We start from the raw sequence: 56,776 nt of genomic DNA on the forward strand, positions 1-56,776 counted from the left end.
GGCCGCCAGGCACGGGTCACCGCCGACTCCGACCCCGAGCTGTTCTGGGCATTGCGCGGTGGTGGCGGGGATTTCGGTATCGTCACCTCCCTCGAGTTCGACCTGGTGCCGCTGCCGCGCCTCTACGGTGGCCGGGTCATGTGGTCCGCGGACCGGACCCGCGAGGTCTTCGACCTGTTCACCGAACTCACCACCGACGCCCCCGCGGAACTGTCGGTGTGGTTGCAGCGCTATCAGATTCCCGGTGCGGCCCCGACCGTCGCTCTCGACTTCGCCTACCTCGGTGAGATGGCCGAAGGCCGCGAACTGACCGCCCGGCTCGACTCCCTGGACGGTGTCGTCGCCGATACCCGAGGCGAACTCACTCCCGCGCAGATCGGCACGATCACCGCCGAGCCCACCGACCCCAGTCCCTCGCTCTCCCGCGGCGAGCTCCTCACCGATCTCGGCGACGCGGTGGTGAAGACCCTCATCGATACCCCCGTCGCGCCGCTGCTCAACATCCAGATCCGCGCACTCGGCGGCGCGCTCGCCGAGCCACGCCCCGGCGGTGGCGCCCGCGGCCCGGTCACCGAGCCATACGCCCTCTATCTTCTCGGCCTCGGCCTGCCACACCTGATCGAGGACATTCGGTCCCGCTTCGGCGACATCATCGATGCCCTCGGCACCCACATCACCGGCAGCAAGCCCTACACCTTCCTCGCCCCGGGCGAATCCGCCACGGCGGCCTTCGATCAGCCCACCCTGACGCGACTGCAAGACATCAAACGGGCGCGCGATCCACACAATCTGCTCCGCGCCAACTTTCCGGTGCTCGGCTGACCCGGGTGGCCGCTCGCCTCCGGCCAGCGCTGAGCGCGTCGTTCGAAGCACGGCCGCGGTATACCGACCGCGATCAGGCTCCGAACGACGCGCCGCGCACTTCGGATGTCCTCGTTCAGGCCACAGGCAGGAAGACCTTTTCCATGCCCGACTGGAGGCCGGCCACGAAGTCGGCGTTGTCGTTCGAGATCGGGCCTTCGAGCTCGAAAAGGCTGTCACCGTGCAGCGGGAGGGTGTCCCAGGTCCCGGCCAGCGCGGCGGCGCGTTCCTTACCGAACAGTTCTGTGATCAACGCGATGGTGCTGGGATGGACCGTCGCGGCTCCGCCGGAGGTGAAGATCTTGTGCTCGGGCAGCACCGACCAGGCGCGCCGAGGGGCGGCGACATCGGCGCCGAGTTCCCTGAGCCGTCGCCCCAGCACCGCGGCCGCCTGGAAGGAAACACCGTCGAGGATGCCGGAACGGAACACGACGCCCACTCCGGCGCAGTTGGCCGCGACCCAGCGGCCATCGGCGTGGTGTGCGCGGATGAAGTCGAGGATCTGCGGATCGAGGGAGGCGGCACCGCCACCGATCCCGCCGGGGACGTAGATCAGGTCGTAGCGGTCGTCGGGCGAAACCTGCTCGGTCTGGATCTGGGCACCCATATGTGTGGTGACCAGACCGCCCTCGAAGCTACCCAGGGTCACGTTCAGGGTCTCGCCCTGCTGGTCCAGGTCGAACGCCAGAGCCTTGAACAGCTCCCAGGGCGCGAGCAGGTCCTGTTCGCCGACGTTGGGGAAAGCGAGGAACAGGACGTTGGTGATGTCGCTCATCGTGAACTCCTTCATTGTGTCGATCGGTTCACCCCCTACAACATGCACATGATCCATGACTATTCCACATCGATGAATATCGCGGTAAGCTCCTCGCGTCACACCGATGGAAGGAACGGGTTTGGGAACACGCTTCGAGGGGACCGTGCGAGAAAGACGCGCGCTGGACCTGTTCGTCAAACTCGTCCACGCCTCCGCGTCGGTGGAAGCACGCACCAGCGGCCCCGTCCTCGCGGCCGGACTCACCTCCAGCCAGTTCGGGGCACTCGAGACCCTCTACTTCGTGGGCCCACTGCCCGCCGGCCAGCTGGCCGACAAGCATCTCAAGAGCCCGAACAACTTCACCCTCGTCATCACCAACCTGGAGAAACGCGGGCTCGTGCGCCGGGAAAAGGCCCCCAACGACCGCCGCGTGGTCCTGATCGAACTGACCCCCGCCGGCCGGGAAATAGTCGAAGCGACCATGCCGAGCTATGTTCAAGCGATCGTCACCGACCTCGATGTTCTCACCCCGGCCGAGCAGGATCAGCTCGCCGCCCTGCTCCGCAAGCTCGGCCGCGCCGACCTCCGATGACAGATCGCGCCACCGGGTTCACCCGATTCGGGTGAGGCGCGAGACCCTGGAGCCGACGCACGATGACAGCGGCGATGTCCGATCTTCACGACCAGGAGGTTTCGGTGCGACCGAGAAACAGCGTCTACGTGATCGCGTCGATCGCGGCTGCAGTGATGATGACCGCAGCCTGCAGCACCGATGACGACGCCTCAGCCCCGCCGACCACCCCGACCATCCAGGCCAGCACCCTGCGGAGCAGCATCGCCGCAACGGCGTCCGCGGCCGTGAGCTCCGTGCGAGACAGCGCGCAACAAACGGTTCAAGATGCGATAAACAAGGTCCTGACCGCTGCCCCGATCACCTTCGACCCAGGCAGCTCCGACCTCGGCGCGACCAGCACCGCCACCCTGAAAGCAGTCGCAGCTGCCTTACAGGGCAACGACACCAGAATCGAAATCACAACCCACGCCCAGGATTCCAACGTACTCGCCGCCAAATCGCTGGCCGAAGCCCGCGGCGCAAACATCGCCGCCGAACTCGAAGCCGACGGCATCGACACAGCACGCATCACGGTGAAATCCGACGCCAACCCCTCGGACCCCGAGGTCGACGCCGACCAGGCCGAGATCACCGTCGTCGACGGGTGATGAGGCTGGCACGACCGGCGGACGATTGGTAGCTTGTGGCGAAGGGGACGCAATCCGGCACGGGCCGTTTTCGCGCCAACGTCCTTGAACCGCAAAGGAGTATCGGTGGCCGACTTCACCGGATTCGGCAATGTGGTCCTACCCGCACGGGACCTGCCCGCGAGCATCGCCGCTTGGACAGCGTTGCTGGGCCGGCAACCCGCGTTCCAGACCAAGGACTTCGCCGCGTTCTCCGGCAATGGTGTGGAGATCGGGCTGACCGCGGCTCCCTGGGTGGACCACCCGCTGGTCTTCTGGACCGTCGAGGACATCGAACTGACCCACCGCACCTTGGTCGCCGCCGGGGCCATCGCGATGACCGAAGTCGCCGACGGATCACTCGCCGAGGTCGGTAGCGCCGAGGCCGCGACCGGCGACAACATCGATCCGGCCACGGGCATCGTGGACATGCCCGGCGCCCGGCTGGCCGTGCTCAAGGCGGCCGACGGCAACCTGCTCGCCATCACCCAAGAGCTACCGATGGACTGGTCAGCCGACGAGTCCTGAGAGCGATAGGGGGCGCTCATCCGACCGCCAGGTCCGTCCGGGCAGCCTCGGCCGCGCGGCGATCGCGGTACCACGCCGCGCAGCTCAGCGCGATGCCTGCGACGGTGACCACCGCGGCCACCAGGTACACCGCGCGCAGACCGCTGCCGTCGATGACCCGTCCGCCCAGCCAGCCCGCGAAGGCGGCCGCGAGCTGATAGGCCGAGGCATTGACCGCCATGGCCAGTGTCGGCGCTGCCGCCGCTGTGCTGAGCACCCTGGCCTGCATGCCGGGGATCACCGAGAAGCCCAGCGCTCCGAGAACGAACACCAGCACCGCGATAAGCACGGGCGCGGCGCCGGCCAGCCACATGAGGGCCAGGGTGCCGGTCAGCAGGGTCTGCAATCCGATCTGCGACGGCATCAGGGCACGGTCCGACAGGCGTCCGCCGATGAGATTGCCGATTGTCGCGCCGACACCGTAGACCAGCAGCCAGCCCGCCACCGAGCCGCCGGGGAATCCGCTGACATCGGTCAGCAGCGGCGAGAAGTAGGTGAATACCATCAGCACCCCGGCATTGGCGATGGCGGTGATCGCGATAGCCAATTGCACATCGCGGCTACGGAACACGCGTAGTTCGGTCACCGCCGACCCGCCTGCGTTCTCCACCGCAGGCACCAGCCGGATCACCAGCGCCAGCCCGAGCGCACAGACTGCCGCGACCGCCGCGAAGGTGGCCCGCCAGCCGTACTGGTTCCCGATGAACGTTCCCAGCGGCGCACCCAGGATCATGGCCAGGTTCATACCGAGGACCAGCTTCGACACCGTCGAGGCCTGCTTCCCCTCCGGTGCCGTGGACACCGCGGTGACGATCGCGTTCGCGAAGAACGTCGAGGTCACCAGCGCGGTGACGACCCGGGCTGCGAACAGTGTCGCGTAGGTGGGCGCCAGTACCGAGGCCAGATTGCCCAGCACGGCGATCACCAGCAGCGTCACCATCAGGGGTTTGCGTGGATAGCGCGTAGTGAACGCGGTCAGCGTCGGCCCACCGACGATCATGCCGATCGCGTACGCGGTGACCAGCAACCCTGCGGCCGGGATGGAGACACCCAGATCGGTGGCGACATCGGGCAGGATTCCCGCGATGACGAACTCACCGGTGGTGATGCCGAAGACGCACAGTACAAGTGACGCAAGACTCAACAGAAGCCACTCTCCACACTCGAAATCCAACGCGGGTACGCCAGGAGATACCGTCGATTCTCGGCCCGTTGACCCGATTCGAAGCGCCGCCGGAACGGCGTGCGATTTATCCGGTGGTTGGTCGAACTCCGTTGCGGCGTCCGGCCTTCCGTAACAACAGCCTGCCAGTCGCGTACACCCCTCAGCAATGGAGCACCGATTGGAATCACGGTAGTTTGATAATGTGCCGATTATCGATCAGCCCGAGTTCCGCCCGACCAGCATCGATGATCCGACCGCTCATCAACTGCGACTGCTGCTCACCCTCGCCGAGGAGCTGCACTTCGGCCGCGCCGCGCGCAAGCTGTACCTGACGCAGCCCGCGCTGAGTCAGCAGATCCGATCCCTCGAGGAACGTCTCGGCGTCGCACTGTTCCATCGATCGAGCCGCCGGGTCGAACTCACAGCAGCGGGCAGCGCGGTACTGCCCGCTGCCCGGAACGTGGTGGACGCCGCCGACGAACTGCGAAATATCGCCCGCCGCATGGCGTCCGGGTCCGATCGCCTGCGCCTCGGCGTGTGCGAGAGCTTCACCGCGCTGGCATCCACTCGCGCCATCATTGCCGCCGTGCGCCAGCGGCATCCCGAGCTCGGGCCGGACGTCCGGGTACTGGATCGGTTCAGCGACCAGCTCGCGGCCCTGCGGACGGGCGAAATCGACGCCGCGTTCGCCCATTTCCCGATGCCGGAGGACCTGCACTGCGAACCGCTCACAGTCGAACCCCGGCTGGCGTGCATCGCGGGCGACGACCCGCTGGCTGACCGCTCCTCGCTACGTCTGGCGGATCTGGCCGAGCACCGGGTGATCAGCCTGGTTTCACCGACCTTCCGGGCAGGCCACGACTTCTGGTCGGTGAACCCGCGCCCGGATGGTTCCCAGGTCCGGTACGCGGCGCACCCGGGGGCAAGTTTCGAGTCGCTGCTTTCCTCCGTCTCCCTGGGCACGGCGGTCGCCTTCGTTCCGGCAGTCGCAGCCGAGCTCTATCCCCGGCCGGATCTGCGCTATCTGGATGTCGAGGATCTCACCCAGTGCACCTTCGGCATCGCCTGGCACCCAGGCAATCCGATGCAGACGAAGTCGGCCACCCTCCAGTCGGTCGTCGACGCCTTTCGGCGGAACGCCTTGTCGCGCACCCAAACTGCTGACCGCCCGCGCTGGGCGGCCTTCCGATGAACCTGAACGACCGGAGGTTCATGGGCCATCGACTCAGTGTTTCCCGTCAGGTTTTCCCTCAGGGCGCAGGTTGTACGACTCGTGCGCGATCATGATCACCAAGAGTGCCGGGTGGATCAGTAGCAACCACCACGATTGCGCCATCGCGAAGGCCAAGACCCACAAGCCGACAATCCCCCAGCTGACGAACGCGGCGCCGCTCGCGGTCGCGTAGTCGCGGCCGCCACCACGAAAGTGCCGATACCACACGACCTGCCAGCCTGCGCAGCCCACCGCCATCCACGTCAGGGAGGCAATGATCGAGAGCCATTCGCCCGCTGGACTGTCCGGCGTCGGATGCTCCCGGACGGCGATGAATACTGCGCCGCCGGCCAGGACCGCAGCCATCACCAGGAACCCGATCATCGCCTGGAGACGTCTGCGCGCCCGGAGTCTGCCGTGCTCTTCCCACCACCAGTCCACCTGTCCAGGATGAGGTTCGCGGTTCCGCACTGGCAAGACCGGCGGCGCCGAGTTGAGCTTCCGCTCGCCTGGGCCGTCTTTGCCGTTTCTGCACTCGCCTGCTCGGCTACGGCGAGTTCTGCCTCGAGTGGGTCGGGGCCCCGTGCTTCGAGGTTCGGTCGACCAGGTCGGTCCGGCCTCGGCATCAGGAGGCCGGACCGACGCGGTGCGAGGTCAGCCGATTACATCGGCGAAACGGTCGACCTGCTCCGGATCACTGCCGTAGCAGTACAGAACGACCTCATCGGCGCCGAGGTCGGCGAACTGCCGGACTACCGTCCGGATCTCCTCGGAAGTGGTGCGCAGGCCCGACACCATGTTCTCGGCCCAGCCGGTGAACTCGTAGTACGCGCCGATGGCCGCACGAGCTTCGTCGACGACGACCTGCGGACCGAGGACGGCATTGACCTGAGCGACGATCCGCGGCTCGCCCACGCGGCCGTGCTCATGCCAGGTCTTGCGGACCGAATCGAACAGACCGGCCGCCCAGTTCGGTGGGACGGCGGACAGGAATCCGTCGCCCCAACGTGCGACCCGTTCCAGCGCTTTGGGTTTGAAGCCACCGAACAGCAGCTCGGGCCCACCGGGACGGCTCGGCATGGGGCCGATGGGTCCACAGTCGGCACTGAAGTGCTCGCCGGACCAGAGCCGCTGGAGCTGGGCCAGCTGATCGTCGAGCCGGCGGCCGCGCGTACGCAGCTCGGTGCCGGTGGCCAGGTGATCGTCGGCACGGCCGCCGACGCCGAGGCCGAGCACCAGCCGACCGCCGGACATGCGATCAAGTGTCGCAACCTGTTTCGCGAGCAGCGAGGTCTCCCGCAGCGGCGCGAGCAGTACCTCGGTCTGCACCCGGATACGGCTGGTGGCACCCGCGATGACCGACAGCGCGACCAGCGGCTCGGGATTGTCGTAGACGACGCGGTCGAGCAGACCGAGGGTCGAGAACGGTCCGGCGTCGGCACGGCGAGCCCAATCGAGCAGGGTGACGGGATCGGAGATAGGCATTCCGAGTCCGATATGCATAGATTCCTCCAGGAAAATGGGTGGGCAAAATCTGCCGCCCACTCCAACGCCTGGATCATGAGGCGAGGGCTCTCACTCTGCGGCTGTACTTCCAGAGAGCACCAATCGGATTGGGGACACTATAGATTCAGGCGAGGCGATCGCGCAAACCTTCGTCCAGCCGGTCGGCAGCCATGATCAGGACAGCTTCCCGAGCAGTTCCTCGGCCACGCCCGCCGAAGAGGCCGGGTTCTGGCCGGTGACGAGGTTGCGGTCGACCACCACGTTCGGCGTCCACGGCTCGGCTTCGGCGAAGTCGGCGCCGAACGCGATGAGGCGGTCCTGCAGCAGCCATTCGGCCCGGTCGGCGAGCCCGGCCTGGACCTCTTCGGCGTTGGTGAACCCGGTGAGCCGGTAGCCGGTGAAGGCATTGACGCCATCGGATCTCGTCGCCGCCAGCAGCGCGGCGGGTGCGTGGCAGACGATCCCGAGGGGCTTGCCCGAGTCCAGGGTCGCGACGAGCAGCGCACCAGAGGTGGGGTCGACGGCGAGGTCTTGCATCGGGCCGTGGCCACCGGGGTAGAACACCGCGTCGTAATCGCCGAGCCGGGCATCCTCCAGTGCGACCGGGTTGTGCAATTCCGGGCTGGTGGCGATGACGCCGGCCCGGTGGTCGGCGGTTTCCTGACCGCCGTTGACCTCCGGCGCCAAGCTGGCCTGATCCACCGTGGGCACGACGCCCCCGGGCGTGGCGATCACGATCTCGTGACCACCCGCTTTCAGCTTCTCGAAGGGAACGACGAATTCCTCGGCCCAGTAGCCGGTGGGGTGCCGTGTTCCATCGGCCAGCGTCCAGTAGTCGACGCCGGTCATCACGAACAAGATCTTGGGCATGGTCCGCCTTTCGGGTAGGCCCTCGAAAGTAGTCTCGCCGCGCTACCGGATGCCAATAGCAATGCCGATGTCTGTTATCAGAATTTCAATGCCTCGGTGAGCAGGTGCCGCGCCACCCGGTCGACATGCCGTCGGCCAGCGGCGCCGTGCCGACGGGCCAGGAAGGCGGTGTTGATCGGTGGGTCGTCCGGTTCGAGCAACTCGACGACGCGGCCGGCCGCACGCGCGGATTCATACAGATAGCTCGGCAGCACACTGATGCCCGCGCCGGCACACACCGCCGTCAGGACCGCGCGCAGATCATCGACAACCAGTGCCGCTTCCGCATCGAGGCGAGTGCCGAAGACATGGCGCCAATAGCGTCGCAGGATCGGCAGGTCGGCGGCGTAGCTGAGCAGTGGGATGCCCGCCAACGCGGTGGGCCCGTTCTCGGCGAGCCGGGCGCGGTCGATCCGTGCGGCGACCTCCGGCGCCGCGACCAGCCCGAACGTCTCGTCGCAGAGCGCGTCGGCGATCAACGTCCGGCCACGTGGGCGCTGCGTCGAGATGACCAGGTCGAGGTGACCTGCGCGCAGGTCGGCCAGCAGATCCTCGGTCAGCCCGGTGCGCACATGCACTCTGATTCCCTCGGCGATCAGTGGAGCCAGGGCCGGCATCCCTACTACCGCGAGAAAATCGGCTGGACCACCCAGCAGAACCGGCGGTTCCGGAACGGGCGGGGCATCCGGGTGGTCCGGTGTGAATACCGCTGCCAGCGCGTCGAGCGCCCCCGAAACTCGCGCGGCCAGATCATCAGCCGCGGGTGTCGGCGCGACACCTCGCGGCAGACGTTCGAACAGTGGCCTGCCCAGGTGCCGCTCCAGTGCCTGCAATTGCTGGGTCACCGCCGGCTGGGAATACCCGGCCTGACGCGCGCCCGCGGTGATCGAACCGGCCCGATACACCGCCAGGAACGTCCGCAGCCGAGTCAGATCGAACAGGGCATCAGCGGATTTTTCGACCACTGATGAAGCCTATCGAAAAACCGATCTGACCACGTCAGCCACATCTCGCGGGCGTCAGTCGCGCGAGGATCGGCTCGCGTTCACTCCGGTCGCCAGGGCGACGACGACCGCGGACAGGGCCGCGAACACCACAGCGCCCAGCACAACGGTCGCGGCCGTCGCGGTGAACTGGTCCCACGCCCCCAGGATCAGCACCACGCCCGCGACGATGGCGATCGAGTCCGCCAGGACGACGGCCAGGACACCGGCATCGCTGCGTACCAGCCGGGGAGCGAAGCCCATCACAGCCAGGCCCTGCAGCAAGGTCACGATCCCGACCGCCAACAGCGCGCCGCCCGCAACGCCCGTGCCCACACCGGAACCCGCCATGAGAAGAACGAACGGGACGAAGGCGTAGAGGGCGCGAACTGCGCCGACCCCCCGGATCACCGGTACCGACACCCCTCCGCTCGCGTGGCGGGCGGGCGCGACAGGCGCGATACCGGTCCGAACATTGGCTACCTGGAAGGTCGTCATTTCCCTCTCCCTCTATTTTCACAACTGCGTGCAATTGCACGTACCTGTGAAAATACGCGTCCTGCACAGCGGTGTGCAAGAGGCCGGGTGCGGTTGGTGAACGGACTCACACGGAAGTGCGAAAGTGACGCCCGAGGTCAGGCGCGGGCGTGAAGTCGGCTCGTCAGCTGGACGCGTCGGCGGCGGCCGTCCGCGCGATGTCCGCCGCGAGGTCGCGATCGACACCTACCGAGATCAGGCAGGTTCGTCCGGCGACCTCGGCGGCGTCCGCCGCGACCCACTCGCCGTCGTTTCGCGCATTCAACAGGGCCAGGACCATGGCGGTGAGGACCCGCGCGACCGCCACCGGCGGAAGGTCGCCGTGGAAACTTCCGTCGGCTTGACCTCGTTCGATCAAGGTGACGACCACCCTGCGGACCGGGCCGAGCCGATCGGCCGTCCGCACGCAGGACTGCGTCTCGTCCAGGCGCAGCAACAGCCGGAATTCGTCGCCGACCGCCCACAACGCGATCGTCATGTCGGCAACGGCGCGAGCGGGCGCGCGGCGCATGTCGATGGCGTCGAGTGCGCGGTCGACCTCCTCGAAGGCCTGGTCGAGCAGGCCACCGATCAACGCCTCCCGCGTCGGGAAGTGCCCATACAACGTACGACGGACCATTCCGGCAGCGGTGGCGATGTCCTCCATGCTCGCGGCGGGATCGCGCAGCAGTTCCTCTCCCGCCACGGCGAGAATGCGCTGCCGGTTGGCCAGCGCGCGCGGTCCGAGACCGGCGACGAGAGGGGCGCTGCGAACTGTCATGTGAGTCCTTTCACTCCTCACCTTCGCATATTTGCGCAACCATGTGCGAATGCGGGTCTCTCACTCGGCTTCGATGGCAGCCACGCCTTCGGCATAGGTCGTGACCCGGAACTCGGGGAAGGCCTGCATGAATTTGTCCGAGACGAAGAGGTTGTCCACGTCGTATCGCGGCAACAGTTCCCACAATTCGCGCGCGCCCGGGTTGAAAAGCCGAGCGGCGAAGAACATCGGGCGCGTGGTGATCGAGTAGTCGATCTTGCGACCCCAGGACGTGGATGCCAGCTCGAGCAAACCCCGGTATGTCACACGGTTGTCGTCACACGGCAGATGCCAGGTCTGCCCGTAGGCCGACGGCGTGTTGCCGATCAGGGCCATGGCGCGGCTGGCATCCGGGGTCCAGATCAAGGTCCGCAGGGTGTCGTCGCGCAACGGGACCCGCGGCTTCTCACCCGCCACGACAGGATCGAACACCAACTCGTTGGTGAAGCTCTGCGTACTGCCCGGGCCGTAGAACTCCGGTGCGCGGCAGATCACCGCCTCGACCCGGCCTGCGGCCATGGCCTCGAGCAGGATGGTCGTCATCTTCGCCCGGGTGTGCGCCTTGCTCCCGGCAGGGGCGAATCGCGTCTGCTCGGTCTGCGGCTCACCGGTCATCGGATACATGTACGTGTTGTCGAAGAACACGAGCTTGACCCCGTGCTGCTCACAGGCCGCGATCGTGTTCTCCATCATCACCGGCAGCTGATCCGCCCAGAGTTTCGCATCCGGCGGCAGGCCGACGGTCAGGTACGCGATCTCGCTGCCCGCGACCGCCGAGGCGGTCTGCCCGGCATCCATGAGGTCCGCCGCGACCAGTTCATCGGTGTCGTGCAGCCGTCTGGGATTACGGCTCACCAGCCTGATGTCCTTCGTGAACCGCCGGTGGAGCTCGCGGGCGAGCTCGGTCCCGATCTGCCCGTTCGCTCCGAGAATCGTCTGCACGACAGAAAGCCCTTTCGATTGCCGGTCGTTGACAACAAGCCAACCAATGTTAGCACCATAAACATCCGGCTCACCCGCCAGAGCTACCGCCGTCACCTACTCCAGTGTGATCTCACGGTGCGATCCGGCTGCCTACTGTCGGCTGCGCCATCCGCGGCAATCGCGAAACCTCCAGCAGACAGAGATCGGAATCATGAAACCCACAGATCGTGCGGAAAGCGCGCTCTCCCACGCTGAACTGTCCCCCAGCCGGCGCCGGTTGCGCAGGTTCCGGGTCCCCGTCCTGGTTGTGGTGTCGCTCGGCGTGATCGCGGCGTTCGCCGGGATCGACCGGCTCGTCGCGCCCGTCCCCGCGCTCGCGCTGCCGGTGGGGATCGGGCTGGCCTGCGCCGGGGTGGTCGGCTACCGCAGGCTGTCCCGAATCGTCGAGTCCCGCTCGAGCGTCCCCGAACTCGCGACCGCGGGCGCGTGGCCCTGGTTGTGGCGTGGGACGCTGATGGGGTCCGGCCTGTTCACCGCGGTGATGCTGCTCATCGCCGCGTTCGGGGGCTGGCAGGGCCTGGCCTGGGGCTCGGTCGGCGGGCTCCTCGCGACCGCGGGCGCGATGGCGGCCGTTGCGGTCGCCGAGGAGATCCTGTTCCGCGGGATCGTGTTCCGCATCCTGGAGGAACGGACCGGTACCGTGGTGGCGCTGGTCGGGTCCGCGCTGCTGTTCGGCGCGGCACACCTGGTCAATGCCGACGCCACACTGCTCGGCACGCTCTCGATCGCGGTGACCGGCGGAACCCTGACCGCCGCCGCCTATGTCGCGACCCGCTCACTGTGGCTGCCGATCGGCCTGCACTTCGGCTGGAACTTCATCCAGGCCGGCGTCTTCGGTGTCACGGTGTCCGGCTCGGGCACCGCGGCCGACGGCCTGCTGCACACCACACTGTCCGGGCCGTCCCTGCTGACCGGTGGCGCATTCGGACCGGAGGCCAGCCTGTTCGCGCTGCTCGTCTGCCTGGTGCCCATCACCATCCTGCTGCGTCGGGCCGCCCGCACCGGCCAGATCCGGCGCCGCCCACGAGGGTCCCACCCGGCCGTACAGGCATCGGGGTAGCTCGGGCGCAGGACGGCTCCGGGTCAGTGGGTGGCGATCACAGCCTCTCCGAACGCTCGCACGAATTCGGCCGCCGCCGCGGGGCCGGAGCCGTCGACGTGCACCACCGCCCACGTCGCGCCACGTTTCGCGAGGTCGTCGACGGTCGTGACGGCCGCGCGCACACTGTCCCGGTCCCCGAAATCCAGGTGCGGACAGACGATCTGGATGTCGATGGCGTCGGGATCACGGCCGGCCGCCGCCAGCGCCCGGCGCAAGCTGTCGACGCCGAGCCCGAAGTCCTCCGCGTTCTCGATCGCACTGGTTCGCATGGCCGCGGCCATCTCCGCGCCGGCGATGATCGGCATCCAGCCCGCACCGTGCCGGACGACCCGGCGGCGCGCCGCGGCCCCGTTGCCGCCGATCCAGATCGGCGGGTGTGGCCGCTGCACCGGGGCTTGCAGCCACAGCGGACCTGGTGCACCGAAATCTGTTCCGGCGACGGGTGTTTCCGGATCCGACCAGATCCGCCGCACCGCGTCCAGGGCCTCGTCGAGGAGTTCGCCGCGCCGGTCGTGGTCGACACCGAGCGCGGCGAACTCGGCGCGCAGGTAGCCGGCGCCGACACCCGCGATCAACCGGCCGCCGGACACGATGTCGAGGCTGCCGAGCGCCTTCGCCGCCAGATACGGGGTGCGGAACGGCAGCACGTACAGATTCGTGAGCAACCGGATCCGGGTCGTGACACCCGCCATGTAGCTCAGCGCCGCGATCGGGTCGAGCGTGTTGTGTCCACCGTTGCGCCGCCACTTCAGCGACGGCGCCGGATGCTCGCTCAGCGCCACCGCCGAGAAGCCGGACTCCTCCGCCTGGGCGACGATGTCGCGGATCACCGCGGGCCGCAGGAACTCCTCGGAGGCCGCAGGCAATTCACTCGGATACTCGAGAACGTACTTCACCTGGCGGATTCCTTTCGCCGGGCTCACCGCGTCCGTTGCCGCACCGGGCGGCACGCCCCGGCCTGCGAACGACGACAAGAGCAACAGTGGTCAATTCGGTCTAAGTTACTGTATATCTTACAGTAGAAATTACGTGCCGCTCCGGCACCGGCGGCGACGCGAAAGAGGTGGGTGGTGGACGCTCCTGTCCAGGACGAGACGGCCGGCCCGTTGGCCGGGGTCACCGTCGTCGCGCTCGAGCAGGCGGTGTCGGCACCGATGTGCACCCGCGCACTGGCCGACCTCGGCGCCCGGGTGATCAAGGTGGAGAACCCGCGCGGCGGCGATTTCGCGCGGCACTACGACGACGTGGTGCACGGGCTCGCCGCGCATTTCGTCTGGGCCAATCGGGGCAAGGAGTCCGTGGCCCTCGATCTCAAACACCCCGACGGCACCGCGGTGCTGCACCGGCTGCTCGACCACGCCGATGTGTTCGTCTCGAACCTGGCGCCGGGAGCGACCGCGGCGCTGGGGATCTCCCCGGCGCAGCTCGCCGAGCGCCACCCCGATCTGGTGGTGCTGGAGATCGATGGGTACGGCGAGGGCGGTCCGCTGTCGCACAAACGCGCCTACGACCTGCTGATCCAGGCGGAGTCCGGGGTCTGCGCGGTCACCGGATCACCGGGAGCGCCGGCCAAACCGGGCCCGCCCGTCGCCGATGTGGGTTCCGGATTGTATGCCGCGCTGACGATCACCGCCCTGCTCTACGCCCGGCGCGCACAGCAGGGACGCACACCCGCCCCCTTCACCCGCGCCTCGGTGAGCCTGTTCGACACCGCGGCCGAACTGATGGGCTACCAGCTCACCTACACCCGGCACACCGGCATCGACCAGCAGCCGCTCGGCATGAGCTCCCCCGCGGTCGCTCCCTACGGCGCCTATCGCACTGCCGACGGCGAGACAGTGGTGCTCGGCACCACCAACGACGGCGAGTGGCGGCGCCTCGCCCGCGAACTGCTCGACCGTGCCGATCTCGCCGAGGACCCCCGCTACGCGCACAACGCCGACCGGGTGCGGCTCCGGGCGGAACTGGATCGCGAGATCGCCCGGTGGTGCGCCCGGCACGCGGTGGACGTCGTCCAGGCGCGCGCCGACGCGGCGGGCATCGGGAACTCCCGCTTCCGGACCCCGTGCGAGGTCGTCGCGCATCCCCATCTGACGGCTCGCGGACGCTGGCGCGAGATCGATACCGCGGCGGGCCGGGTGACCGCACTGCTGCCGCCGCCGGTGATCGCCGGGTTCGAGCCGCCGATGGGCGCCGTCCCCGCACTCGGCGAACACACCGACACCGTGCTGGCGACAGCCGGATTCGACCCGACCGAGATCACGCAGTTCCGCGATCTCGGTGCGATCGGCACCGCGCCGCGACCGCTGACAGCTCGCCGACGAAAGGATGATCCCGTGACCGACGAACCCGTCGTGCTCATCGACCACACCGACGGTGTGCGCACGCTGACGCTCAACCGGCCCCGACGGAAGAACGCGATCAGCACGCCGATGTGGCACGCGTTGCGGGCCGCGCTCGATGACATCACCGCCGACCCGTCGGTGCGCGCGGTGGTGCTGACCGGAGCGGGCGAAACATTCTGCGCGGGAGCCGATATCGCCGCCGCCGAGGGGATGGACGAGTTCCCCGATCCGGCCGCGGAATTGCAGACGATCAACGAGACCGTGCGGCTGCTGCACGAACTGCCGGTGCCGACGGTGGCGAAAGTCCGCGGTGTCGCCGTCGGTGCGGGCTGGAATCTCGCGCTGGCCTGTGATCTGGTCGCCGCGACGCCGGATGCCCGGTTCTGCCAGATCTTCGCTCGCCGCGCCCTGTCGGTGGACTGCGGTGGCTCGTGGCTGTTGCCCCGGCTCGTCGGTCTGCAGCAAGCCAAACGGCTGACCATGCTGACGGAGATGATCGACGGCGCGCAGGCCGAGGCTCTCGGTCTGGTCACCTGGCTGCGGCCGGCCGACTCGATCGACGGATTCGTCGCCGAGGTGGCCGGAAGGCTCGCAGCGGGGCCACCATTGGCGCTGCGCCAGACCAAGTCCCTGCTCAACGCGGGATCCGAACGCAGCCTGACGGAGGCGCTGGATGCCGAGGCGCACGCCGCGGGCGTCAACCTCACCGGTGCCGATGTGCTCGAGGCGTTCGCCGCCTACGCCGAGAAACGCGCACCGGTGTACGCCGCCGCCGACGTGCGGATCGCGCCGTGACCGGGCGGGAACTGAGCCGGCCGCGGCGCAGGCGCGAGCGCGGGTCGCTCAATCCCGACGACATCATCGACGGCGCGTTCGAACTGGCCGAACAGGTGTCGGTCGACGGGCTGAGCATGCCGCTGCTCGGCAAGCATCTCGATGTCGGTGTCACCAGTATCTACTGGTACTTCCGCAAGAAGGACGACCTGCTCAACGCCATGACCGACCGGGCGCTGCGTCAGTACATCTACGCGGTGCCGTACCCGTCGGTCGACGCGCACGACTGGCGGGAGTCGCTGTCACGGCACGCGCGCACCATGCGCAAGGCGTTCCTGAACAATCCGATCCTGTGCGATCTCGTGCTGATCCGCTCGGCGCTGAGCCAGCACGCCGCGCGACTGGGCGCCGAGCAGGTGGAGCGCACGGTGGCCAGCCTGGTCACCGCGGGGCTCTCCGTCGACGAGGCGTTCGCTGTCTATTCCGCGGTCAACCTGCATGTGCAGGGGTCGGTGGTGTTGCAGCGGCTGCACGACAAGAACCAGGAACTCGGCAGTGACGCGACGGCCTACTACGACGTCATCCGTATCGAACCCGAGACCACGCCGCTGCTGGCGGCGGCGATGGCCGAGGGCAGGCGATCCGGAGCGCCGGACGAGCGGAACTTCGAATGGGGTCTGCAGTGCATTCTCGACCACGCCAAACGCGCGATCGACGCGCAGCAGCGGTGACGCCGCGCATGACACAGCCGACGATCGACCGTCCCCGGCCGAATGCACCCGCCACCACTCTCGTCGAGATCCTGCGCGCGGGGGCGCATCCCGGCAACCCACTGCTGGTCCAGGGCGACGATTGCCTCACCTACCACGAGGCCGAGCGGCGCTCGGCGCTGCTGGCCCGTGAACTGATTGCCGCGGGCGCGGGCAAGGGTACGCACGTGGGGTTGCTGTATCCCGACGATGCGCGGCTGGTCGTCGCCCTGCTCGCGGTGGCGCGGATCGGCGCGGTGTCGGTTCCCCTCGACATCGCCTCGACCGCTGCGCAGCTGCGAGAGTGCTTGGTGCACAGCGATGTTCACCTCCTGCTCGGATCGCACCGCGATGGCCGACGGCTGTCCGAGGCGTTGCCCGGGGCGGACGTCGACGACCGGGGCAGGTGGTACTGCGCCGCCGTTCCGCAGCTGCGCCGGGTTGTCGCCGACGGCGCTGATCTGCCGTCGCGGTCCGTGCCCGGCGGGCCGGAAACATCGATCAGTGCGGAGCTTCTCGAGGCGCTCGAAGACGACGTGCACGGATCGGACCCCGTCGTCATCGCCTACAGCGCGGTACCGGGCAGGCCGCGCCAGGGCGTGGTCCACACACACGCGAGCCTGTTGAGCAGTGCACGCGCGCTTGGTGATTCCCTCGACGGTGACATCGTCGGCACCGCGCCGCTGTCCTCGATCGTCGGCCTCGCGCACGGTTTGCTCGCCGCACTCGACACCGGGTCGACTCTGCGATACCCGACCGGCCCCGACACTCCGGTGACTCAGCGACAATCGCTCGTCACCGGCGCGGACGCCGAAGCGGGCGGGGCCGTCCTGTCCGACGGTGGCCCGAGAAACGAATCGCCGCTCGGCAGTACCCCGGCTGCCAGGGGGACACCGCCTGCCGGTGGAACACCGCGTGCCAGCGGCACACCGGCGACTCGAGGAACACCGCCTGCCAGTGGGACTCCGGCGACCGGAGGAACACCGCCTGCCAGTGGGACTCCGGCGCCCGGTCTCGAGACGAAGATCGTCGATCAGCACACCGGGGCGACCGTCGATACCGGGACCGTCGGTCAGCTCTGCCTGCGCGGACCATCGGTCATGCGCGGCTACTACCGTCACAGCCGCGAAGAGTGCTTCGATTCCGACGGCTGGTTGCACACCGGCGATCTCGCACGCGACGAGGACGGACTGATCACCGTGACAGTTCCCGGTGGCGTCACGATAGCCGCCCCCGGAGCGACCGTCGAGGTCACGATGGACCGCCTGATCCGCCACAACTCCGCGACGACCCCGGACAAACCGGCGGTGATCGAACCGGAGACGAGCCTCACCCACGGCGAGCTCGACTCCACGACCCGGCGGCTGGCCGCGGTGCTCGTCGACGCAGGTGTCGGCAAGGGCACGCGGGTGGGTGTGCTGCTGCCGAACGGCACCGCCTGGGTCCAGCTCGCCGTGGCGCTCACCCGGATCGGCGCCGTCCTGGTGCCGCTGAGTACTCTGCTGCGGCCGCCGGAACTCCGCGCCCAGCTGCGGGTCGCTGCGGTCCGGATCGTGGTGACGGTGGCGGAGTTTCGCGGACGGCGGTATCTCGAGGATCTCCCCCCGGGGCCGGACCCGGCCGTGCCCCTGTCCGACCCGGCGCTGCCCGCGCTGCGCCACGTGTGGACGATCGATCAGCTGTTCGCGCGGACACCGAGCGCACCGGCGAGGGGGATCGTCGACGCGCTCGCCGAGTCGGTCTGCGCCGCCGATCCGCTGGTCGTCCTGTTCACTTCGGGTAGTCGCGGGATGCCGAAGGGGGTCGTGCACTCGCACGGCAGTGCGTTCGGCGCCGTGCGCGCCGGCCTGGCCGCCCGGTGTATCGACGCCACCACCCGGCTGTATCTGCCGATGCCGTTCTTCTGGGTCGGTGGGCTCGGCGGTGGCGTCCTGTCGGCGCTGGTGGCGGGCGCCACGCTGATCACCGAAGCGATCCCGCAGCCGGAAACGACTCTCGAATTGCTGCGCCGGGAACGCGTGACGCTGTTTCGCGGCTGGCCCGATCAGGCCGAAGCACTCGCCCGGCGCGCCGCGGAACTCGACCTGCCGGTGCCCACCTTGCGGCCGGGCAGCCTCGAGGCGCTGCTGCCGCCGGCGTTGCGGTCGAAGCCCGGTGCCCGCGCCAACCTGTTCGGGATGACCGAATCCTTCGGGCCCTACTGCGGTTACCCGGCCGACACCGATCTGCCGGACACCGCGCAGGGCAGCTGCGGCAGACCGTTTCCCGGGATGGAGGTGCGCATCACCGACCCCGGCGACGGCCATCCGGTCCCGCCGGGCACGGTCGGGGTCATCGAGCTGCGCGGCCCGCACATCCTGCGCGGCATCTGCGGCCGCGACGACGTGCTGACCCGTGACGGTTTCTACCCCACCGGCGATCTCGGCCGCCTCGACACCCAGGGATTCCTCTTCTACCACGGGCGATCCGACGATATGTTCAAGGTCAGCGGGGCGACGGTGTATCCCAGCGAGGTCGAGCGGGCGCTGCGTGCCGTCGACGGCGTGGACGAGGCCTTCGTCGCCGAGGTGGCGGGGTCCGTCGGCGCGGTCGTGGTGTGCGATCCCGCGACGACTCCTGAGTCGCTACGCGCCGAGGTCCGGGAATCGTTGAGCGCCTTCAAGATTCCGACGGTGTGGGTCCTGCTGGACTCCCCCGAGCTCGTCCCGCGCGGCGGTACCGGCAAGGCCGATCTGCCTGGTCTGCGCGCGCTGCTCGCCCAGGGCACGCACCGATGAGCGCGGACGGCCGTTCGGCGGCACAACCGCTGGCCGGGATCCGGGTGGTGGAGATCGCCAGCTTCGTGGCCGCGCCGCTGGCCGGCATGACCCTGCGCCAGCTCGGTGCCGAGGTGATCCGGGTCGACCCGCTCGGCGGCGCGGCCGACCACCACCGGTGGCCGCTCAGCGCGGACGGCGAGAGCATCTACTGGACCGGGCTGAACAAGGGCAAGCGGTCCGTCGCCGCCGATCTGCGCGCACCGGCGGCGCAACAGCTGATCACGCGCCTGATCACCGAGGGACCCGCGGGCGGCATCCTGCTGACCAACACCGCGGGACGCGCCTGGCTCGACTACGACACTCTCGTCCGCCTGCGCCCCGACCTGATCCGCGTCGAAATCCTCGGCCGCGCCGACGGATCCACCGCCGTGGACTACACCGTCAATGCGGCGATCGGGTTCCCGCTGGTCACCGGTCCGGCCGACCACGCCGAGCCGGTCAACCAGGTCCTGCCCGCCTGGGATCTGCTCTGCGGGATGTACTCGGCCCTGGCGATCGCGGCGGCCGTGCGGCATCGTGACGCGACCGGGGAAGGTAGCCGGATCACGCTGCCGTTGGAGGATGTCGCGCTCGCGACGGCGGGCAACCTCGGCTTCCTCACCGAGGCGATGCTGTGCGCGGCGCCCAGGCCACGGCTCGGCAATGCCATCTACGGTCAGTACGGTCAGCACTTCCACGGCGCCGACGGCACCACGTTCATGGTCGTCGCGCTCACGCCACGGCATTTCCGCGAGCTCGCCGACCTCACCGGAACCGGTAAGGCGGTCGAGGCGCTGGCGACGGCCCTCGACGCCGACTTCACCGACGAGGGCACCCGCTACCACCACCGTGATGTCCTCACCGGCCTGTTCGCTCCGTGGTTCCGGGAGCGTCCCGGCGCCACGATCGCCGCCGCGCTGGCACGGACCTCGATCCTCTGGGAGCGTTACCGGACATTCCACGAGGTCGCCACCGACCCCCGCGTCACCGCCAACCCGCTGTTCACCCCGCTCCGGCAACCAGGTGTCGGCACCTACCTCGCACCCGGCGCACCCGCGTCGGTGAACGGCGAACACACCCCCTCCGCGCCCGCACCCCGGCTAGGCGCCGACACCGCGACCGTCCTGCGCGAGCTCGGCCTGTCCCCGGCGGCCGTCACCGAATTGCTCGAGGCGGGCGTCGTGGCGACGGAGATCTGACCGCACCGACGGCTCGGCGCCCTGCGGACCGGACGGGTGATCGCAGGTCTCACCGAGGCGAGACCGGCACCGTCACCGCGCCGGACGCACCACATTCCACGCGCCGGTGAATGTCGCGTCCCGCTTCTGCGCGAATGCCGCATAGGCCTCCGGGACATCGGTGGTCGCGAAATTCACCGCCTGGGCGCGTGACTCGCTCGCCAGCGCTTCGTGCATGGTCCGGTCGACCCCCTCGTTGAGCAGGGCCTTGGTCTGCGCCACGGCGACCGGTGGCGCCGCGGCCAGGCGCTGGGCGAGCGTGTCGACGAACTCGTCGATCTCGGCGTCGGACTTGATCCAGGTGAGCAGCCCCAGCTCGAGCGCCGTGGCCGCATCGATCGTCTCGGCCAGCAGCGCCAGCCGTTTGGCCTGCTGCACACCGACGAGTTTGGGCAGCAGCCACGAACCGCCGCAGTCGAGCGAGAGCCCGCGCCGGGCGAAGACCTGGGCGAAAGTCGCGTCCGGGGTCGCGACCACCAGGTCACAGCCCAGTGCCAGATTCCAGCCGGCCCCGACCGCGGCACCGCGCACCTTGGCGACGGTCGGCACCGGCAGGTCGTGCAGGCGCTGGGCGACCTCGGCGATCGCGCGTAGTTTGGGGAACGGCGCGGCATAGGGGTCACTGTCGACGACATCGGCGCCGGAACAGAACGAACCGCCCGCACCGGTGAGCACCACCGCCCGCACCGAGTCGTCGTGCGCGATCGAGTCCAGCGCTTCGCGCACCGCGATCCACAGTTCCAGCGTGATCGCGTTCTTGCGATGGGGCCGGTGCAGCGTCAGCGTGCAGACGCCGCCGTCGCGCCGTTGGTGCAGGATCGCATCGTCGGTCATCTCGTCGAACTCCGTGCGCTAGAGGAACAGATCGGTGGTCAGCGGCGCGTCGCCGGGGACGGCCCGGTAGCTGTCCAGATCGGTGATTCCGTGTGCGACCAGCACGTCCTCGTCGATGAGGAACTCGCCGGTGAGCAGGCCGGACGGGGTGGTGAGAACCAGGTAGGCGGCGTCGGCGCAGATAGCGGGGGTCCGCGAGGTGGTGACCCGTTCCGCGCCGCCGGGGCGGTTGCGGATCGCCGCGGTGGCGATGGTGGTGCGCGGCCACAGCGAGTTCACCGCGATCCCGTCGGCCCGCAGTTCCTCGGACAGGCCGAGGGTGGTCAGCGACATCCCGTATTTGGCGATGGTGTAGCCGAGATGGGCACCGGCCCACCGGGGATCGAGGTTCAACGGTGGCGACAGGGTGAGGATGTGCGGGTCGCGACCGGCCAGCGCCGATGCCCGCAGGGCCGGGATCGCCAGTTTGGACAGCAGGAAGCTGCCGCGGCAGTTGATGTCGAGCATCAGATCGTAGCGTTTCATCGACAGGGTGTCGGTGGTGGAGAGGTCGATCGCCGAGGCGTTGTTGACGACGATGTCGATTCCGCCGAACCGTTCGACGGTCCGCTCGACCGCCGAAGCGACCACCGCGTCCTCGCGCACGTCGCCGACCACCGCGAGAACCTTGCCGCCCGCCTGCTCGAGTTCCGCGGCCGCCGTGTGCACAGTGCCCGGCAGTCGCGGATGCGGCTGATCCGTCTTGGCGACGAGGGTGATGTTCGCCCCGTCGGCGGCCGCGCGCCGGGCGATCTCGAGCCCGATGCCGCGACTGCCGCCCGACATGATCATGGTCTTGTTCGCGAGCGGCTTGTCGATGTCCGGCACACTCACCGCGACACCTCGACCATGTCGAAATCGGCCTTCTCGGCGCCACAGAGGGGGCAGGTCCAGTCCTCGGGGATGTCGGCCCAGCGGGTTCCGGGCGCGATCCCGTCCTCGGGCCAGCCGAGTTCCTCGTCGTATTCCCAGCCGCAGACGACACAGCGGTTGAGCTTGTACACCGTCGTCGTGGTCATGGCTCACTTCCCCCAGGGCACAGCTTTGACGAAACCGCCCGCGTCCACCCGCAATTGGCTGCCGGTGATGTACCGGGCGTCCTCGGAGGCGAGGAAGACGACGAGATTCGACACATCCTGCGGCTGGATGTACGGGACCGGCATGCCCTGCATCGCCGGGAACGCGACCTCGGCGTCGGCCCGGGTCGGGGCGTCGAGATCGGGCCGGAAGATCTTGTACATGCCTTCGTTGTGCAGCATGGCGGTGTCGACATTGGTCGGGTGGACGGCGTTGACGCGGATCGACTTCTTCGCGAGCTGCACGGCCAGATCGTTCACATAGTGCGCGACAACCTGTTTGGCGAAACTGTAGGCGGACCCGCCGGGCCCCTGCTTGGTCGAGCTGCCCAGCTGCGCGGCGAGCGAACCGGTGGCGATGATCGACGCGCCCGCGGCGAGGTGCGGCAGGCTGGCCTGCACCACGTTGAATACGCCGACGAGATCGGTGTCGATGGTGTCCGACCACGACTGGACGGTCTGACCGCGCCCGAGCGGGGCGATGCCCGCGTTGGCGACGACGATGTCGAGCCGGCCGAGCGCTGCGACACCGTCGGCGATCGCCTGCCACACGGCGCCGCGTTCGCGCACGTCGACGATCACCGGATGGAACCGCGCCCCCTCCTTCTCGACCAGCCGGCCGGTTTCCTCGAGGTCCTCCGGCCGCGCCAGTGGATAGGTGTTGCCGTCGAGGTCGGCGCAGATGTCGAGCGCGATGATGCTCGCGCCCTCGGCCGCGAGGTGCACCGCGTGCGAGCGTCCCTGCCCGCGTGCGGCGCCCGAGATGACCGCGACCTTGTCGTCCAATTTTCCCACGGGTGAATCCCTTTCGAGTACGTGTGTTCAGCTCTGCCGGGGCAGCCGGGAGCCGATGGTCTTGGTCTCCAGGTACTGCTGGAACCCTTCGATGCCGCACTGGCGGCCGATGCCGCTGTTCTTGTAGCCGCCGAACGGTGCGTCGGCGCCGTAGAACATGCCGCCGTTGACGCCGACCGCGCCGGTCCGCAGCCGCCGCGCGATGCCCATGCCGCGGTCGTCGGACCGCGACAGCACCGCACCGGCCAGCCCGAAGGCGCTGTCGTTGGCGATGCGCACCGCTTCGTCGTCGTCGTCGAAGGGAATCATCACCAGGACCGGACCGAAGATCTCGTCCTGGGCGATCGCCGTGCCGGGGTCCTCGGCCACGAAGACCGTCGGTTCGACGAAGTGGCCGTCGGCGAGATGGGCGGGCAGGTCGGCCGGCCTGCCGCCGCCGGTGACCAGCCGCGCGCCGTCGCGCACCGCCTGCGCGCACGCGTCGAGCACCCGGGTCCGCGCACTCGCGCTGATGACCGGACCGACCAGCGTCTCCGGCAGCGCCGGATCGCCCACCGGCACCGCGGCGAACGCCGCGCCCACCGCCGTGACCAGGTCGTCGAACATCGAGCGGTGCACCAGCATCCGGCTCGTCGCCGCGCAGGCCTGACCCGCATGCACGCACACCCCGATCGCGCTGCGCAGCGCGTGCTCCGGCTTCGCGTCGTCGAGCACGATGAGCGCGGACTTGCCGCCGAGTTCGAGGAACGTGCGTTTCATGGTGCCCGCGCCGTGGCGCAGCAGGGCGCGGCCGACCGCGGTCGACCCGGTGAACGAGATGAGATCGACCCGGGGATCGGTCGCCAGCAGTTCGGCGACCGCGTTCGACGGGGTGGTCACGACATTGACCACACCCGGCGGGAAGTCGGTGCGCTCGGCGATCAGCCGCCCGAGCCGGGTCGCGTTCCACGGCGTGTGCGGGTCGGGTTTGAGCACGACCGTATTGCCCGCGGCCAGTGCCGGACCCAGCTTGTTGAGGATGACCTCGAGGGGGAAGTTCGACGGGCAGATCGCGGCGACCACGCCGACCGGCTCCTGCACGACGGTGCGTTTGTTGCGCTCGCCGAACAGCCCGCCGCCGTCGAGCACCCGCTCCCAGGCGAAGTCGTCGATCAGGCCCGCCGGGTACCGCAGGGCCTGTGCCAGTGGCCATTCCAGCTGGGCGTTGTGGGTGGTCAGCACCGGGCAGCCGACCTCGGCGACCAGTTCGGTGCGCAGCTGTTCGAGCTCGGACTCCAGTGCCCGCTGGAGTTGTTCGAGGCAGCGGCGGCGCAGGGCCGAGTCGGTCGACCACGTGGTGTCGTCGAAGGCGCGGCGGGCGGCGTCGATCGCGCGCCGCATGTCCGGTTCGCCGGCGGCGGCGGTGGTGCCCAGGACCAGCCCGGTCGCCGGACTGCTGTTGTCGAACGTGGCGCCCGAGGACGATTCCGTCAGCTGACCATCGATGAGCATGCGGAACTCGGCCTGGGCGGCTGCCCGGCGACCCCACTCCGGGCTCAGGGCCGTCCGCTCTTCGACGACGTCGCTCACATTGCCTCCCGATGACCATCCTGGATGAGTAACTGTAATGATTACCGTATAGTACTTCACGACACGTATCAATTGCGGGAGAGGAGCGCCGATGTCCGGTTTGCTCAATGGCGTCACGGTGATCGAGCTGGCGTCGTGGACCTATGTACCGAGCGCGGGCGCCGCGCTGGCCGACTGGGGCGCGGACGTGATCAAGATCGAGGACACCCACGGCGGCGATCCGTGCCGCAACCTGACCATCGGCGGCCTCGACGGGACGGGCACCGCGGTGCAGGCCAACTTCATGATGGAGCTCGGCAACCACGGCAAGCGCAGCATCGGCATCGACATCAAGTCCGCGCGGGGCAGGCAGATCCTCGGCAAGCTCATCACGAATGCCGATGTCTTCCTGACCAATTGGCTGCCCGCGCCGCTCGAGCGCGCGGGCCTGACCGTCGAGCAGATCCGCGAGTTCAACCCGCAGGTGATCATCGCCAGGGGCAGCGGGCACGGCAGCCGCGGCCCGGAACAGGATCGCGGCGGCTTCGACGCGGCCAGCTATCTGGCCCGCGCCGGTGTCGCCTACGCGCTGACGCCGACCGACGCCGAGTTCCCGATGGCGCAGGGTCCCGCGTTCGGCGATCTGCAGGGTGGTATCACCCTGGCCGGCGGGGTCACCGCGGCGCTGTTCCACCGCGAGCGCACCGGCCACGCCCCGCTGGTCGACTCGTCGCTGCTGGCCCAGGGGATGTGGGCGGTCGCGCCGGATATCGCGGCCGCGGACTACTACGACATCGACCGCATTCCGGCCGGCCGGGCGGGCACCGCGCTCAATCCCGCGGTGAACCGGTACCGGACCAGAGACGACCGCTGGGTGCAACTGGTCCTGCTCCAGGCAGACCGCTACTGGCGCGGGTTCTGCGAGCGCATCGGCCGCGCCGACCTCGGCGACGACGAACGGTTCGTGCCGCTGGCGAATCTGGTCGTCAACCAGGAGGCCGCGACGGCCGAGCTGCGCAAGACCTTCGCCCAGGCCGATCTGGCGCACTGGCAGAAGGCACTGGCCGACGAGCCGGGCGTCTGGGCGACCATCGCCAGCCCCCGCGAAGTCCTCGACGATCCACAGGTCGCGGCCAACGGCTACCTGATGACGGTGACCGACAGCGCGGGCAACGACTACCGCACCGTCGCCGCACCGGTGCAGTTCGACGAAATGCCCGCACCGGCCGTGCGCGCCCCGGAGTACGGCGAGCACACCGAGACGATCCTGCTCGAACTCGGCCTGGAATGGGACGACATCGTCGCCGCGAAGGAAAGCGGGGCGATCCTGTGAAGCGATACCCGCGCTGCGCGGGCCACCAAACAGCTATATTGTAAGCCTTACAGTAACCATTTTGAGGAGTGTGATCATGGAGAAGAACGACATGGTCCTGATCAGCGTCGACGATCACATCATCGAGCCGCCGGACATGTTCAAGAACCACCTTCCCGCGAAGTATGCCGACGAAGCGCCACAGCTGGTACGCACCCCCGACGGCGCGGATGTGTGGAAGTTCCGCGACACCGTCATCCCCAATGTGGCACTCAACGCCGTGGCGGGGCGCCCCAAGGAGGAATACGGGCTCGAGCCCGACGGCCTCGACGAGATCCGGCCCGGCTGTTTCGATGTGCACGAGCGCATCAAGGACATGAACGCCGGTGGAGTCCTGGCGTCGATGAACTTCCCGTCGTTCCCCGGATTCGCCGGGCGGCTCTTCGCGACCGAGGACCCGGATTTCTCGCTCGCCCTGGTGCGGGCCTACAACGACTGGCACATCGATGAATGGTGCGGCGCCTACCCCGGCCGGTTCATTCCCATGGCGCTTCCGGTGATCTGGGACGCCGAGTTGTGCGCCGCCGAGGTCCGCCGGGTCGCAGACAAAGGCGTGCACTCGCTGACCTTCAGCGAGAACCCCGCCGCGTTGGGTTATCCCAGCTTCCACGACTCGTACTGGAACCCGCTGTGGCAGGCGCTCGTCGACACCGAGACCGTTCTCAACGTCCACATCGGCTCCTCGGGACGCCTGTCGATCCCCGCCGTCGACTCACCGCCGGATGTGATGATCACCCTGCAGCCGATGAACATCGTGCAGGCCGCCGCGGATCTGCTCTGGTCGCGCCCGGTCAAGGACTACCCGGACCTCAAGATCGCACTGTCCGAGGGTGGCACCGGCTGGATTCCGTACTTCCTCGAGCGCGTCGACCGCACCTTCGAGATGCACTCCACCTGGACGATGCAGAACTTCGACGGCAAGGTGCCCTCGGAGGTGTTCCGTGACCACTTCATGACCTGTTTCATCAGCGATCCGATCGGCGTGCGGCTGCGCCACGAGATCGGCATCGACAACATCATGTGGGAGATGGACTACCCGCACAGCGATTCCATGTGGCCCGACGCTCCCGAAGTGCTCGCCGAGGTCCTCGGGCGCGAGCAGGTGCCCGACGACGAGATCGACAAGATGACCCATCTCAACGCGATGCGCTGGTACTCCTTCGACCCGTTCCAGCACGTCCCGCGGGAGCAGGCCACCGTCGGAGCACTGCGGGCGGCATCGGCCGACCACGACGTGAGCATCCAGGCACGCAGCCACAAGTCCACCTCGTCGGCGGACAAGCTCGCGGCATTCCAGTCCCAGATCAAAGCGGCCACCGCGCAGAACGCGAACTGACCGCACGATGGCGCAGAGGTGATGAATTGAGCATTTCGGTGCTGCTCGAGATGGTCGCGGCGAGTGATCCCGACCGTGTCGCGGTCGTCTCCGACGGCGTGCGCACGACTGCCGCGGAACTGAGCGAACTGGCCGATCGGGCGGCGGGGCTGATCGGCTCCTCGGGTGCGGGTCACGTCGCCTATGTGGGGACGGGCGGGGTCATGTTGCCGCTGTTGCTGTTCGGCTCCGCGCGCGCCGGGCGGGGGTTCACTCCACTGAACTACCGGCTCAGCGCGAGCGCGCTGCGCGAACTGATCCACCGGTTGCCCGCACCGCTGATCGTCGTCGACGCCGAATACGCCGACATGGTGGCGGGTTCCGGCGAACAGGTGATCAATTCCGCGTTGTTCTTCGCCGCGCTGCGGACCACCGGCGCGGTCACCGTCGCCCACGACCCCTCCCCCGACGAGCTGGCCGTGCTGCTGTTCACCTCGGGCACGACCTCGCGGCCCAAGGCCGTCGAACTGACCCATGCCAACCTGACCGGCTATGTGATGGGCACCGTCGAGTTCGCCTCCGCCGAGCCCGAGGACGCGGCGCTGGTGTGCGTGCCGCCCTATCACATCGCGGGGGTCGGCGCGGCGCTGTCGAATCTGTACGCGGGCCGCCGGACGGTGTATCTGCGGCAGTTCGATCCGGCCCGCTGGATCGAGCTCGTCCGCACCGAACAGATCACCAACGCCACCGTGGTTCCCACCATGCTGGACCGGATCATCACGGTCCTGCGGGCGAGGCCCGGCACCGAGCTGCCGTCGCTGCGCACACTGGCCTACGGCGGGTCCAAGGCACCGTTGCCGCTGGTCCGCGCGGCCGTCGCAGCGATGCCCGGGGTGGGCCTGGTCAACGCCTACGGCCTGACCGAGACCAGTTCGACCATCGTGATCTCGACGCCCGAGGATCACCGGATCGCCTACGAGTCCACCGATCCCGCGGTGGCCCGGCGACTCGGTTCGGTCGGCCGCGCCGTGCCCGGGGTCGAGCTCCAGATCCGGGACGCGGCGGGCACCGTACTCGCCGCGGGCGAGGTCGGCGAATTGTTCGTCCGGGGGCCGCAGGTGTCGGGCGTCTACGCCGGGATCGGTTCCGTGCTCGACGCCGAGGGCTGGTTCCCGACCAAGGATCTGGCCGAACTCGACGACGAGGGCTACCTGTTCATCGGCGGCCGGTCCGACGACACCATCATCCGCGGCGGGGAGAACATCGCACCCGCCGAACTCGAGGATGTTCTCGTCGAGCATCCCGACGTGCGAGAGGTGGCCGTGATCGGCGTGCCCGACCCGGAGTGGGGCCAGATCATTGTCGCCGTGGTCGTGCCGGCGCCCGGCTCGGCCCAGGATCCCGACCTGTTGCGCGCGCACGTGCGCGAGAACCTGCGCGGCTCGCGCACGCCGGACCGGGTCGTCTTCCGGACCGAACTTCCCACCACGCCGACGGGAAAGATCCTGCGGCGCACTCTCGTCGGGGAACTGTCCCCCGTCCCGTCCACCGCACAGGAGTCATCGTGATCAAGAGCGGCACCCGTCTGGCGAGCCAGGTCTGCCGGACCCAGGTCATCGTCATCAAATCCACCGACGCCATCGACGGCCTGCGCTGCGGTGGCGCGCCCATGGTGCCGCTCGGCGAGGAGTCCGGCACCGGCGCGGTGCTCGATCCCGCATTCGCCGGCGGGACCGCGGTGGGCAAGCGCTACGTGCACGAGACCGGCGCCGAGATCCTGGTCACGCAGGCCGGGGCGGGCACCCTCGCCGTGCACGCGGTCCCGCTCGGTTTCAAGGAAGCCAAGCAGCTGCCGTCCAGCGACTGAGCCGCGACACGCGAACGGCGCTCCGGCCCTGACGGGCGGGAGCGCCGTTGGTGTCTCGGCGACGATCAGCGCCAGGCCGTCAGCAACTCGTCGGTCGTGGTGACGGTGGCCAGCAACGACAGCGTGTTGTCGATCATCGCCTCGCCGTATCCGGCCGGTATGCCGGCCACCGCGTCGCGCGGGAGCACCACGTCGTAGGCGGCGTTGACCGCGTCCATCACCAGATTCGGAATCGCCACGTTCAGCGAAACACCCACCGCCACAATGGTCTTGACACCCAGATTGCGCAGCACGGCGTCGAGGTCGGTGCCGCCCATCGGGCCGAGTCCGTGCTGACGCCCGAGCACCAGATCGGTGGGTTCTGGTCCGAATTCGGGCAGCAGCGACGCGCCTTCGCTACCCGGTGTCACCGCGACTCCGCGCCGGCCGAGGGCGAACAGTTTCGCATTGTGATTGGAGCCGAGCCCGTCCGCGCGCCGCCACACCAGACAGTGCACGACCCGGACCCCAGCCGCGCGCGCCACCGGGAGCAGGGTTTCGATATTGGGCAGTGCCACCCGGCGGGCCTCGTCGGCGAGCGCGGGCAGCCCGGCGGCCGGGCCGACCACCGCACCCTGGCATTCCTGGGTGACGATCACGGTGTGCGCCGGCGCCACGAGCTCGGCCAGTGACCGCGTGGTCACGACGGGACCGTCGCGGCGTCGGCCGGCGGCACGTCGTAGAACTGAGTGGCCCACTTGCGCAGGGACAGATACGGTTTGGCGTCCTTGGGTGAGAGCGGCGGCCGTTCGACGTACTTCTGGTACCGCCAGATGCTCAGGTCCTCCCAGACCGTCACCAGGAACTGCTGCTCCACCCGGGCGCGCACTTCCGGCGGCGGCACGTCGGAATCGTCGCCGGGATTCTTCGGCCACCAGATCGAATAGAACAGATCCGAACACTCGTCGTCGACCGGGGTGGTGGCGAAGATCAGCCGATGCTTCGACGACCCCTCGAACGCGCTGATCGAGCCACCGAGCCCGAACATCTGCGCGTGGATCTTCAGCGCCATCTTCGCCGGGTCGTCGCTGCGCGCGTCGGGCCACCCGGTCAAGAACGACCAGGTGTGGTCGACCGCTCGGTAGTCGAGCATCTGCGGAGTCACCGTGGCGCCGTGCACGTATTCGAAGTGCAGGCTGTCCGGCCCGTTCTCCAGCACGACCTGCGGATGCACCGGTTCACGTTCGCTCTTGCTGGAGAATTCGGGATAGGGCCGGTAGTAGTTGTCCGGGTCGGAGTCCAGCTCGGGCCACATCCGCAGGATGTCGGGCATCTCCCACTGCGGCGGCTTCCCGTCGGGGTGATGCCACATGAACACGCAGCCGTGCTGTTCCTGCACGGGATACACCCGCAGTTTCAGGCCCCGGTTGACCCGGTTCTCGCCGGGGATCTTGCGGTTGGTGCCGTCGGGGCCCCACCGCCAGCCGTGGAACGGGCACTCCACGCAGTCGCCGACGACCTTGCCGCCGTGGCCGAGATGCGCGCCGAGATGGCGGCAGTGCCCGGTCAGGATGTGGACCTCGCCGGCTTCGTCGCGATAGCCGACGAGGTCCTCGCCGAAATAGCGCAGCGGTCGGGTCTCCCCGCGCACGAACTCCGCCGACCAGCCGACCATGAACCAGCCGGTGACCTTCCAGGTGAACGGGACTTTCACAGTGCACCTCCGGTGCTCGACGGTTGCTCCCGCTGCGGCAGCGGGAGCGGTTCATGTGGTGACGATGGTGGCGCCCGCCGTGCCGGGAGCGCCGTAGAGCAGCGCGAAACCGGCTTTGGGCGCACCGGCGACCTGGCGCTCCCCCGCGGTCCCGCGCAGTTGCAGCACCAGTTCGTGGAGCTGACGCAGGCCCGAGGCGCCGATCGGTTCCCCGTTGGCGATCAGCCCGCCGTCGGTGTTCACCGGCAGCGCGCCGGAGATCTCGGTCGCGCCCTCGGCGATCAAGCGCTCCTGGTCACCGTCGGCGCAGAAGCCCGCCTCGGCCATGTGGATGATCTCGGCACCCGCGTCGGTGTCCTGCAACTGCACCACATCGATGTCGGTGGGCGCGATGCCCGCGGACTCGAAGGCGCTGCGCGAGGCGTGGACCGAGGGCGAGGGTTCCTCGGACACCGGCGCGTAGGTGGTGTTGACCTCGTAGGCGCCGTAGGTGCGGGTGCGCACCTCGACGGCGCGCACGTAGACGGGTGTGCCGGTGTAGCGGTGCGCGATGTCGGCGCGGCACATGATCACCGCCGCGGCGCCCTCGTCGGGCGCACAGAACATGTAGTGGGTCAACGGATAGTTGAACATCGGCGAGTCCAGGATGTCCTGCTCGGCGATGGGCTTGCGCCGGAACGCATTCGGGTTCAGCACGCCGTTGCGATAGTTCTTGGCCGCCACCTTGGCCAGGGTCTGCTGGGAGATACCGTAGTCGTGCAGGTAGCGGTTGGCCTTCATGCCGAAGAACTTGGTGGTCAGGTACTGGCCGTTCTCGCCGTACCACTTGGGCATCCCGACGAGGGTGGGGTCGACGGTGAACGCCCCGCGCGGATGCTTGTCCATGCCGATCGCGATGCCGATGTCGTACTTGCCGAGCCGGATCGCGTCGGCGCAGGCCTCGGTGGCACTGGCGGAGGTGGCGCACGCGTTGAACACGTTCGTGAACGGGATGCCGGTCAGCCCCATCATCGCCACGATCGCATCGGGATTGGCGACCTCCCAGCTGCCGCCGACGGCGAACTGGATGTCTCGCCACTCCAGTCCGGCGTCGGCGAGCGCGGCCCGGATCGCGTCGGTCCCCATCTGCATGGCGGTCTTGCCCTCGAGTCGGCCGAAGGGGTGCATCCCCACGCCGATGATCGCTACGTCGTTGGTCATTGCGGAACTCCTGTCCCTCAGGCGGGTTGGAAGGCGAAGGTGAGAACCTGCGCGCCGTCGGAATCGGTGCCCAGCGGCACCGTGGTGAGCCCGACGTCCATCCCGAATTCGAGCTTGTCCGGGTCGTTCTCGGTGAGCCGGGCCTCGACCCGGATCACGTCACCGAGCTGCACCAGCCCGACGCCGAAGGGAACGAAGGTCTGCGCAGTCTCGTCACCGAGATAGGGCGCGCCCGGCAGGAAACCCTGTGTCGTCCAGGCCACCAGCGTGCCGGTGCGCGGCAGCGTGATCTCCTCGACGGCCGGGTGGCTGCACCGCGGGCACAGTGCCTGGATCGGGAACACAGTGGCACCGCAGTCGGTGCACGATCCGCCGATCAGGGCGAAGTCCTCCGCCGGCCAGGTGGAGATCTCGGGGGCGATCATTCGTTGCATCTAGCGTTCCTCACATTCGGTACCGGGGCTGGTCGCTCGCAGCGCGCATTCCTCCACGAACGCCAGCAGGCCGAGGTGGTAGGCGGCGGCGTGGTGACCCACGCTCATGTTGTGGCCGCACCCGTGCTGCTCGTGGTCGGCGAACGATGGTGTCGCGGTGAAGAATCCGGCGATCTCGGCGCGTGCGGCGGCGTCGGTCCGCCACACCCGCTCGTGTTCGGCGGTGGTCAGCCGGACCGGCACCCGCACCCGTGCGGCGAGTGCCCGGAAGTCTGTCGGCCAGTCCACGACGACGGCGGTCTCGTAGCGCGGGGTGTCCACGGTGAGCGAACGTCCGCCGGCCACTTCCGGCGGATAGCCACCCGGTGGACTCCACAGCAGGTCACGGATTCCGCCCGCCCTGCGGGTGCGGCGGATCTCGTCGATGACCCGGATGGCCTCGGCCTGCTTGTGCACGCCGGTGCCGGCCAGTTCGAGTCCGAGCAGGTCGGCGCCGCGCTCGTCGGCGGCCATCCGCGCGGCCAGATCACAGCCCGCCGAATGCCCGGCGAGGAAGACCCCAGCACCGCGCCCGCTCGTGCCGAGCAGCGCGTCGATCGCGCCGTAGCTCGCCTCGACCCGGCGGCGCGGGTCGTCGAAGACCTCGTCCCACGGCGCGGAGGCGCCGTAGCCCGGCCGGTCCAGGGCCAGCACTGTGAAGCCCAGCCGGGCGCCGAGCCGCAGCAGCGACAGCCACGGCCTGCCCGGCAGGTCGAAATAGTGCGCCGAGGTGGCGCCGCCGTGCACCGCGACGACCACCGCGCGCGGGTCGGCGACCTCGGCGCACAGGGCCGACATCCGCATCCCGCCGACCTGGACCTCGCGCGCCACCACCGGATCCGCGGTCGTCGCCAGCAACTCGATACCGTCGCCGCTCATGTGTCCCTCCGTAGCAACAGCACGCCGCCGGGGGTCAATCCGCCGCTGCTGACGACCGCGACCCCGGCGCCGGGAATCTGTCGCGCGCCCGCGCTGCCGCGCAGCTGCGTGATCGCCTCGTGGATCAACCCCATGCCGTGGGTGCGTCCGTGTGAGAGCTGACCGCCGTGGGTGTTGAGCGGCAGCAGCCCGTCGCGGGCGATGTTCTTGCCGCCCTGGAGGAAGTCCTTGGCCTCGCCGATGCCGCAGAAGCCCAGCGCCTCGAGCCAGGACAGGCAGTTGAAGGTGAACCCGTCGTAGAGTTCGGCGACGTCCACGTCCGCGGGGCCCAGTGTGGTGCGTGACCACAGGTGCGCGGCCTGGCCGAGGACCTGCGGCTCGTGGGTGAGCGTGCTCTGATCCCATTCGAGCCGTTCGACGATCTGGGTGCCGACCGCCTCGACGAGCACCGGTGGCCGGGGCAGATCGGCCGCGGTCTCCCTGGCCGACACGATCACTGCCACCGCGCCGTCACACGGTACGTCGCAGTCGTAGAGCCCGAAGGGTGTGGTGACCGGGCGGGCGGACAGGTAGTCGTCCATGGTCAACGGGTCGCGGTAGATCGCCGACGGATCGAGTGCAGCGTTGGCGCGCTGATTCAGCGCGATCCAGCCCAGCGATTCCCGGTCGGTGCCGTACCGGTGAAAGTGCCGTTGCGCGGTCTGCGCGAGCAGGTGCGCGGCCGAGACCGCCCCGAACGGCGCGAGCCAGGGGTCGGTGATGCCACCGGCGGGCGAGATCCGGCCCGCGCGAACATGTTCGGCGTAGGTCGACTCCCAGACCGTGCGGAAACACAACACATGGCGGGCCAGGCCGGCGGCCACCGCCAGCATGGCCGCGATCACCGAACCGCCGGGTCCGAAGGTCTCCGCGGCGCCGTTGTGCCAGGTCGGGCGGATGCCCAGCGCCGACTCCACGGCGGTGACGCCACCTTCGGTGAAGGGCCCGAGGTTTCCCGTGCCGGGGTAGGTGGACAGGCCGTCGATGTCGTCGAGCGCGAGCCCGGCGTCGGCGACCGCGGCGCGGCAGGCCGCCAGGGTCAGGGCCAGTGGGTCGGCCATCAGCCGTCGCCCGATCTGTGACCGGCCGATTCCGGTGAGCGCGACCTTGTCCTCGAACTTCTCGCGGGTGGCCATCGGGCGGATGTGCGCGCGCACGGCGACCGGGTCGATCGGGTCGGTGGGCATCGCGGCCGGCTGCCCACCCGTGGTGGCGGGCCGGAACAGCGGCAGCCACGCCGTCTCCGCTTGCTGGAACACCACTTCCATCCGCTGTCCGAGGACCAGGTCGGCGGGGTCGCAGTCCACGAGATTGGTCGTCAGACGGACCCGGGTGTCCTCTTCGAGCGCCACCTGCGCCACCACATACGGTGCGGGCAGGCCGGGCACCGAGAACCGGTGATTGACCGTGAATCCGATCAAGGTCGCGAATCCCGACACCGCCCTGATGTCGAGCTGCTCGCCGCGGCAGTACCGGCACACGGGTTGCGGCGGGTGGATCAGTGCCGCGCACGAGCGGCAGCGGGTGATCCGCAGCCGGCCGTCGGCGCCGGAGGCCCAGTAGAACTCGGTCTCCGGCGTGGTCGACGGTGGCAGGCGGCGGGTGGACTCGGCCACGATGTTCCTTCCGGGCTCGCTCAGCTCGCTGTCGCCGTCGGCTTGGCGGGCAGCGAGTAATTGGCCCGGCCGAGACCGAGGATGTGCTGGGCGATCATGTTGCGGAACACTTCCAGCGTGCCGCCGTAGATGCCGCACAGCGGCGCCCAGCGGTAGATGTACTCCATCGCGCCGTTGTCGGCGGCACCGTCGGTGTCGATCGGCAGCGCCGAGGCGGGCCCGAGGATGTCCATGAGATCGGGCGAGATGTCGCGCATGGTCTGGGCGATGGCGACCCGCCCGAACATGTGCGGCGCCGCCAGCGAGGCCTCCATCCGCGCGATGCTGCGGCCCAGGCGATAGGCCACCGACCGGTCGTCGAGCAGGCTGCGTCCGTCGGGACCGGGGCGTGCGGCGATCCCGACGACCTCCTCCACCGAGGTCGCCATCATCGTGCCCTGGTGGACCAGGATCGAGACGTCCTGCAGGCCGTCGTCGTCGGCGCCGACCACGCCGTGTTCCTCGTTGAGCGGGCCCATCAGCACGGCCCACCCCCCGTTCACCTCGCCGAGGCGGTACTTGTCGGCGACGCGGACATCGCTGTAGTAGACGATGTTGGTGCGATCGCCGTCGACGGTGCGGATGCCCTGGATCTCGATGCCCGGCGTGTCGAGCGGGACCAGGAACATGGTGAGGCTGTGGTGTTTGCGGGCCTCGGGGTGGGTGTTGGTGATGAGGAAGACGTACTGGCAGTTGTGCGCGCCGGTGGTGAACATCTTCGATCCGTTGATCACCCACTGGTCGCCGTCGCGGACCGCCCTGGTCTTGCACATCGCGACGTCGGAGCCGCCGTCGGGCTCGGTGTAGCCCAGGCACAGCCGCACCTCCCCGCGTTCCAGGCCGGGTAGCACTTCGGCCTGGAGTTCCGGGGAACCGTGCTTGCGCACGGATTTGGCGACGATGGCGGTGGTCCCCCAGGTGACCCAGGGAATGTGGACCCGCCGCTTCTCCAGGTCCCACAGGCGGCGGCGCATGCGCGAGAGCCCACCGTCCTCTTCGGCGTTCAGTTCGGCGGTCAGCCAGCCGGCCGCGCCGAGGGCCAGGTGGACGCCCTCGTCGAAGTTGTCGCCGGTCTCGCGATCGCGGCGCCGGACCTCGTCGGTGACGTGTTCGGTGAGGAAAGCTCGTGCGCTGTCCAGGAATTCCTGGTCGTCGGCCGAGAGTTCGACTCGGGAGAAATCCATGTTCTGCTCCGTCCTAGGCCGACGCTGCGGCGAAGAGTTCGGCGACCTGCACTGCGCTGGCGCCCAGATCACCGGCGGCCAGTGGCCAGCCCCTGGCGCGCACCAGATAGGCCGAGGCGGCCGATTCCGTCGCCACCCCGAGACCGCCCTGCACCTGGACCGCCATGGTCGCCGCGCGCGGCGCCTCCTCGGCGATGTAGACGAACGCCGCGGCGGGCAGGGCGGGCTGGATGCCTGGCTCGTGTTCGAGGAACCACGCGGCCCGCCGGTTCAGGTTGCGGGCGGCGTTGACCGTGATCGCGATATTCGCCAGCGGATGCGAGATGCCCTGCAATGTCGAGATCGGCACGCCCATCGTGTAGCGGGTGGTCGCGAATTCCGCGGCGATCCGCAGTGTTTCGTCGATCAGGCCGACCAGCGCGGCGGCGGTCAGCACCCGCCACTCGTCGAGTGCCCGGTCGTAGGCGGCCAGTGCCTCGGCGCCGGTGGCCAGGACCGTCCGGTGGTCGGCGGCGGCCGGGTCGACCCAGGCCATCGGCAGCCGGCCGATATTGTCGACCTTGGCGGGCCGCGTGTCGAAACGCAGCCGCGCGATCTCGGATCCGTCGCGCACGATGATCTCGTCGGCGACCGATCCCGCGGCGATCAGCCGGACCCCGGTGACGGGATCGACGCGGGTGTCGAGGGCGAGCAGCCGGGTACCGTCGACGATCTCGGCGCTGCCGGGTTCGCCTGTGGGCAGCGCACCGAGCCGCGCCAGCAATCGGGCCGCGACGATGTGGTCGATCCACGGCAGCGGCGCGATCACCCGTCCGAGTTCCTCGGCGACCAGCGACAATTCGACCAGCGTCGCGCCGTCACCGCCTGCCTGTTCGGGCAGCGCCATCGTGGTCGCACCGGTCGCGCACAGCTGTTCCCACAGCTGCTTGTCGAACCCGGCCGCCTCCGCCGCACGGACGGTGTCGAGCGAGCACCGCGAACGGAAGAACTTCGCGTACCCGGCCTGGAGTTCGGTCTGATCCGCCGACAGGCTGTAGTCCTGGCGGCGCAATTCGTAACGGTCCATATTCCTTTGCTCCTGGTTCCGGCGGGTCAAGCGCCGACGGATCGGTCGCCGAAGAAGAACTCCTGCGCGTTGTGGTAGAGGTAGTTGTCGAGCACGTCGGCGGGCAGATCCAGCGCCATCGCCTCGGGCACGACCCGGCGCATGGCCAGCACCGGCCAGTCCGAACCGAAGATCACCTTGTTCTTGCCACGGGTGCGCATGAAGTGAACGAGGCTCTCCGGCAACCGTTTCGGTGACCAGGCCGAGGTCATCAGCCGCAGGTTCTCGTATTTGATGAGCAGCCTGATCGCGGTGTCCCACCACGGATCGGCGCCGTGGATCATGCACAGCCGCAGTTCGGGGAACTGGTAGCAGACCCGGTCGAGGTAGATCGGATTCTGCACCTCACCCGGAATCGGCGGGCCGGGAATGCCGGTGTTCATGCACAGCGGCAGCCCGATCTCGGCGCATTTGTAGTAGAGCGGGTAGTAGACCGCGTCGGTCGGCGGGTACCGGCCGTCGCCCCAGAAGCTGGCACCGGTGGTGGTGTAGGTGACGGGCAGATCGCGGACCAGCGCGGTGAGTTCGCGCAGCGAGGCCACCGGGTGCAGCAGGTCGACCCCGTTGACCGCCAGCGAGAACCGGTCCGGTCGCGCCTCGACGAATTCCAGCGCGGTCTTGGACGGTTTCACCATCGAGTACATCAGGACGGCCTTCTCCACCCCCTGCTCGTCCATCTCCGCGAGCAGTGCGGGGAGCTCGACCCGGTCGTACATCGACCCGGCGCCCTTGAAGTAGTTGTCGCGCACCTCGAGCATCCAGGTGGGCTGCTCGCGTTCCCCGAAGTGCACATTGACCAGACAGTCGTTGACCTTGCGCATCGTCGTCATGCTCCGATCTCCTCGGTGGTGTCGGCCACCGCCCGCTGCATCGCCCAGCGATAGTCCGGTTTGCCGTTGCCGAGGCGCCGGATCTCCTCGACGTAGATCACGGCCTTGGGCACCTTGAACCCCGCCAGCCGCGACTTGCACACCTGCCGCAGGTCGTCGGCGCCGACCGCGTCCCCCGGCCCGGGACAGACCAGCGCGACGACTTCGCTGCCCCAGCGCTCGCTCGGCCTGCCGACCACGAGCGCGTCCGCGACCCCGGGATGCGAGCGCAGCACCTCCTCGACCTCTTCGACGAACACCTTCTCGCCGCCGGTGTTCACCACCAGGGCGTCGCGCCCGAGCAGGCGCAGCGTTCCGTCGGCGTCGACGCTCGCGCGGTCACCGGGGATCGCCATCCGCACACCGTCGATGACGGGGAACGTCCGCTCGGTGGCCGCCCGGTCGTCGAGGTAGCCCAGCGGGACGCGACCCGTGCGCGCCGCCCAGCCGACCTCGGGATCGCCCGGTGTCAGGAACCGGGTGCGGTCGTGGGAGACCGCGGTGCCGCCCGGCATCGGAGCGAAGCTGTCGACCTCGTTGCCCTTGGTGCTGCGGCCGAATCCCATGCCGCCGGTCTCCGAGGATCCGTAGCCCTCGACGACGATGGCGTGCGGCAGTAGTTCCAGCAGCTCGCGCCGGTGTATCGGGTTGGTCGCCGCGCCGCCGGTGCCGATCGCGAGCAGTGCGGCCAGGTCGTAGTCCCCGGCGCGCAGGGCGCGCACCAGCGGTCCGGCGTAGGCGTCGCCGACGATCGTCATGAGCGCGGCTTTTTCGCGCTCGGCGATCCGCAGCGCGGTGTGCGCGTCGAAGGTGTGGCGGTCGTCGTAGAGCACGATGGTCTGCCCGGCGAGCAGGCCGGCGAAGGAGGTCCAGATGCCTGCCGCGTGCGACAGCGGTGACACCGCGAACCAGACGTGGCCGGTCATCTGCGCGAGCCGGCGCAACCCGTCACCCGATGCGTGGTCGGCGCCGTTCATCGAGGAGACGTACATGTCGCTCTGCCGCCACAGCACCCCCTTGGGCCGGCCCGTCGTGCCACCGGTGCACAGCATGACCAGGTCGTCGGGTGAGGTCTCGATGACGGGTTCGGCGGCGCCGCGTGCCACCGCGTCCTCGTACCCGACGGCACCGGCGAGCTCGGGGACGTCGCTGCCGTCGTCGACCGAGACCAGCAGATCGACACCGTCCGGCGCGGATTCCGCCACCACCGGCCCGAACGATCGGTGGTACACGATGCCGCGCGGCGCGATGTAGGTGAGCAGGTCGCGGATCTCGTGCGCGGTGTAGTGGTGATTGATGTTGACCGGCACGACGCGCGCCTTCATGGCGGCGATCATCACGTCGAGGTACTGATCGTTGCGCATCAGCAGCGCGATCCGGTCCTGGCCGCATTCCCAGCGCTCGAGGTCCGCGCGCGGGGTGTGCGCGCCGAAGCCGCGCCCGGCCAGGAAGTTCGCGAACTTCCTGGTCCGCAGCGCCGTGTCGCCGAAGGTGCGGCGGCGCTCGCCGCACACCGTCAGCGTCCGGTCCGGTACGGCGGCCGCGACCTCGTCGAAGACCGCGCTGATCGTCCACTCGGTCAACAGAGTGCTCCGATACCGCTGTCGGGGTTCGTTTTTCCTGCGTGCATGGTTCGGTCCTCGATGTCCTGACGGGAAGTGGTGACGGCGGGCCTGCCCTGGTCGGAAGACTTGCCGCGAACCGAATAGATATGACTACTGTATACATAACGGTAAAGCTGCGCGCAAGGTATCGGTATTAGCTACTGTATATCTAACGATATCGCCGGGGACATCGGCCGACCAGGAAGAATCGGGGACCACAGTGACGACCGACAACGCGCCCGACGACAGCGCCGGGACCGTAGGAGTCCAGCACGACGGGCCGGTTCTGCGCCTCACCCTCGACCGCGCGCAGCGACGCAACGCGCTCTCCCCCGCCATGCTCGACACCCTCGTCGCCACGCTCACCGACGCCGCGACCGATCCCGCGGTGCGCGTGATCCATCTCCGTGGCACGGGCGGGGACTTCTGCTCGGGCGTCGACTGGGTCGCGACCAACACCACCGGCGAACGCCCACCGACCGGGGACCTGGTCCGGCGTATCCCGCACACCGCCCACCGCGTCGTCGAACTCGTGCACGCCCTGCACCTTCCGGTGGTGTGCACGGTCCGGGGATGGGCGGCCGGGCTCGGCTGCAATCTCGCGATCGCCGCCGATTTCACCCTCGCCGACACCGACGCCGTGTTCTGGGAACCGTTCCTGCCCCGCGGGTTCAGCCCGGATTCCGGCTCGACCTGGCTGCTGCCGCGCCTGGTCGGTGTGGCCCGCGCCAAGCGGATGCTGCTGCTCGGCGAGCAGGTCGGCGCCGCGGCGGCCGCGGAGTGGGGATTGATCCACGAGGCCACCACACCGGGCGACCTCGACCGGGCCACCGACGAGTTGCTCGACCGACTGGCCTGCGCGCCCACCGTGGCGTTCGGTCTCGCCAAACAGGCCGTCCACCGCAATCTGCGCACCGGACTCACCGAGGCGATGGACAACGAGCTCTACGCGCTCGAACTCGCCTGCCGCACAGCGGATTTCAAAGAGGGACTGGCCGCGTTCCGGCAGCGCCGCGACCCGGCCTTCCGCGGCCGCTGACACCCGCGCCGACCCCGGCACTGCCCGACACGAAGAAGAGGTACTGATGAAGACCAGAGGCGCGTTGATCTGGAAGCGTGACCGGGCGTGGTCGATCGAGGACATCGAGATCGGTGAACCGCGCGCAGGCGAGGTGAAGGTCAGGATGGAGACGGCCGGGTTGTGCCGCGCCGACCACCACCTGGTGACCGGCGGCATCGCGATGGCCGGCTTCCCGGTCCTGGGCGGACACGAGGGTGCGGGCGTGATCGTGGACGTCGGCGAGGGCGTCCACGATCTGGCGGTCGGCGACCACGTCGTGATGTCGTTCGTACCGTCGTGCGGCACCTGCCCGCCGTGCCGGGCCGGGCTGTGCAATCTGTGTGATCTCGGGGCCGGGCTGCTCGGTGGCGCCGCGGTCGCGGACGGCACCTTCCGGGTGACCGCCCGGGGCCGCGGCGTTCACCCGATGGCGCTGGTCGGCGCGTTCGCGCCCTATGCGGTGGTGCACCGGGCCTCGGTGGTCAAGATCGACCCGTCGATCCCCTTCGAGATCGCCTGTCTGGCCGGTTGCGACATCACCACCGGCTACGGTTCGGCCGTCCACACCGCACGGATCCAGCCGGGCGAGGACGTCGCCATCATCGGGCTCGGCGGGGCCGGCGCGTCCACGCTCCAGGGGGCGGTGCTCTCCGGCGCGTCCCGGATCTTCGTCGTCGAACCGGTCGACTGGAAACGCGCGCAGGCCGAGAAGCTCGGCGCCACCGATGTCTATCCCGATCTCGCCACCGCCACCGCGGGCATCGCCGCCGCGACCGCGGGACGGATGTGTCACAAGGTGATCGCCGCGGCGGGCCGGCGCGGCGGCCACGACCTCGAGGCGTGGATGGACCTCACCGCCAAGGCCGGAACCTGCGTGCTCACCGCGACCGGCATCGCGATGGCGGCCGAGGTGCCGCTGACCCTGTCGATGCGGACCCTGCTGCAGAAGAACCTGCGGGGCAGCATGTTCGGCGGCGGGAACCCGCACGAAGACATTCTCGAGGTACTGGCACTGCACAAACTCGGCGACCTCGCCCTCGACGACAGGGTCACCGAGGAGTACCGCCTCGACGAGATCAACGACGCCTACCGCGAACTCCAGCGGGCCGGCGACCTGCGCGGCATCATCCGGTTCACCGACGCCGATCGCTGAGCACACCGAAACGGGGCCGGACACCTGGCGTCCGGCCCCGTTCGCGTCCCGGATTCAGGGAATGATGACGGTGCGCTGGACCGGTTCCGCCGGCGTCTGCCTGCCGTACAGTCCGCGCCGGAGCGACCGCAGCAGGATGTTGCGCGTCTCCTCGGGCCGGATCAGCTCGTCGAAGCCCATGTGCTCGGCGGAATGGTAAGAAGCCTGCAATTCCATCTCACGCAGTTCGGCCGCGAGCTCCTCCTCGGCGTGCGAGGCGTCGCTCAGCGCGGCGGCGCCCATGGCGCCCATGGTCGCGCCCGGGTAGGCGAAGGTACCCACCTGGCCGTCGAAACCGATCAGCGACATCACCATCGAGCCGAATCCGTAGGCTTTGCGCAGTGTCACATGCAGTTTCAGCGTGGTCGCCGCGGTCTGCGCGACGAACATCCGGGCGCCACTGCGCAGCACCCCGTCCCGCTCGGACTCGCTACCCGGCAACATGCCCGGATTGTCGGCGAGGAAGATGATCGGCAGGTGGAACGAGTCGGCGACCATGATGAAATGCGCCGCCTTGTCGGCGGCTTCGGTATCGATCGACCCCGCCAGCACCTGCGGCTGATTCGCCACCACCGCGACCGGATTGCCACCGAGATGGGCCAGTGCGCAGATGATCGCGGTCCCCCGCTCGGGCTGCACCTCGAACCAGTCGGTGTCGTCGAAGACGACATCGAGCACCGCGCGCATGTCGTAGCTGTAGCGGTTGTCCCGGGAGACGATGCCGAGCAGTTCCGGGGTCGCGCGCGGACCGGTCGTCTCGTCGGCGAGATAGGTCGGCGGGTAGGACCACGCGCTCGGCGGGAAGTAGGACAGGTAGCGGCGGATCTCGTCGAGGACGTCCTCGTCGGTCTCGGCGACATTGTGGACCACCCCGCTCGGCAGCGCCACGTCGGGCCCGCCGAGATCCTCCTTCGAGATGTCCTCGCCGGTCGAGACTTTCACCACCGGCGGACCGGCCGTGAAGATGCAGCCCTGCCTGCTCATGATGGAGAAGTCCGCGACCGGCGCGACCAGCGCGCCGTGTCCGGCCGACGGCCCGAGCACCGCGGTGACCATCGGCACCTTGCCCGAGCAGCGGGCTTGGGCCAGCAGGTCGGTGGGGGTGCGGCCGTAGTGGTCACCGGTCGGCCGGAACCCGGCCCCCTCCAGCAGCATCACCAGCGGCACCTTGTCGCGGACCGCGAGCTCGGCCAGCCGGTACCGCTTGGAGTTGCTGCCGGGGGCGATCGTGCCGGCCAGGGTGGTGAAGTCCTCGGCGCCGACCAGCACCGGCACCCCGTTGATCAGTCCGGACCCCGCCACGATCGCGTCGGCGGCGACCTCCCCGCCGACCAGTGTGCCGAACTCCTGGAAGGTCCCCGGGTCGAGCAGCCGCTGGATGCGTGCCCTGGCGTCGAGTTTCCCCTTTCCCCGATGCTTGGCGACCCGGTCGGCACCGCCCATCTCCAGCACGCGGGTGCGGCGGCGCCCGAGGTCGGCGAGTGTTTCGTCCCAGGTGTTGGCGTTCGTCATCGCGCGGCCTCGTCTCAGTCGATGGTGAAGGTGATCGGCAGGTGCTTGAGCCCGCCCACGAAGGTGGTCGCGGTCAGCTCCGGCGGCCCGGCCAGTTCGATCGAGGTCAGCCGCGGCAGCAGTTCACCGAGGAACTTCGCGATCTCCATGCGCGCCAGGCCGGCACCGAGACAGAAGTGCACCCCGTAGCCGAAGGCCACGTGCTTGTTGGGCACCCGCTCGATATCGAACCGGAACGGGTCGTCGAAGGCCTCCTCGTCGCGGTTCGCCGAGGCGTAGGACAGCAGCAGCGAATCGCCCGCCGGGATCGGGACACCGTTGACGACCGAGTCCTGCGCGGCCGTCCGCATGAACGCTTTCACCGGGGTCACCCAGCGGATGATCTCCTCCACCGCCCCCGGCATCAGCTCCGGATTCCGGCGCAGCAGGTCCAGCTGCTCGGGGTGCTCGATCAGCGCCCGCAGGCCACCGGAAATGCTGCTGCTGGTGGTGTCGTGGCCAGCGGTGGCGATGATCGCGTAGTACGACACGGTGTCCACCTCCGAGAGCGGCTCCCCGTCGACTGTCGCGTTCGCGATCATCGAGGCCAGATCGTCGGTGGGGTTCGCCCGCCGCGACGCGGTCAGCGCGGTGAAGTAGGTGAACATCTCCACCAGCGCGTTCATCGACTCGTCCGGGGGCGCCGACCGTTTCAGCTCGTCGTCGTCACTGCCCATCAGCTCCTGGGTCAATTTCAGCATCAGCGGAAAGTCCGACTCGGGGACGCCGAGCAGCGACATGATCACATACAGCGGGAAGTTGACCGCGATCTCGGCGACGAAGTCGCACCGGCCGCCGGTATCGCGCATCCGGTCCACGTACCGCTTGGCCAGCTCCTCGATCCGTATGGCCATGGCCCGCATGGCTTTCGGCGCGAACCAGTCCGCCGCGATCGCCCGCACCACCCGGTGCTGCGGGTCGTCCATGTGGATCAGGGTCCGGATCCCGATCGCGGCCTGCATCTCGTCGGATTCCGCCGTCATCAGCACCGGCCGTGGCCAGTTGGTGAACTGGCGATTCGCCTTCTCCACCGCCAGCACATCGGCGTGTTTGGTGATCGCCCAGAACGGCTGGTAGCCCGGTACATCCACCCGCGCGACCGGCCGGTTCGCACGCAGCGTGGTCAAGGCCGCGTGCAGTCTCGCTTCATCGGCATAGGCGGTGGGATCCGCGAGAACATTCGCGGCTTCGTCAACGATCGGCATGCGGCTGGCACCCTTCCGGTCCTCGGCACACCCAGCGTGCCGACGGTGTTGTCTCGATCACAAGAGTGATTTATAGTTACCCTTACTGTCAAGCTTTCTGTAGACCTGCCCATGGGCGCAGGAGCAGCGTCCCCCGCCAGCGCGCAGCGACCGCCCGGACGTGAACCGGCGCATTGCCGAGGCCGATGCCGTCAGATACTGTATGCCTTACAGTAAGTAATATTCCGGACAGCCGTGCGGTGTGACGAAGCCAGAGGTGAGCTGTGAACAGCCCAGTCGATGACCAATCCACGACGATCGGGGTGCCCGATCCCCACGATCCGTACCCGTTCTTCGCCGCCCGCAGGCGGGAGGGCGGCGTGTTCCACGGGACCGTGATGGACTACTCCAGGACACCGGAGGACTTGCGGCCCGCCGACAGTTTCGCCGCCGTGTCCTGGGCGTCGGTGAACAAGGCGCTGCGCGACAACACGGTCTTCAGCACCCAGCTCTACGACAGCACGATCGGGGTGTTCATGGGCCCGACGATCCTGGCGATGAACGGATCCGGGCATCGCGCGCACCGCAATCTGGTGTCGGCGGCGTTCAAGCCGCAATCACTGGCGGTGTGGGAGCCCGAAGTCGTGCGCCCGATCTGCGAAGAACTCATCGACGAATTCGTCACCGAGGGACGCGCGGACCTGGTCCGCGACTTCACCTTCGAATTCCCGACCCGCGTCATCGCGCGCCTGCTCGGGCTCCCCGCCGCGGATCTGCCGTTCTTCCGGGAGGCGGCCGTGGCCATCATCAGCTATGCGGGCAATGTCCCGCGCGCGCTACAGGCATCCAAGGAATTGAAGGAGTATTTCCTCGGGCATATCGAGCAGCGGCGCGCCGCCCCGCGCGAGGACATCATCAGCGACCTGGTCACCGCCGAGATCGACGGCGAGAAGCTGACCGACCGCGCGATCTATTCCTTTCTCCGGCTGCTGTTGCCCGCCGGTCTGGAAACGACGTACCGTTCGTCGGGCAATCTGCTCTTCCAGCTGCTCACCCATCCCGGCCAATTCGCCGCCGTCCAGCAGGATCGCCGCCTGCTGCCCCAGGCCATCGAAGAGGGCCTGCGTTTCGAGACACCGCTGACGCTGGTGCAGCGCTACGTCACCCGCGACACCGAATTGGACGGCGTGGCGATTCCCGAGGGCGCGGTGCTCGACCTGTGCCTCGGCTCGGCCAACCGGGACGAGACCCGCTGGGAGCGCGCCGAGGAATTCGACATCTTCCGCGCCCACATTCCGCACATCAGTTTCACCGCAGGCGCGCACACCTGCCTCGGCTTGCACCTGGCCCGCCTGGAGACCCGCGTCGCCCTGGAGTCGCTGCTCGACCGCCTGACGAACATCACCCTGCTGCCCGACGGTGTCCCGCACATCTTCGGGCAGCCGTTCCGCTCCCCGACCGCGCTCCCGGTGAGCTTCGATGTCGCCTGATCCGCACCGCCGCCGAGACATCTTCGATCTCACCGGCCGTTCGGCGCTGGTCACCGGCGCGGCGGGCGGGATCGGGGCCGCGGTCGCCGCGGCCCTGGCCATCCAGGGCGCCGCGGTGCTGGTCACCGATATCGACGGCGCCGCCGCGGCGGTGACCGCCGAGCAGATCGTCGCCGACGGTGGCCGGGCCGCCGCCGCAGCGCTCGATGTCCGGGACCGGGCCGCCGCCGACGCCGCGGTCCGGTCCGCGGCCGAGCTCGCGGGCGGCGTCCTGCACATCGTGGTGAACAACGCCGGCGCCACCGAACCCGCGATGTTCGGTGCGACCACCGAGGATTCGGTGCTGCGCATGCTCGACATCCACCTGCTCGGTGCCTTCCGCTGCGCGCAGGCGGCGCTGGCGTATCTGCCGACCGACGGCACCGGCCGGATCATCAATGTGACCTCGTCGGCCGGGTTGGTCGGCACGCTCGGCCAGGTCAACTACTCGGCGGCCAAGTCCGGCATCGTCGGGATGACGAAGTCGCTGGCGCGTGAACTGGCCCGCAAGCAGATCACCGTCAACGCGCTCGCCCCGGCCGCGGCCACCCCGATGACGGAGACGATCCGCACCGATCCGAAGTTCGCCGAGCAGATGCTGAACCGGATTCCGATGCGGCGCTGGGCGCAGCCGCGCGAGGTCGCGGGCGCGTTCGTCTTCCTCGCCTCCGACGCGGCGTCGTTCGTCACCGGTCAGGTGCTGCCGGTGGACGGCGGTCTGGTCATCTGACGAAACAGGCCCAGGTCCCGCGGGACTCGGGCCTGTTTCGTGGCCGCCGCGTCAGTCCAGTTCGGGTTCGGGCACGTGGAAGTGCGCGTCCCGCAGGCGGAACGCTTCCTTCGTACCGTGTTCGGCTCTGGTCTTCACGAAATTGAACTCGCCCGGGGCGAACTGCAGATTCGTGCCGTAGGCGTGGAACAGATAGCTCGCCACCTCCTCGCCCTGGTAGGCCTGACTCTGTTCGACCATCCGGAAGGCCTCCTTCGCGATCACGACACCGTCGGCCGGCATCTTCGCGGCCTTCTCCGCCCAGTACCGCGCCCGCGCGGTCACCGCCGACGGCGCGCAGGTCTCGGTGAAGACCCCGAGATGTTCCAGCGCGCCCGCCTCGATGATGTCGCCGGTCAACAACATCCGGCGCGCGAGCACCGGCCCGAGGCGATGGAAGAACATGTGCAGGCTGCCCAGGGCAGGGCCGAGGAACCGCGCCGCGGGCATGCCGATCCTGGTGTCCCTGGCGACGACCGAGATGTCGGTCATCAACGCCATCTCGAAACCGCCGCCCAGCGCGTACCCGCTGATCTCACCGACGGTGACCTTCGGGAAGCCCAGGAAGTTGTGGTAGAAGCCGAAGGACTTGCGGTCCACGGTGAGTCGCCTGCGCTGACTCGGCCTGCTCTTGGCCGGCCGATCGCCGTTGCTCGTGGACCGCTCGCCGTACCAGCCGTAGGCGTTGTTCATATCCGCGCCGGTGCTGAACACCTGCTCGGCACCGCGCAGCAGCACGACGGTGATGTCGTCGTCCTCGGCGACCTCGTCGAGACAGCGGGCGATCCCGTCGCGCATGGCCGCGTCGTAGGAGTTGCGCTGGGCGGGATTGTTCAACGTGATGGTGGCGATCCTGCGGTCCGGGTCCACCTCGTAGAGCACGCGGCCCTCGGCGGTGCTGGAACTGGTCATCGGATGTCTCTTCCTTCTCGTTCGAGGGGGATGGGGGCGCGCGGTCCGTAGCGCGCGGTGGTCAGGCGGTCCAGCGGCACGGCCACCGTCCGCACGAGCGCCGAGCACAGGACCTCACCGTCGTGCAGCAGGCGGGCGGTCGATTCGATCCCGCGCTCGGCCACCACCCGGGTGATGTCGAAGCCGAGCTCGACGAGGACGGGGGTGGGCCGCCGGTAGGTGATGTCCATCGAGCGCGTCTTGCCCGCCAGCCCGACCGCGCAGCTCTGATGCTGGACCACCGCGTCGAAGAAGACGGCGAGGAACCCGCCGTGCACCAGGCCGGGTGGGCCTTCGTGCACGAGCGGGAAGGTGATGCGCCCGGCGGCCGACGCGGTGGTGATGCGGTCGAAGGTGTACTCGGGGAAACACGGGTTGAACGCGCCGATGTCGAAGGCGTGGTCCAGGTAGACGCGCTGAGTGGCCGGGTCGGCGGCGTCGCGCATTCTCGGGGCCGGATCCGGCGGCGCGGCCGCGGCGAGTTCGCGTTCCCAGCCGGTCAGCCCGGCGATCAGGGCGTCCACGGCCGGGTGCGGATGCTCGAGCGAGAGCAGCAGCGCGCTGATCCGGCGCAGGGCCGCGGCCGCGGCGACGGTCTGCGGGAGCGGACGCTCGCCGAAGCGCAGCGCGGCCCCCGGGCCGCCCGATGCCGTGTTCGCGTTCTCGGCCATCGTCACTCTTTCCTCGTCGGTCCGTCACGTCACCTTGGCAGATCCATAACGGTATTGTCTACTGTATCTATACCAGTATGGGTCATGCCCCGGTACCGCAGGAGGAATGCATGCCGTTCGACACCATCGGCTACGAGGTGGCCGGGCATACGGCCACCATCACACTCGACCGCCCCGACGCGCTCAACGCGCTGAGCCCGCACATGATCACCGAACTGCGCGCCGCCTACGCCGAGGCCGAGGCCGACGACAAGGTCTGGTTGCTCATCGTCACCGCGAACGGACGCGCCTTCTGTACCGGCGCCGATGTCAAAGCGATTCCCGGCGACGGCAAGGTCATCGATGAGCGGCCGTACCTGTCGACCTACGAACAGTGGGAGGCACCGCAGGAAGGCACGCCACCCTTCCGCACGATGACCAAGCCGATTCTGGTCGCCATCAACGGGATCTGTTGCGGCGCCGGCCTCGACTGGGTGACTACCGGCGACATCGTCATCGCCTCGGACCGGGCCACCTTCTTCGACCCGCACGTCAGCATCGGCCTCGTCGCGGGCCGCGAGGTCGTGCGCCTGGCGCGGGTACTGCCCCGCACCGTCGCCCTGCGCATGGCGCTGATGGGCAAGCACGAGCGGATGAGCGCCCAGCGCGCCTACGAATTGGGCATGGTCACCGAGGTCGTCGAACACGAACGGCTGCTCGAACGGGCCAACGAGATCGCCGACGTGCTCAATTCCAATGCGCCGCTGGCGGTTCGCGGTACCCGGCTGGCCATCGTCAAGGGCCTGGAGGTGCCACTGCACGAGGCCGAGATGCTGGCCGAATCCTTCCGCGAACGGGTGACCCGCACCGCGGACGCCCTGGAAGGACCCCGCGCGTTCGTCGAGAAGCGCAGCCCGGACTGGCAGTGCCGATGAACGCCGGATATCGCACGATCCTCCTCGACGTCGACGCGCGCGATCGCATCGCCACCCTCACCCTCGACCGGCCCGAGCGGCTCAACGCCTTCGACCGCACCATGTGCGAGGAGGTGCGCGACGCCTGGCACCGGATCCGGCTCGACGACTCGGTCAACGCGGTCGTGCTGCGCGCGGCGGGCGAGCGGGCCTTCAGCGCGGGCCTCGACATCACCGTCCCCTACGGTCAGCCCGACGGGATCTGGCATCACGAGGATCCCGGTGAGGCGTTGAGCCCGAAGTGGCAGAAGATGTGGAAGCCGGTGGTGTGCGCGGTGCAGGGCATGTGCACGGCGGGCGCGTTCTACTTCGTCAACGAGTCGGATGTGGTGATCTGCTCGGAGGAGGCCACCTTCTTCGATTCGCACGTCTCGGCCGGACTCGTCTGCGCGCTCGAGCCGGTCGGCCTCATGCGCCGGGTCGGGCTCGGTGAGACGCTGCGCATCGCGTTGACGGGTAACGACGAACGGGTCTGCGCCGACACGGCGTTGCGCATCGGCCTGGTCACCGAAGTCGTTGCTCGCGAACACCTCTGGGACCGCGCGCACGCTATCGCGGCCGGGATCGCGGCCAAACCGCCGACCGCCACCCAGGGCACGGTGAAGGCGATCTGGGAATCCCTGGACAAGCCGTACCGCGCCGCGCTCGACCAGGGACTCATCTATACCCGCCTCGGCAATCCGATCGCCCGGGCCGAACTGGCCGCCGCCGCGGCGGATCCGCGCCGACCGGGCACACCGACCGAACCGAGGATTCGCTGATGACCGACCTCCACGACCATCCGCTCAGTGCGCGGATCGCGAATGTCCTTGCGCTGGTGCCGGACTCGCACGCGATCGAGTTCGACGGCGCCTGGCACGCCTGGGGCGAACTCGCCGATGCCGCCCGCCGGATCGGCGCGCTCGTGGCCGCGCCGTGCCAGGTCGGCATCCTGTTGCGCAATCGCCCCGAGCATGTGGCGGCGTTCCTCGGCGTACTGCTGCGCGGCGGCACCGTCGTCGTGATCAACCCCGCGCGCGGCGACGACCGGACCCGCTCCGATATCGCCGCGCTGGGACTGCCGCTGGTCATCGGCGGGCCGGCGGATCTGGCCGGCTTCGTCGGGCCGGGCACCGCGACCGTCGGCATCACCGGCCTCGACACCGCTCCAGCGCCCAGTGCGTCGGTCCGTGCTGCCGCGGCGGGCACTCCGCTGCCGGGAGTCGCCGTGCGGATGCTCACCAGTGGCACCACCGGCCCGCCCAAGCGGGTGGACATCACCTACGACATGCTGGCCCGCAGCGTCATGGGCACCGATCCGGTCCACGCACCGGCCCCGGCCGCGCCACGCCGCGGCGTCGCGATCGTCAACGCTCCCCTGGTGCACATCGGTGGCATCTTCCGCATTCTGCAGTGTGTCGCCGACGCCCGGCCGTTCGTGTTCCTGCCACGCTTCGACCTCGACCGCTGGGCGGCCGCGGTGCGCGCGCATCGACCGGGTGCGGTGTCGCTGGTACCCGCCGCGCTGCGGATGGTGCTGCACTCGGACCTGGAACGAGCGGATCTCGCCGGTGTCCGGGTGGTCACCTCGGGCACCGCGCCGCTCTCGGCGGCCGACGCGGACGCCTTCCAGGACAAGTTCGGGATTCCGGTCCTGACGTCGTATGCCGCCACCGAATTCGGGGGCGGCGTCGCCGGCTGGACCCTGCCCGACCACGAGACCTTCTGGCGGTCCAAGCGGGGCAGTGTCGGCCGGGCCAGCGGTGGCGCCCGCCTGCGGGTGGTCGGTGACGACGGCACGGTCCTCGGACCGGACGAGCCCGGGCTGCTCGAGGTCGCGCCCGGCCAGCTCGGCCCCACCGCCGGGTGGGTACGCACCACCGATCTCGCCCGGATCGACGCCGACGGTTTCCTGTGGATCCTGGGCCGTGCCGATCAGGCCATCATCCGGGGCGGGTTCAAGATCATGCCCGACGATGTGCGCACCGCCGTCGAGGACCATCCCGCCGTGCGGGGTGCCGCCGTCGTCGCCCGGCCGGACGAGCGGCTCGGCGAAACCCCCGTCGCCATGGTCGAACTGCGCCCGGACCGCCGGGTCGACCTCGCAGCACTGATCGAGTACCTGGGTACCCGGCTGGCCCGCTACGAGATTCCCACCGAGATCGCGATCGTCGACGCGATCCCCCGCACACCGTCCGGCAAGGCGGACCTGTCCGCCGTGCGGGCCCACTTCCAGCGCGTCCCCGCCTCTCCCACGTCCGAAAGCGCAGATCGCACATGATGTCCACGATTCGCGAGATCAGCGAACTCCTCGACCACATCGGCTTCCGCAAGACCACCGCCCCTGACGGTTCGCCGCGCTGGGAACTCCCCGTGGCACCGCACGTGGTCAACACCTCCGGCGGCCTCCAGGGCGGCCTGATCGCGACCCTCGCCGATATCGCGGCAGGCACTGCCGCACTGACGACCCGGCCACCCGACGCCGGTGTCGTCACCTCGGACCTCAGCGTCCGCTACTTCCGCCCTATCATCGCCGGCACCGCCCGCGCGGTGAGCAGGATCGTGCACGCGGGCAAGCGATCGATCGTCGTGCAGGTCGAGGTGATCGACGACACCGATGACTCGGTGGCGGCGCTGGCCACCGTCAATTTCGCCACGGTGAGCTTCGCGACCGACAGGTCCGCGACGCCGGCCGGCTGACGCGCGGGTCACCGCCGAGTCCGACGGTCTCGGCGGTGCACCGGAATGCGTATCCCCTAGCCGCTGCTCGGCGCCGGTGGCCGGTAGAACAGCGCGAGCTGGCCGAGGCCGGCCGCCAGGCCGACCCCGGCCGCGATCCCGAATCCCCACCACCCGTCCACCCGGTCCGCGCCCAGGATCACCTCGTCGAGACTGGCCCGGCCGGGGCCCGTGACGGCCACGCCGACCGCGCCGACCGCCAGCACCAGGTTGTACTCCCAGCCGTCGCCGACGATGAAGAATCCCTTCCTCCGGTGCACGGTCCAGGCCGCCACCAGCATCAGCGCGACGAATCCCGCGGCGGCCACCGGTGTGCACAGACCGAGCGCCAGGGCGAGACCGGCACCGACCTCGCTGCCCGCGGCGAGGCGCGCGTGCACGCGACCGGGCGACATCCCGATGCTGTCGAACCAGCGCGCGGTACCGGGAATCCGCCCGCCTGCGAAGAATTTGCTGTACCCGTGCGCGGCCATGGTGAGGCCGAGGCACACGCGCAGAATCAGGACTCCGGTGTCGAAGGCAGTCATCGCCACATCACTCCATCGGTCGAGGTCCGCGCCGCGAACACAACTCCCGTATTACTTACCGCTAGCATTACAGTAATGTTAGACATCAAGGGCGTGTGGTCAAGACGGAACGCCGTCGGACACGCGAGACAACGAACCAGGAGGGCCCTGCCATGACGAGCGCAGCCACCGGAGTCGGCGCGGTCAGCGCGGAGGACTTCCGCGAAATACTCGCGCAGACCAGGGACTTCGTGCGCACAGTGGTCCTGCCCCGGGAGCGGGAGATCGCCGAGCAGAACCGGATGCCCACCGAGATCGTCGAGCAGGCCAAGGCCATGGGCCTCTACGGTTACGCCATCCCGCAGGAGTGGGGCGGCCTCGGCCTCGACCTCGCCCAGGACGTCGAACTGGCCATGGAACTCGGGTACACCACCCTCGCGCTGCGCTCGCTGTTCGGCACCAACAACGGCATCGCCGGTCAGGTTCTCGTCGGCTTCGGCACCGACGAGCAGAAGTCGCGCTGGCTCGACCGGATCGCCACCGGCGCCGTGGTCGCCTCGTTCGCGCTCACCGAATCCGGCGCCGGGTCCGATCCGGCCGCGCTGCGCACCACCGCGACCAGGTCCGGTTCCTGGTGGGTCGTCAACGGCGAGAAGCGTTTCATCACCAACGCCCCCGTCGCCGATCTGTTCGTCACTTTCGCACGTACCCGCCCGGCGGACGCGGACGGCGCGGGCATCTCGGTCTTCCTGATCCCCGCCGGCACCCCCGGAGTGGAGATCGGCCCGAAGGACCGCAAGATGGGCCAGGAGGGCGCGTGGACCGCCGAGGTCTTCTTCCGCGACGTCCGGATCGGCGACGACGCACTGGTGGGCGGCAACGAGGACATCGGCTATCGCGCCGCCATGACGTCACTGGCGCGCGGCCGCGTGCACATCGCGGCACTCGCGGTCGGCACCGCCCAGCGAGCCCTCGACGAATCCGTCGCCTACGCCGCGACAGCGACTCAAGGCGGCGCACCCATCGGCCGATTCCAGCTGGTGCAAGCACATCTGGCCGACATGCAGACCGGCGTGATGGCGGGCCGCGCCCTGGTCCGCGACGCCGCGCGGGCCTGGGTGGCCGGCGAGGACCGCCGGACGGCACCGTCGGTGGCCAAGCTGTTCTGCACGGAAATGGCTGGACGAGTGGCTGATTCGGCGGTGCAGGTGCACGGCGGCACGGGCTACATGCGCGACGTGGCGGTGGAGCGGATCTACCGGGATGTCCGCCTGCTCCGCCTGTACGAGGGCACCAGCGAGATCCAGCGCCTCATCATCGGCGGCGGGCTGATCCGCTCCGCCGAGCGCGGCACGAGGTAGTCCGCTCGCGGTCCTGACCGCACCGGGCAACCGGTCAGGTCAGGTCAGGTCGAAAGGTCCGTCGGTGATCGCGGTGCCCAGGCCGGCGAGGTCGATGCCGAGATCGGCGGTCGCCGACAGGCAGGCGGCGACATCCTTGCGCAGGAAGGGGGCGGCCCGCTTCTCGAATTTCGCGAAACCGCCGGTGCGGCGGATGGAATCGGCCGCGTAGCTGTTGCCGCTGGCCACCGACAGGGCCTCCAACAGCTGGTTCTCGTCGATGCCCAGCTTGCGGCCCACCTCGGCGGCCACGGCGACCAGTTGCGCGTTCGCGGCGAAGAGCGCGTTGTTGACGAGTTTCACGCCGAGGGCGCTGCCCGACGCACCGGTCGCCAGGACCGAGCTCGCGTAGGCGGCGAGCACCGGCCGCACCGCCTCGACCGCCGCGGCCGGACCGCCGAGCAGGACGGTGAGGCGACCGGCGGCGATGTCCTCGGCGGAACCGCTGACCGGTCCGTCGAGCAGGACCGGACCGTCGGGTCGCACCGCCGCCAGTTCGGTGATCGTCGCGACCGCGCCGGTCGTGTGGGAGACCACCACCGCGTCGGCTCGCGCGTTCGCGAGGACCCCGTCCGGCCCGGTCAGCACTTCTGTCAACTGCTCGTCCGAGAACAGGCACACGATGATCACCCCGGCGGCCTCCGACACCTCCCGCACGGAGTCGACGACCTCGGCACCGGCGGCCCGCAGCCGTTCCCGCACCGCTTCTCTGCGCGCGTAGACGACGGTCCGATGGCCCGCCGCCACCAGCCGCACCACCATCGGCTCGCCCATCTGGCCCGCTCCGACGAACCCGACCACCTGCGACATTCGCGCTCCTCGCTAGCTACTATTCCAGTAACGCCAACTGTAACAGCATCACCAACGGCCGGACAGCTTCTTGCGCGGCGGCCGAGCGGGCCATATGGTTAGTCCGAACAGCCATACCGTTGCCTTTACGATATGGCATGCAGCGGGGTCTGAGGAGAGCATGTGATCGGCCGGCACACCGACAAGGTCGCCTTCATCACCGGCGCCGCCCGTGGCCAGGGACGTGCCCACGCGGTGCGCTTGGCCGGCGAGGGCGCCGATATCATCGCCGTCGATATCGCGGGGCCGCTGCCTGCGGCGGTGCCCTACGATTCGGCCACGCCGGCGGATCTCGCGGAGACGGTCCGCCTCGTCGAGGCGACCGGGCGGCGCATCGTGGCCGCCACCGTCGACACCCGCGATCTGGACGGGCTGCGGCGCGCGGTCGACGAGGGCGTGGCCGCGCTGGGCCGGCTCGACATCGTCGTCGCCAACGCGGGCATCTGTATTCCCCAGCGGTGGAACGAGATCACCGCCGAATCGTTCCGCGATGTCATCGACGTCAATATCACCGGCACCTGGAACACGGTGGTCGCCGGCGTCGATCACCTGATCGCGGGCGGGCGTGGCGGTTCGATCATCCTGGTCAGTTCCGCGGCCGGACTGAAGATGCAGCCGTTCATGGTGCACTACACCGCCAGCAAGCACGCGGTGACCGGGATGGCCAAGGCGCTGGCGGCCGAGCTGGGCAAGCATCGCATCCGGGTCAACAGCGTTCATCCGGGTGCGGTGAACACGCCCATGGGCAGCGGGGACATGGTCGCCGCACTCGGGCGCGCCCTCGCGTCCAATCCGCAGCTCGGCCACATGACCACACCGTTCCTGCCCGACTGGGTGGCCGAGGCCGAGGATGTCGCCGCCGCGGTCAGCTGGCTCGCCGACGACGAGTCCCGCTACATCACCGCCACCCAGGTCGCCGTCGACCTGGGCGCCACCCAGTACTGAACGCCGGTCGGGCCGAAAGGAATCACGCCATGTCACTTCTCGAGGGCCGCGTCGCGGTCGTCACCGGCGCAGCGCAGGGTATCGGCCTCGCCATCGCCTCGACCTTCCTGCGCGAAGGCGCGCGCGTGGTCGTGGGCGACCTGAATCCCGAAGCGGCACAGCAGGCACTCGGCGCGGACGGCGTGCGCGCGGTCCGCTGCGATGTGACCAGCGCCGAGGACGTCTCCGCGCTGCTGAGTACCGCGCGCACCGATTTCGGCGCGGTGGACGTGATGGTCAACAACGCGGGCATCACCCGGGATGCCTCGATGCGCACGATGAGCGAAACGGACTTCGACCAGGTCGTGTCGGTCCATCTGAAGGGCAGCTGGCACGGCACCCGGTCGGCCGCGGCGATCATGCGGGAGCAGGGGCGCGGCAGCATC

56 protein-coding genes and 2 pseudogenes (2 of these 58 only partly in view) are annotated in these 56,776 nt (G+C 69.1%); 27 read left to right on the top strand and 31 right to left on the bottom strand.

Annotated features, from left to right (window positions below):
* Window positions 1–822, top strand: partial view of an FAD-binding oxidoreductase gene (locus ACFXK0_RS13040; protein WP_379410339.1) — the 3' portion only. It extends 393 nt beyond the left edge of the window; the window shows 822 of its 1,215 coding nt (coding positions 394–1,215); the start codon falls outside the window, past its left edge; it ends in the stop codon at window positions 820–822.
* Between the two features lie 115 nt (window positions 823–937).
* Here the strand turns inward: ACFXK0_RS13040 and ACFXK0_RS13045 are convergent, their stop codons facing one another.
* Window positions 938–1,636, bottom strand: coding sequence for a DJ-1/PfpI family protein (locus tag ACFXK0_RS13045; protein WP_379410340.1), 699 nt, complete (start codon window positions 1,634–1,636; stop codon window positions 938–940).
* Window positions 1,637–1,781: 145 nt separating this feature from the next.
* Between ACFXK0_RS13045 and ACFXK0_RS13050 the strand changes: the two genes are divergently transcribed.
* The 3 genes from ACFXK0_RS13050 (at window position 1,782) to ACFXK0_RS13060 (ending at window position 3,385) form a co-directional block, all read left to right on the top strand.
* Window positions 1,782–2,210: a MarR family winged helix-turn-helix transcriptional regulator gene (locus tag ACFXK0_RS13050; RefSeq protein WP_379410341.1), complete on the top strand. Its 429-nt coding sequence runs from the start codon at window positions 1,782–1,784 to the stop codon at window positions 2,208–2,210.
* A 62-nt stretch (window positions 2,211–2,272) separates the two neighbouring features.
* Entirely contained in the window at window positions 2,273–2,839 is a 567-nt protein-coding gene (locus ACFXK0_RS13055) for an OmpA family protein (protein WP_379410342.1), read from the top strand.
* 105 nt (window positions 2,840–2,944) lie between these two features.
* On the top strand, window positions 2,945–3,385 hold the full coding sequence (locus ACFXK0_RS13060; RefSeq protein WP_379410343.1) for a VOC family protein: 441 nt from the start codon (window positions 2,945–2,947) through the stop codon (window positions 3,383–3,385).
* 16 nt (window positions 3,386–3,401) lie between these two features.
* Here ACFXK0_RS13060 and ACFXK0_RS13065 read toward each other — a convergent pair whose 3' ends face one another.
* Complete coding sequence (locus ACFXK0_RS13065; RefSeq protein ID WP_379410344.1) at window positions 3,402–4,568, bottom strand: MFS transporter; 1,167 nt, start codon at window positions 4,566–4,568, stop codon at window positions 3,402–3,404.
* Between the two features lie 223 nt (window positions 4,569–4,791).
* On the opposite strand from ACFXK0_RS13065, the gene ACFXK0_RS13070 reads away from it, so the two are divergent.
* A complete protein-coding gene (locus tag ACFXK0_RS13070; protein ID WP_379410345.1) occupies window positions 4,792–5,781 on the top strand; it encodes a LysR substrate-binding domain-containing protein in 990 nt (329 codons plus the stop codon).
* 33 nt (window positions 5,782–5,814) lie between these two features.
* Here the strand turns inward: ACFXK0_RS13070 and ACFXK0_RS13075 are convergent, their stop codons facing one another.
* The 7 genes from ACFXK0_RS13075 to ACFXK0_RS13105 all read right to left on the bottom strand — a co-directional run bounded on the left by ACFXK0_RS13075 (window position 5,815) and on the right by ACFXK0_RS13105 (window position 11,574).
* Window positions 5,815–6,243 (bottom strand): hypothetical protein, encoded by a 429-nt coding sequence (locus tag ACFXK0_RS13075; protein WP_379410346.1) that lies wholly within the window; start codon window positions 6,241–6,243, stop codon window positions 5,815–5,817.
* 213 nt (window positions 6,244–6,456) lie between these two features.
* A complete protein-coding gene (locus tag ACFXK0_RS13080; protein WP_379410347.1) occupies window positions 6,457–7,287 on the bottom strand; it encodes an LLM class flavin-dependent oxidoreductase in 831 nt (276 codons plus the stop codon).
* A gap of 195 nt (window positions 7,288–7,482) precedes the next feature.
* Window positions 7,483–8,178 carry a type 1 glutamine amidotransferase domain-containing protein gene (locus ACFXK0_RS13085; RefSeq protein WP_379410348.1) on the bottom strand — a complete coding sequence of 232 codons (696 nt, stop codon included), beginning with the start codon at window positions 8,176–8,178 and terminating at the stop codon, window positions 7,483–7,485.
* A gap of 77 nt (window positions 8,179–8,255) precedes the next feature.
* The gene (locus ACFXK0_RS13090; RefSeq protein ID WP_379410349.1) at window positions 8,256–9,182 is read right to left on the bottom strand and encodes a LysR family transcriptional regulator; all 927 of its coding nucleotides are present in this window, start codon (window positions 9,180–9,182) and stop codon (window positions 8,256–8,258) included.
* Between the two features lie 54 nt (window positions 9,183–9,236).
* The gene (locus tag ACFXK0_RS13095) at window positions 9,237–9,698 is read right to left on the bottom strand and encodes a hypothetical protein (protein WP_379410350.1); all 462 of its coding nucleotides are present in this window, start codon (window positions 9,696–9,698) and stop codon (window positions 9,237–9,239) included.
* Window positions 9,699–9,861: 163 nt separating this feature from the next.
* Window positions 9,862–10,497: a TetR/AcrR family transcriptional regulator gene (locus ACFXK0_RS13100; protein WP_379410351.1), complete on the bottom strand. Its 636-nt coding sequence runs from the start codon at window positions 10,495–10,497 to the stop codon at window positions 9,862–9,864.
* A gap of 60 nt (window positions 10,498–10,557) precedes the next feature.
* Entirely contained in the window at window positions 10,558–11,574 is a 1,017-nt protein-coding gene (locus ACFXK0_RS13105; RefSeq protein ID WP_379410352.1) for an NAD-dependent epimerase/dehydratase family protein, read from the bottom strand.
* A gap of 97 nt (window positions 11,575–11,671) precedes the next feature.
* Here ACFXK0_RS13105 and ACFXK0_RS13110 point away from each other — a divergent pair, with 97 nt between their 5' ends.
* Entirely contained in the window at window positions 11,672–12,580 is a 909-nt protein-coding gene (locus ACFXK0_RS13110) for a CPBP family intramembrane glutamic endopeptidase (RefSeq protein WP_379410353.1), read from the top strand.
* Between the two features lie 23 nt (window positions 12,581–12,603).
* Here ACFXK0_RS13110 and ACFXK0_RS13115 read toward each other — a convergent pair whose 3' ends face one another.
* Window positions 12,604–13,518, bottom strand: a complete 915-nt coding sequence (locus tag ACFXK0_RS13115) for a TIGR03619 family F420-dependent LLM class oxidoreductase (protein ID WP_379410354.1) — start codon at window positions 13,516–13,518, stop codon at window positions 12,604–12,606.
* Between the two features lie 171 nt (window positions 13,519–13,689).
* Here ACFXK0_RS13115 and ACFXK0_RS13120 point away from each other — a divergent pair.
* From ACFXK0_RS13120 to ACFXK0_RS13145, 6 genes and pseudogenes are all read left to right on the top strand, one after another.
* Window positions 13,690–14,919 (top strand): annotated as a pseudogene (locus ACFXK0_RS13120) (CaiB/BaiF CoA transferase family protein); the annotation flags it as partial.
* An 81-nt stretch (window positions 14,920–15,000) separates the two neighbouring features.
* A complete protein-coding gene (locus ACFXK0_RS13125) occupies window positions 15,001–15,762 on the top strand; it encodes an enoyl-CoA hydratase/isomerase family protein (protein WP_379410434.1) in 762 nt (253 codons plus the stop codon).
* A complete protein-coding gene (locus tag ACFXK0_RS13130) occupies window positions 15,759–16,472 on the top strand; it encodes a TetR/AcrR family transcriptional regulator (protein ID WP_379410355.1) in 714 nt (237 codons plus the stop codon). The genes ACFXK0_RS13125 and ACFXK0_RS13130 overlap by 4 nt, the downstream gene beginning before the upstream one ends.
* A gap of 8 nt (window positions 16,473–16,480) precedes the next feature.
* Window positions 16,481–17,593 (top strand): annotated as a pseudogene (locus ACFXK0_RS13135) (AMP-binding protein); the annotation flags it as partial.
* A gap of 153 nt (window positions 17,594–17,746) precedes the next feature.
* Window positions 17,747–19,267, top strand: coding sequence for a class I adenylate-forming enzyme family protein (locus ACFXK0_RS13140; protein WP_379410435.1), 1,521 nt, complete (start codon window positions 17,747–17,749; stop codon window positions 19,265–19,267).
* On the top strand, window positions 19,264–20,487 hold the full coding sequence (locus ACFXK0_RS13145; protein ID WP_379410356.1) for a CoA transferase: 1,224 nt from the start codon (window positions 19,264–19,266) through the stop codon (window positions 20,485–20,487). The genes ACFXK0_RS13140 and ACFXK0_RS13145 overlap by 4 nt, the downstream gene beginning before the upstream one ends.
* A 72-nt stretch (window positions 20,488–20,559) precedes the next feature.
* Here the strand turns inward: ACFXK0_RS13145 and ACFXK0_RS13150 are convergent, their stop codons facing one another.
* Genes ACFXK0_RS13150 through ACFXK0_RS13170 form a run of 5 tightly spaced genes read right to left on the bottom strand, consistent with a single transcriptional unit; the run spans window position 20,560 to window position 24,839 of the window.
* Entirely contained in the window at window positions 20,560–21,360 is an 801-nt protein-coding gene (locus ACFXK0_RS13150; protein WP_379410357.1) for an enoyl-CoA hydratase/isomerase family protein, read from the bottom strand.
* 18 nt (window positions 21,361–21,378) lie between these two features.
* Window positions 21,379–22,227 carry an SDR family oxidoreductase gene (locus tag ACFXK0_RS13155; RefSeq protein WP_379410436.1) on the bottom strand — a complete coding sequence of 283 codons (849 nt, stop codon included), beginning with the start codon at window positions 22,225–22,227 and terminating at the stop codon, window positions 21,379–21,381.
* A gap of 2 nt (window positions 22,228–22,229) precedes the next feature.
* Window positions 22,230–22,418 carry a rubredoxin gene (locus tag ACFXK0_RS13160; RefSeq protein WP_379410358.1) on the bottom strand — a complete coding sequence of 63 codons (189 nt, stop codon included), beginning with the start codon at window positions 22,416–22,418 and terminating at the stop codon, window positions 22,230–22,232.
* A 3-nt stretch (window positions 22,419–22,421) separates the two neighbouring features.
* Window positions 22,422–23,270 carry a mycofactocin-coupled SDR family oxidoreductase gene (locus ACFXK0_RS13165; RefSeq protein WP_379410359.1) on the bottom strand — a complete coding sequence of 283 codons (849 nt, stop codon included), beginning with the start codon at window positions 23,268–23,270 and terminating at the stop codon, window positions 22,422–22,424.
* A gap of 27 nt (window positions 23,271–23,297) precedes the next feature.
* The gene (locus ACFXK0_RS13170; RefSeq protein ID WP_379410360.1) at window positions 23,298–24,839 is read right to left on the bottom strand and encodes an aldehyde dehydrogenase family protein; all 1,542 of its coding nucleotides are present in this window, start codon (window positions 24,837–24,839) and stop codon (window positions 23,298–23,300) included.
* Window positions 24,840–24,930: 91 nt separating this feature from the next.
* Between ACFXK0_RS13170 and ACFXK0_RS13175 the strand changes: the two genes are divergently transcribed.
* The 4 genes from ACFXK0_RS13175 to ACFXK0_RS13190 all read left to right on the top strand — a co-directional run bounded on the left by ACFXK0_RS13175 (window position 24,931) and on the right by ACFXK0_RS13190 (window position 29,372).
* On the top strand, window positions 24,931–26,151 hold the full coding sequence (locus tag ACFXK0_RS13175) for a CaiB/BaiF CoA transferase family protein (RefSeq protein WP_379410361.1): 1,221 nt from the start codon (window positions 24,931–24,933) through the stop codon (window positions 26,149–26,151).
* 76 nt (window positions 26,152–26,227) lie between these two features.
* Window positions 26,228–27,526, top strand: coding sequence for an amidohydrolase family protein (locus ACFXK0_RS13180; protein ID WP_379410362.1), 1,299 nt, complete (start codon window positions 26,228–26,230; stop codon window positions 27,524–27,526).
* Between the two features lie 26 nt (window positions 27,527–27,552).
* Window positions 27,553–29,073: a class I adenylate-forming enzyme family protein gene (locus ACFXK0_RS13185; RefSeq protein ID WP_379410363.1), complete on the top strand. Its 1,521-nt coding sequence runs from the start codon at window positions 27,553–27,555 to the stop codon at window positions 29,071–29,073.
* Complete coding sequence (locus tag ACFXK0_RS13190; protein WP_379410364.1) at window positions 29,070–29,372, top strand: hypothetical protein; 303 nt, start codon at window positions 29,070–29,072, stop codon at window positions 29,370–29,372. Before ACFXK0_RS13185 ends, ACFXK0_RS13190 begins: the two co-directional genes overlap by 4 nt.
* Before the next feature lie 65 nt (window positions 29,373–29,437).
* Here ACFXK0_RS13190 and ACFXK0_RS13195 read toward each other — a convergent pair whose 3' ends face one another.
* The 10 genes from ACFXK0_RS13195 to ACFXK0_RS13240 are packed head-to-tail and all read right to left on the bottom strand — an operon-like array spanning window position 29,438 to window position 40,052.
* Window positions 29,438–30,055 (bottom strand): cysteine hydrolase, encoded by a 618-nt coding sequence (locus ACFXK0_RS13195; protein WP_379410365.1) that lies wholly within the window; start codon window positions 30,053–30,055, stop codon window positions 29,438–29,440.
* Complete coding sequence (locus ACFXK0_RS13200; protein ID WP_379410366.1) at window positions 30,052–31,065, bottom strand: aromatic ring-hydroxylating dioxygenase subunit alpha; 1,014 nt, start codon at window positions 31,063–31,065, stop codon at window positions 30,052–30,054. The genes ACFXK0_RS13195 and ACFXK0_RS13200 overlap by 4 nt, the downstream gene beginning before the upstream one ends.
* 51 nt (window positions 31,066–31,116) lie before the next feature.
* On the bottom strand, window positions 31,117–32,265 hold the full coding sequence (locus tag ACFXK0_RS13205; RefSeq protein ID WP_379410367.1) for a thiolase family protein: 1,149 nt from the start codon (window positions 32,263–32,265) through the stop codon (window positions 31,117–31,119).
* A 17-nt stretch (window positions 32,266–32,282) separates the two neighbouring features.
* Entirely contained in the window at window positions 32,283–32,699 is a 417-nt protein-coding gene (locus ACFXK0_RS13210) for a Zn-ribbon domain-containing OB-fold protein (RefSeq protein WP_379410368.1), read from the bottom strand.
* A complete protein-coding gene (locus ACFXK0_RS13215) occupies window positions 32,700–33,617 on the bottom strand; it encodes an alpha/beta hydrolase (RefSeq protein ID WP_379410369.1) in 918 nt (305 codons plus the stop codon).
* On the bottom strand, window positions 33,614–35,272 hold the full coding sequence (locus ACFXK0_RS13220; protein WP_379410370.1) for an OB-fold domain-containing protein: 1,659 nt from the start codon (window positions 35,270–35,272) through the stop codon (window positions 33,614–33,616). Before ACFXK0_RS13220 ends, ACFXK0_RS13215 begins: the two co-directional genes overlap by 4 nt.
* Before the next feature lie 20 nt (window positions 35,273–35,292).
* Complete coding sequence (locus tag ACFXK0_RS13225; protein ID WP_379410371.1) at window positions 35,293–36,495, bottom strand: acyl-CoA dehydrogenase family protein; 1,203 nt, start codon at window positions 36,493–36,495, stop codon at window positions 35,293–35,295.
* A gap of 13 nt (window positions 36,496–36,508) precedes the next feature.
* On the bottom strand, window positions 36,509–37,561 hold the full coding sequence (locus ACFXK0_RS13230; RefSeq protein ID WP_379410372.1) for an acyl-CoA dehydrogenase family protein: 1,053 nt from the start codon (window positions 37,559–37,561) through the stop codon (window positions 36,509–36,511).
* Between the two features lie 26 nt (window positions 37,562–37,587).
* Window positions 37,588–38,430, bottom strand: a complete 843-nt coding sequence (locus ACFXK0_RS13235) for an amidohydrolase family protein (protein ID WP_379410373.1) — start codon at window positions 38,428–38,430, stop codon at window positions 37,588–37,590.
* A complete protein-coding gene (locus ACFXK0_RS13240; RefSeq protein ID WP_379410374.1) occupies window positions 38,427–40,052 on the bottom strand; it encodes an AMP-binding protein in 1,626 nt (541 codons plus the stop codon). The genes ACFXK0_RS13235 and ACFXK0_RS13240 overlap by 4 nt, the downstream gene beginning before the upstream one ends.
* Window positions 40,053–40,293: 241 nt before the next feature.
* Here ACFXK0_RS13240 and ACFXK0_RS13245 point away from each other — a divergent pair, with 241 nt between their 5' ends.
* Window positions 40,294–41,112 carry an enoyl-CoA hydratase/isomerase family protein gene (locus ACFXK0_RS13245; RefSeq protein ID WP_379410375.1) on the top strand — a complete coding sequence of 273 codons (819 nt, stop codon included), beginning with the start codon at window positions 40,294–40,296 and terminating at the stop codon, window positions 41,110–41,112.
* 46 nt (window positions 41,113–41,158) lie between these two features.
* A complete protein-coding gene (locus tag ACFXK0_RS13250; RefSeq protein WP_379410376.1) occupies window positions 41,159–42,286 on the top strand; it encodes an NDMA-dependent alcohol dehydrogenase in 1,128 nt (375 codons plus the stop codon).
* 54 nt (window positions 42,287–42,340) lie between these two features.
* Here ACFXK0_RS13250 and ACFXK0_RS13255 read toward each other — a convergent pair whose 3' ends face one another.
* Together ACFXK0_RS13255 and ACFXK0_RS13260 are read right to left on the bottom strand one after the other, a co-directional pair.
* A complete protein-coding gene (locus ACFXK0_RS13255; protein ID WP_379410377.1) occupies window positions 42,341–43,837 on the bottom strand; it encodes an acyl-CoA carboxylase subunit beta in 1,497 nt (498 codons plus the stop codon).
* A gap of 14 nt (window positions 43,838–43,851) precedes the next feature.
* Window positions 43,852–45,081 carry a cytochrome P450 gene (locus tag ACFXK0_RS13260; protein WP_379410378.1) on the bottom strand — a complete coding sequence of 410 codons (1,230 nt, stop codon included), beginning with the start codon at window positions 45,079–45,081 and terminating at the stop codon, window positions 43,852–43,854.
* Between the two features lie 263 nt (window positions 45,082–45,344).
* On the opposite strand from ACFXK0_RS13260, the gene ACFXK0_RS13265 reads away from it, so the two are divergent.
* Together ACFXK0_RS13265 and ACFXK0_RS13270 are read left to right on the top strand one after the other, a co-directional pair.
* The gene (locus ACFXK0_RS13265) at window positions 45,345–46,550 is read left to right on the top strand and encodes a cytochrome P450 (RefSeq protein ID WP_379410379.1); all 1,206 of its coding nucleotides are present in this window, start codon (window positions 45,345–45,347) and stop codon (window positions 46,548–46,550) included.
* Window positions 46,540–47,319: an SDR family NAD(P)-dependent oxidoreductase gene (locus tag ACFXK0_RS13270; protein ID WP_379410380.1), complete on the top strand. Its 780-nt coding sequence runs from the start codon at window positions 46,540–46,542 to the stop codon at window positions 47,317–47,319. The genes ACFXK0_RS13265 and ACFXK0_RS13270 overlap by 11 nt, the downstream gene beginning before the upstream one ends.
* A 51-nt stretch (window positions 47,320–47,370) precedes the next feature.
* Here the strand turns inward: ACFXK0_RS13270 and ACFXK0_RS13275 are convergent, their stop codons facing one another.
* Together ACFXK0_RS13275 and ACFXK0_RS13280 are read right to left on the bottom strand one after the other, a co-directional pair.
* Entirely contained in the window at window positions 47,371–48,270 is a 900-nt protein-coding gene (locus tag ACFXK0_RS13275) for an enoyl-CoA hydratase/isomerase family protein (protein ID WP_379410381.1), read from the bottom strand.
* On the bottom strand, window positions 48,267–48,986 hold the full coding sequence (locus tag ACFXK0_RS13280; RefSeq protein ID WP_379410382.1) for a hypothetical protein: 720 nt from the start codon (window positions 48,984–48,986) through the stop codon (window positions 48,267–48,269). The genes ACFXK0_RS13275 and ACFXK0_RS13280 overlap by 4 nt, the downstream gene beginning before the upstream one ends.
* A gap of 104 nt (window positions 48,987–49,090) precedes the next feature.
* Here ACFXK0_RS13280 and ACFXK0_RS13285 point away from each other — a divergent pair, with 104 nt between their 5' ends.
* Genes ACFXK0_RS13285 through ACFXK0_RS13300 form a run of 4 tightly spaced genes read left to right on the top strand, consistent with a single transcriptional unit; the run spans window position 49,091 to window position 52,612 of the window.
* On the top strand, window positions 49,091–49,894 hold the full coding sequence (locus tag ACFXK0_RS13285) for an enoyl-CoA hydratase/isomerase family protein (RefSeq protein ID WP_379410383.1): 804 nt from the start codon (window positions 49,091–49,093) through the stop codon (window positions 49,892–49,894).
* On the top strand, window positions 49,885–50,694 hold the full coding sequence (locus ACFXK0_RS13290) for an enoyl-CoA hydratase/isomerase family protein (protein WP_379410384.1): 810 nt from the start codon (window positions 49,885–49,887) through the stop codon (window positions 50,692–50,694). Before ACFXK0_RS13285 ends, ACFXK0_RS13290 begins: the two co-directional genes overlap by 10 nt.
* Window positions 50,694–52,193, top strand: coding sequence for a class I adenylate-forming enzyme family protein (locus ACFXK0_RS13295; RefSeq protein WP_379410385.1), 1,500 nt, complete (start codon window positions 50,694–50,696; stop codon window positions 52,191–52,193). Before ACFXK0_RS13290 ends, ACFXK0_RS13295 begins: the two co-directional genes overlap by 1 nt.
* The gene (locus ACFXK0_RS13300) at window positions 52,190–52,612 is read left to right on the top strand and encodes a PaaI family thioesterase (RefSeq protein ID WP_379410386.1); all 423 of its coding nucleotides are present in this window, start codon (window positions 52,190–52,192) and stop codon (window positions 52,610–52,612) included. The genes ACFXK0_RS13295 and ACFXK0_RS13300 overlap by 4 nt, the downstream gene beginning before the upstream one ends.
* 56 nt (window positions 52,613–52,668) lie before the next feature.
* On the opposite strand, the gene ACFXK0_RS13305 is transcribed toward ACFXK0_RS13300, so the two are convergent.
* Window positions 52,669–53,178: a DoxX family protein gene (locus ACFXK0_RS13305; protein WP_379410387.1), complete on the bottom strand. Its 510-nt coding sequence runs from the start codon at window positions 53,176–53,178 to the stop codon at window positions 52,669–52,671.
* A gap of 152 nt (window positions 53,179–53,330) precedes the next feature.
* On the opposite strand from ACFXK0_RS13305, the gene ACFXK0_RS13310 reads away from it, so the two are divergent.
* Window positions 53,331–54,518: an acyl-CoA dehydrogenase family protein gene (locus ACFXK0_RS13310; protein WP_379410388.1), complete on the top strand. Its 1,188-nt coding sequence runs from the start codon at window positions 53,331–53,333 to the stop codon at window positions 54,516–54,518.
* Window positions 54,519–54,557: 39 nt separating this feature from the next.
* On the opposite strand, the gene ACFXK0_RS13315 is transcribed toward ACFXK0_RS13310, so the two are convergent.
* Entirely contained in the window at window positions 54,558–55,367 is an 810-nt protein-coding gene (locus ACFXK0_RS13315) for an NAD(P)-dependent oxidoreductase (protein WP_379410389.1), read from the bottom strand.
* A gap of 162 nt (window positions 55,368–55,529) precedes the next feature.
* Between ACFXK0_RS13315 and ACFXK0_RS13320 the strand changes: the two genes are divergently transcribed.
* Window positions 55,530–56,351, top strand: a complete 822-nt coding sequence (locus ACFXK0_RS13320) for a mycofactocin-coupled SDR family oxidoreductase (RefSeq protein WP_379410390.1) — start codon at window positions 55,530–55,532, stop codon at window positions 56,349–56,351.
* A 29-nt stretch (window positions 56,352–56,380) separates the two neighbouring features.
* A protein-coding gene (fabG, locus tag ACFXK0_RS13325) for a 3-oxoacyl-ACP reductase FabG (protein ID WP_379410391.1) crosses the window boundary here: on the top strand, window positions 56,381–56,776 show its 5' portion. Its footprint extends 333 nt past the window's final position; the window shows 396 of its 729 coding nt (coding positions 1–396); the start codon lies at window positions 56,381–56,383; its stop codon lies beyond the right edge, outside the window.

The organism is Nocardia sp. NPDC059177, from assembly GCF_042755165.1.
Taxonomy (GTDB): domain Bacteria; phylum Actinomycetota; class Actinomycetes; order Mycobacteriales; family Mycobacteriaceae; genus Nocardia.

Coding starts and splice junctions, on each gene's coding strand:
- ACFXK0_RS13310 (WP_379410388.1), top strand. CDS start 53,331: ATGACGAGCGCAGCCACCGGAGTCGGCGCGGTCAGCGCGGAGGACTTC.
- ACFXK0_RS13225 (WP_379410371.1), bottom strand. CDS start 36,495: ATGGATTTCTCCCGAGTCGAACTCTCGGCCGACGACCAGGAATTCCTG.
- ACFXK0_RS13045 (WP_379410340.1), bottom strand. CDS start 1,636: ATGAGCGACATCACCAACGTCCTGTTCCTCGCTTTCCCCAACGTCGGC.
- ACFXK0_RS13285 (WP_379410383.1), top strand. CDS start 49,091: ATGCCGTTCGACACCATCGGCTACGAGGTGGCCGGGCATACGGCCACC.
- ACFXK0_RS13150 (WP_379410357.1), bottom strand. CDS start 21,360: ATGACCGACGATGCGATCCTGCACCAACGGCGCGACGGCGGCGTCTGC.
- ACFXK0_RS13270 (WP_379410380.1), top strand. CDS start 46,540: ATGTCGCCTGATCCGCACCGCCGCCGAGACATCTTCGATCTCACCGGC.
- ACFXK0_RS13100 (WP_379410351.1), bottom strand. CDS start 10,497: ATGACAGTTCGCAGCGCCCCTCTCGTCGCCGGTCTCGGACCGCGCGCG.
- ACFXK0_RS13205 (WP_379410367.1), bottom strand. CDS start 32,265: ATGACCAACGACGTAGCGATCATCGGCGTGGGGATGCACCCCTTCGGC.
- ACFXK0_RS13215 (WP_379410369.1), bottom strand. CDS start 33,617: ATGAGCGGCGACGGTATCGAGTTGCTGGCGACGACCGCGGATCCGGTG.
- ACFXK0_RS13080 (WP_379410347.1), bottom strand. CDS start 7,287: ATGCCTATCTCCGATCCCGTCACCCTGCTCGATTGGGCTCGCCGTGCC.
- ACFXK0_RS13180 (WP_379410362.1), top strand. CDS start 26,228: ATGGAGAAGAACGACATGGTCCTGATCAGCGTCGACGATCACATCATC.
- ACFXK0_RS13260 (WP_379410378.1), bottom strand. CDS start 45,081: ATGCCGATCGTTGACGAAGCCGCGAATGTTCTCGCGGATCCCACCGCC.
- ACFXK0_RS13230 (WP_379410372.1), bottom strand. CDS start 37,561: ATGGACCGTTACGAATTGCGCCGCCAGGACTACAGCCTGTCGGCGGAT.
- ACFXK0_RS13300 (WP_379410386.1), top strand. CDS start 52,190: ATGATGTCCACGATTCGCGAGATCAGCGAACTCCTCGACCACATCGGC.
- ACFXK0_RS13095 (WP_379410350.1), bottom strand. CDS start 9,698: ATGACGACCTTCCAGGTAGCCAATGTTCGGACCGGTATCGCGCCTGTC.
- ACFXK0_RS13305 (WP_379410387.1), bottom strand. CDS start 53,178: ATGACTGCCTTCGACACCGGAGTCCTGATTCTGCGCGTGTGCCTCGGC.
- ACFXK0_RS13055 (WP_379410342.1), top strand. CDS start 2,273: ATGACAGCGGCGATGTCCGATCTTCACGACCAGGAGGTTTCGGTGCGA.
- ACFXK0_RS13210 (WP_379410368.1), bottom strand. CDS start 32,699: ATGCAACGAATGATCGCCCCCGAGATCTCCACCTGGCCGGCGGAGGAC.
- ACFXK0_RS13175 (WP_379410361.1), top strand. CDS start 24,931: ATGTCCGGTTTGCTCAATGGCGTCACGGTGATCGAGCTGGCGTCGTGG.
- ACFXK0_RS13315 (WP_379410389.1), bottom strand. CDS start 55,367: ATGTCGCAGGTGGTCGGGTTCGTCGGAGCGGGCCAGATGGGCGAGCCG.
- ACFXK0_RS13140 (WP_379410435.1), top strand. CDS start 17,747: ATGGACCGCCTGATCCGCCACAACTCCGCGACGACCCCGGACAAACCG.
- ACFXK0_RS13160 (WP_379410358.1), bottom strand. CDS start 22,418: ATGACCACGACGACGGTGTACAAGCTCAACCGCTGTGTCGTCTGCGGC.
- ACFXK0_RS13255 (WP_379410377.1), bottom strand. CDS start 43,837: ATGACGAACGCCAACACCTGGGACGAAACACTCGCCGACCTCGGGCGC.
- ACFXK0_RS13110 (WP_379410353.1), top strand. CDS start 11,672: ATGAAACCCACAGATCGTGCGGAAAGCGCGCTCTCCCACGCTGAACTG.
- ACFXK0_RS13145 (WP_379410356.1), top strand. CDS start 19,264: ATGAGCGCGGACGGCCGTTCGGCGGCACAACCGCTGGCCGGGATCCGG.
- ACFXK0_RS13085 (WP_379410348.1), bottom strand. CDS start 8,178: ATGCCCAAGATCTTGTTCGTGATGACCGGCGTCGACTACTGGACGCTG.
- ACFXK0_RS13235 (WP_379410373.1), bottom strand. CDS start 38,430: ATGACGACGATGCGCAAGGTCAACGACTGTCTGGTCAATGTGCACTTC.
- ACFXK0_RS13275 (WP_379410381.1), bottom strand. CDS start 48,270: ATGACCAGTTCCAGCACCGCCGAGGGCCGCGTGCTCTACGAGGTGGAC.
- ACFXK0_RS13295 (WP_379410385.1), top strand. CDS start 50,694: ATGACCGACCTCCACGACCATCCGCTCAGTGCGCGGATCGCGAATGTC.
- ACFXK0_RS13250 (WP_379410376.1), top strand. CDS start 41,159: ATGAAGACCAGAGGCGCGTTGATCTGGAAGCGTGACCGGGCGTGGTCG.